The following is a 53,357-nucleotide window of genomic DNA, read 5'->3' as shown; positions in this document are numbered from 1 at the left end:
GAGGCCCGCCGGGCCGCGCAGGCGCAGGTGGCCGCCGAGGTGCGGGAGGGCGCCGCGCGGGCGCTGGCCGCCATCGAGCGGTCCGTGGCGGCCGCGGCGGCCGCGCGGGAGGCGGCGGAGGCGGAGCGGGCCGAGCGCGAGACCGCGCTGGCCGCGGTGCGCGCCGAGCTCGAGGAGATCGGCACCGAGCTGGCCCGGCTCACCGACGCCGCCCACCGCGACGAGGTCGCCCGCGCCGAGCAGCGCCTGCGCATCACCCAGCTCGAGGAGCGTGCCGTCGCCGAGCTCGGCCTCGACCCCCAGGTCCTCGTGGACGAGTACGGACCGGACCGCCCGGTGCCGTCCACCGCCCCGGTGGCCGACGGGGAGGACGTGCCGCCGCCACGACCCTACGTGCGGGCCGAGCAGGAGAAGCGGCTGCGCGCCGCCGAGCGCGACCTCGCCCGCCTGGGCAAGGTCAACCCGCTGGCCCTCGAGGAGCACGCGGCTTTGGCCGAGCGGCACAAGTTCCTCACCGACCAGCTCGCCGACCTCAAGAAGTCCCGCGCGGACCTCCTGCAGATCGTCAAGGAGGTCGACGAACGGGTCCAGCGGGTCTTCGCCGAGGCCTTCGCCGACACCGCCGCCCAGTTCGAGCAGGTCTTCCCGCGCCTGTTCCCCGGGGGCGAGGGCCGCCTGGTGCTCACCGACCCCGACGACATGCTCACCACCGGCATCGAGATCGAGGCGCGCCCGGCCGGCAAGAAGGTCAAGCGCCTCTCGCTGCTCTCCGGCGGGGAGCGCTCGTTGACCGCCGTGGCGCTGCTGGTGTCGATCTTCAAGGCGCGGCCCAGCCCGTTCTACGTCATGGACGAGGTCGAGGCCGCCCTCGACGACGTCAACCTGGGCCGGCTTCTCGAGATCTTCACCGAGCTGCGCGCCAGCTCCCAGCTCATCGTCATCACCCACCAGAAGCGCACGATGGAGGTGGCCGACGCCCTGTACGGCGTGACGATGCGCGGGGACGGCGTGACCACCGTCATCTCCCAGCGCCTGGAGCGCGAGCCCGAGCCGGCCACCTGAGCGCCCAGAGCCCGCCACCTGGGAGCCCCGAACTGGGCACCTGAGGCTCAGAGGCGGCCAGGTGAACCCGGCCCCAGCGGGCCCCCGGAGCCGGCCGCCGGGCAGGGGCGCATGGCGCCCGGCCGACGTGAGGGACGTCACGTCCCGCCCGGGCGTGCGGGCGGGCCCCCAGCGGTGCGGACGGGTCCGTTCCGGTGATACTGGAGGCATGACTGGGGCGATGATCGGGATGCTCATGACGGCGCTGGCCGCGGTGGGGGTGCTCCTGCTGGTCGCCGTCGAACGCCGGCCGGAGGGCGGCTGGGCCGCCTGGGTGCGCGAGAGCGTGCGCGCATGGCGCTCCGACGAGCTCGCCGCCGCCAACCTGCGCCCCGCCCGCGCCGAGACCCGCGACACCCCGCTCGAGGACCTGTTCACCCTCGCCGAGACCGACGAGCCGGCCTACACCGGGCCTGAGGAGCTGGTCTCGCGCTTCGAGCTTGCCCGCGAGCAGGCGCGCCTGCTGCGCCGCTGACCCCGGCGTGCGCGCTCGGCGCGGTGCCGCGCCCTGCGCCAGACTGGGGGAGTGACCGACCAAGCCTGGATTCTCATCGCTGTGCTCGTGGTCGTGCTGGTCGTCGTCGGGGCCGTCGCCCTGACCACCGGCCGGCGCCGCCGCGGCCCCACCACCCTCCCGCCCGAGGACGTAAGTCCCTACGAGGTGGACCAGCCCCCGGCCGCCGGGGCGAGCGCCCCGGTCGTGACCGCGCCGGAGGAGCCGGCCCCGCCGTCCACCACCCCGGTCCCCACCCTCGAGCGGCCCGAGCCCGTCGCCGGCCGCATGCAGCGGCTGCGCGCCCGCCTCGCCCGCTCGGGCACGATCGGCCAGACGCTCCTGTCGATCCTCTCCCGCGGCGACCTCGCCGAGAACGACTGGGAGGAGATCGAGGAGACCCTGCTCCTCGCGGACGTCGGCGTCGGCCCCACCACCGAGCTCATGGACAAGCTGCGCACCGAGACCAAGGTGCTCGGCACGACCGACGCCGCGCAGGTGCGCGAGGTCTTGCGCCGCGAGCTGCTCGAGCTCGTCGACCCCACGATGGACCGCGTCCTCCACGTCGAGCCGGCCATCGGCGACGACGGCGAGCCGCACCCGGCCACCGTGCTCGTCGTCGGCGTCAACGGCACCGGCAAGACCACCACGGTGGGCAAGCTCGCCCGTGTCCTGGTGGCCGAGGACCACGACGTCGTCCTCGGCGCCGCGGACACCTTCCGCGCCGCCGCGGCCGACCAGCTCAGCACCTGGGGCGCCCGCGTCGGCGTGCCCGTGGTCCGCTCCGAGCGCGAGGGCGCCGACCCCGCCGCCGTCGCCTTCGACGCCGTGAAGGAGGGCCGCGAGGCCGGCGCCGACGTCGTGCTCGTCGACACGGCCGGCCGCCTGCAGAACAAGGCCGGCCTCATGGACGAGCTCGGCAAGATCAAGCGGGTGATGTCCCGCCAGGCCCCCGTGCGCGAGGTGCTGCTCGTCCTGGACGCGACCACCGGGCAGAACGGCATGCGGCAGGCCGAGGTCTTCGCCCAGGCGGTCGACATCACCGGCATCGTGCTGACCAAGCTCGACGGCACCGCCAAGGGCGGCATCGTCGTCGCCGTCCAGCGCGAGCTCGGCGTCCCGGTGAAGTTCGTCGGCCTCGGCGAGGGCCCGGACGACCTCGCGCCCTTCGAGCCCGAGGAGTTCGTCGACGCCCTGCTGTCCTGACGCTCCCGCTGTCCGACGGCGCAACACCGGCCCGGCCCGCCCCGCGCGGCGCCGGGCCGGTTCGCGTCTTGCAGGCGTCGACGCCCCCGCCGCCCCGCCGGCGGACGCCTCGCCCGGCCCCACGCCCCACACGCAACACGGATTTCACATCCCGCGCGGTCTCGTCACGCGCCCGAAACATCGGGGTACGCCGCACGAAACGTGCGCCGGAGACGCTTGTCCCCGACCAGCCGATCGCGCTGGTGAGGGAGGAACCATGGATACCGGAGCGACCGCATGGATGCTGGCCGCAGCATCGCTCGTTCTCCTCATGACCCCCGGGCTGGCGCTCTTCTACGGCGGCATGTCCCGGTCGAAGTCGGTCCTGAACATGATGATGATGTCCTTCGGTGCCATGGGCGTCGTCGGGCTCGTCTACGTCCTGTGGGGCTGGTCGATGTCCTTCGGCGGCACGAACGTCGCGGGCATCGTGGGCAACCCGTTCCAGCACTTCGCCCTGGCCGGCGTCATCTACGGCCCCGGCGGTGAGTTCGCGCTCAACGCGAACAACTACCCGGTGATCGTCGACGTCGCGTTCCAGGTGACCTTCGCGATCATCACCGTCGCCCTGATCTCCGGCGCGATCGCCGACCGCGCCAGGTTCTCCACCTGGATGGTCTTCACGGCGATCTGGGTGACGCTCGTGTACTTCCCCATGGCCCACATGGTCTGGAACAAGGGGCTGCTCAGTCCCGACGGGCCCTTCGGCGGCATCGCCGCCCCCATCGACTTCGCCGGCGGCACCGTCGTCCACATCAACGCCGGCATGGCGGGCCTCGTGCTCGCCCTCATCATCGGCCGGCGCCGGGGCTTCGCCGCGGTGCCGATGAAGCCGCACAACCTGCCCCTGACGATGCTCGGCGCCGGGCTGCTGTGGTTCGGCTGGTTCGGCTTCAACGCCGGCTCGGCCTTCGGTGCCAACGGCACCGCCGGCCTGGCCTGGGTCAACACCACCAGCGCCACCGCCGCGGCCATGCTGGGCTGGCTGCTCACCGAGAAGATCCGCGACGGGCACGCCACCTCGCTGGGCGCCGCCTCCGGCGTCGTCGCGGGCCTGGTCGCGATCACCCCGGCCGCCGGCGCGCTCAGCCCCGGTGGGGCGATCATCCTCGGGCTGGCCGCCGGCGCCCTGTGCGCCCTCGCCGTCGGCCTGAAGTACCGCTTCGGCTACGACGACTCCCTCGACGTCGTCGGCGTCCACCTCGTCGGCGGCCTCGTCGGCACCGTGGCGATCGGCTTCCTCAGCACCACCACCGGCGTGTTCTACGGCGGCGGGTTCGCCCAGCTCCTCGTCCAGGTGATCATCGCCGTCGCCGCGGTGATCTTCTCCGGAGTGATGACGACGATCATCGGGCTCGCGCTGAAGGCTGCCATGGGTTGGCGGGTGCGCGAGGAGGTCGAGGTGGTCGGCATCGACCAGTTCGAGCACGGCGAGTCCGCGTACGAGGGCATCACGGCCGGTAGGTTCGCCACCGAGGCAAGTGTCGGTGCGGCACGTACCAACCCGGAGGCGGCGCGCACCACGACGGAGGCGAACGCATGAAGCTCGTGACAGCTATCGTCCAGCCGCACCGGCTCGACGACGTGAAGAGGGCCCTCGAGGCCGCCGGCGTGCACGGCATGACCGTGTCGGAGGCCAACGGGTACGGCCGCCAGCACGGTCACACCGAGGTCTACCGCGGCGCGGAGTACACCATCGAGCTGGTCCCGAAGGTGCGCATCGAGGTCGTCGTGGACGACGCCGACGCCGCCGCCGTCGTCGACGCGGTCGTCGGCGCGGCCCACTCGGGGCGCATCGGCGACGGGAAGGTCTGGACGGTCCCGGTCGAGGACGTCATCCGGGTCCGCACCGGCGAGCGGGGCGCCGAGGCGCTGTGACCGAGCGGGGTCGCGCGGTCCCGTGACCGAGCGGGGCCCCGGGTCCCGTGGACCGTGGCCGGGCCGCCGGCCGTGACGAGGAGCGACGATGACGGGCCTGGCGCAGCGCCCCACGGTGGGGGAGCTGCGCCAGGCCCGTCTCGCGCTGCCGGCCCCCGTTCCCGGCGAGGCCGGGGCCGGGGCCCGCTACCGCCGGGCGCTGGCCGACCTCACCGACGCCGCGCTGGCGGACCTGTGGGCCGGCGCCGCCCGCGCCACCGGCCTCGGCGTCGACCACGGCGTCGCCCTGACGGCGGTGGGGAGCCTGGGCCGGCGCGACGGCGGGCCCCTGTCGGACCTCGACCTGCTCCTCGTCCACGACGGGCGCACCCTCGACGGGGCCGCGCTCGCCGCGCTGGCCGACGCCTTGTGGTACCCGCTGTGGGACGCCCGCCTCGACCTCGACCACGCCGTGCGCAGCCTCGAGCAGTGCCGGCAGGTCGCCTCGGCGGACCTGCCTGCCGCCGTCGGGCTGCTCGACGTGCGGGCCGTCGCCGGCGACGCCGCGCTGGCCCAGGCGGCCGCCGGGGCGGTGCTCGCCGACTGGCGCCGCGCCGCCCGCCGGCGCCTGCCCGAGCTGCTCGCCTCGGTCGGGGAGCGGGCCGCCCGGGCCGGGGAGCTGGCCTACCTCGTCGAGCCCGACCTCAAGGAGGCCCGCGGCGGGCTGCGCGACGCCGTCGTCGCCCGCGCCCTCACCGCCAGCTGGCTGACCGACCGCCCGCACGGGGACCTCGACGACGCCTACGCCCACCTGCTCGACGTGCGCGACGCCCTCACCCTCGTCACCGGGCGGCGCACCACCCGGCTGCTGCTCAGCGAGCAGGACGACGTCGCCCGCCTCCTCGGACTGGGGCACCCCGGCCGCCACGAGGTGGTCGCCGTCACCGCCGCCGGGGCCGCGGTCACCGACGCCGCCGACGACCTGCTGGCGTCCGCGGCCCAGGCCGCCCGGGTGATCTCCGCCGCGCTGGACGCGACGGTGCGCCGCGCCCGCCGGGCGACGGCGCGGCCGCGGTTCGTCCGCCCGCTCATGGTGCGCGGCCGCCCCACCCCGCCGCGCCTGCCCTCGCTGGGGGAGGGGCTGGCCGAGCACGACGGCGAGATCGTCCTGGCCGGCGACGCCGACCCCGTCGCGGACCCGCTGCTCGCCCTGCGGGCCGCGGCGACGGCGGCCCGCAGCGGACTGCCGCTGTCGCCGGTGACGCTCACCAGCCTGGCACAGGCCGCGCCGGTGCCCGAGCCGTGGCCGGCGCCGGCGCGGGCGCTGCTCCTCGAGGTCCTCGGCGCCGGCCCGGCGCAGGTGCCGGTGTGGGAGGCCCTCGACCTCGCCGGCGTGGTGACCCGCTGGTTCCCGGAGTGGGCGGCGGTGCGCAACCGCCCCCAGCGCAACCCGCTGCACCGCTTCACCGTCGACCGGCACCTCGTGGAGACCGCCGCCCGGGTGCCCGCGACCCGCGTGCCCGCGACCCGCATGCCCGCCGCCGGCGGGCCGGCGCCGCGCGAGGACCTCCTGCTGCTCGCCGCGTTCTTCCACGACCTCGGCAAGGTCCCCGGCGGGCACGACCACGCGGCCACCGGCGCGCGGATCGTCCGCCCGCTGCTGGACCGCCTGGGCCTGCCACCGGCGGACCGCGACACCGTCGTCCTCCTCGTGCGCCACCACCTGCTGCTGCCAGCCGTCGCCACGCGGAGGAACCTGGCCGACCCGGCCGTCGCCGCCTGGGTGGCCGACGCCGTCGAGCGCCGCCCGGACGTCCTGGCCCTGCTGCGCCGGCTGACCGAGGCGGACGCCCGCGCGGCCGGCCCGCAGGCGTGGACGAGCTGGCGGGCCGGCCTGGTCGAGACGCTCTTCACTCGGGTTGCGGCCGAACTGGCACTACCCTGATCCTCAGTTCCCGTCATCTTCCGACCTGAGGTAGTGCCTTGTTCGCCAATCTGTCCGACCGGCTCACCGCCTCCTTCAAGCAGCTGCGCGGCAAGGGCCGCCTCTCCGACGCCGACATCGACGCGACGGTCTCCGAGATCCGGCGCGCCCTGCTCGACGCCGACGTCGCGCTGCCGGTCGTGCGCGCGTTCGCCGCCAACGTGCGCGAGAAGGCGAAGTCCGCCGAGGTCTCCCAGGCGCTCCGGCCCGCCCAGCAGGTCATCAAGATCGTCAACGACGAGCTCGTCGAGATCCTCGGCGGCGAGGCCCGCGACCTGCACTTCGCCAAGCACCCGCCGACGGTGATCATGCTCGCCGGCCTCCAGGGCGCCGGGAAGACCACCCTGGCGGCCAAGCTCGGCCGGTGGCTGCGCGAGCAGGGGCACACCCCGATGCTCGTCGCCGCCGACCTCCAGCGCCCCAACGCCGTCACCCAGCTGCAGGTGGTCGGCGAGCAGGCCGGGGTGCCGGTGTGGGCGCCCGAGCCCGGCAACGGCGTGGGCGACCCGGTCGCCGTCGCCCGCTCCGGCGTGCAGCAGGCCCGCGACAAGCAGTACTCCGTGGTGATCGTCGACACCGCCGGCCGGCTGGGCATCGACGCCGAGATGATGCAGCAGGCCGCGGACATCCGTGACGCCGTCCAGCCGGACGAGACCCTGTTCGTCCTGGACGCGATGATCGGTCAGGACGCCGTCACCACCGCCAACGCCTTCGCCGAGGGTGTGGGCTTCACCGGCGTCGTGCTCACCAAGCTCGACGGCGACGCCCGCGGTGGCGCCGCCCTGTCGGTGCGCGGGGTGACCGGCAAGCCGGTGCTCTTCGCCTCCACCGGCGAGAAGCTCTCCGACTTTGAGCGCTTCCACGCCGACCGGATGGCCTCCCGCATCCTCGACATGGGCGACATCCTCACGCTCATCGAGCAGGCCGAGAAGGCGTTCGACGCCCAGCAGGCCGAGGAGATGGCCGCGAAGATCGCCGGCGACGGCGACTTCACCCTCCAGGACTTCCTCGTCCAGCTCAACCAGCTCAAGAAGATGGGCTCGATGAAGAAGATGCTCGGCATGCTGCCGGGCATGGGTCAGATGCGCGAGCAGCTGGAGAACTTCGACGAGCGCGAGGTCGACCGCGTCGAGGCCATCGTCAACTCCATGACGCCGGCCGAGCGCACCAACCCGAGGATCCTCAACGGCTCGCGCCGCCAGCGCATCGCCCGCGGCTCGGGCACCACCGTCACCGAGGTCAACGCGCTCATGGAGCGCTTCGACCAGGCCAAGACGATGATGCGGCAGATGGCCCGCGGCGCCGGCCGGGGAGTGCCCGGCATGGGGATGCTGCCCGGGGGCGGGAAGAAGTCCAAGGGCCGCATGCAGGCCCCGCCGAAGAAGGGCAAGAAGGGCAAGTCCGGCAACCCCGCCAAGCGCGCCCAGCAGGAGCGCGAGGCCGCCACCAGGCCAGCGGCGCCGGCGGGTTCCGCGTTCGGTCTCGGCGCGCCGCGGCAGAACCAGGAGATGCCCGACCTCGAGGAGCTGCAGAAGTACCTGCGGTGAGGTGAGGCCCGTGAGGACCGCCTCTCCGACATCCAGCCCGCCGCCCACCTCGCGGCCCGCGCGGGCTGGGGCCCGGGGACCGCGGTCCTCACGTCGCCAGCAGGTAGCTGCTCTTCCCGATCAGCCACAGCCCGACGGCGACGGAGACCACCACGACGATCTGGTCCTGGTGGACGGTGATCCAGGTGCGCAGGGCGTCCAGCCGCGTCCGCGCCGCGACGGGCGAGGCCACGACGTACGCCTGCATCGCCAGGTAGCTGGCCGAGGCCAGCACGCCGAAGCCCACCAGCGTCAGCACCGTCGCGCCGTTCGACAGGTCCGCCGCGGTGACGGTGGCGACACCGGCCGCGACGAGGAACCACGGCTGGAGCAGGAAGCCCAGCGCGATCGCCGCCGCGACGTTCATGGTGTCGAGCCGCCCCATCCATTTCGGCGGGGCCGGCGGACGTCCGCGCCGCGCCCGCGTGCGCCACGCGAGGACCAGCAGCGCCACGCCGAGCAGGATCTTGGCGACCAGCGTCGCCGTGGACGGCGCGGAGCCCGTCGCGGGCGGTTTGCCGCCGGTGACGAGCAGCGTCAGGACCACCAGGCCGGCGAGCGTGACCACCCAGCCGAGCACGAAGCCGAACCCCGCCCGGGCGCCCTGCGCGGTGCTCAGGAGCAGGATGTACGCGCTCATCGGCAGTGGTTCGAGCGCGATCGCCAGTCCGATGAGGAGCAGGTCCAGGGTCATGACCACCTCGCACGTCCGGCGCGAGCCACGCGCGCAGGGGGCGCGTCGAGTCACCATCGTCGCCCGAGGGGCGAGCGGCACCGTCCTCCGCCGTGGATGACCCGCCCTCTCGGCGAGACGTCAAGTTGTGCGCGAGACGTCAAACGGTGCGCGAGACGTCAAACGGTGCGCGAGACGTCAAACGGTGCGCGAGACGTCAAACCGTGCGCGAGCGTCACGTGATGCCCGAGACCGGCGGATCCACGGGTGAGGCGTCTGGTACGCAGGGATGTCATCCGTGGCACGGACGACGAGAATGCCGTGAGCACGCGGGCTCGCCGCCACGCCGGGACGCCGCCCCGGCCCCGTACGAACCGCCCCACGTCCGACCGTCCGACCGGAGATGAGCCATGGCCTTCCTGACTCCCGAGACGGTCGCCGCCGCGGCCCGGGCCAAGAGGGCCGCGGACGCCTACCTCGACGAACGCGACGGCCCCACCACCGGTCCGGCGGCCGGGGCCGGAGACGGGGCCGGCGGCGGCGCGGCCGCGCCGGCGCGCCCGCCGCTGCCCGGCCAGGACGCGGCCCGCGCCTGGGCGCTGGAGCTCGCCCGACGGGGCGGGTGACGCCTCCCCGCGATGACGTCTCGCCCGGCGGGGGGCCGGACCGGGGACGCCGCGGGCATGAGAACCTCTCGCCATGAGCGACCTCCTGCACCTGCGCGGCACCGTGCTCGTCGACGACGCCACCGAGCTCGAGGAGGTCTGGGTGGCCGACGGCCGCCTCACCCGCACCCCGCCGCTCGGCGCCGAGCGCGCGCGGCAGATCACCGGCTGGGTGCTGCCCGGCCTGGTCGACGTGCACTGCCACATCGGCCTCGGCCCGGGCGGGGAGGTGGACGAGGAGGAGGCCGTGGTCCAGGCCAAGGCCGACCGTGACGCCGGCACGCTCCTCGTCCGCGACGCCGGCTCGCCCATGGACACCCGCTGGGTCCAGGCCCGCACCGACCTGCCCCGCCTGCTCCGCGCCGGCCGCCACCTCGCCCGCCCCAAGCGATACCTGCGCAACTACGGCCTCGAGCTCGACGACGTCGCCCAGCTGCCCGACGCCGTCGCCGCGCAGGCCCGCGCCGGCGACGGCTGGGTGAAGATCGTCGCCGACTGGATCGACCGGTCCGAGGGCGCCGACGCCGACCTGCGCGCGCTGTGGCCCGCCGACGTCCTGCACGACGCCGTCGCCGCCGCCCACGACAACGGCGCCCGCGTCACCGCCCACACCTTCTCCCGGGAGGCCATCGACCCGCTGCTCGACGCCGGCATCGACGGCATCGAGCACGGCACCGGCATGGACGCGGACCAGATCGCAGAGGCGGCCCACCGGCGCATCCCGGTCACGCCCACGCTCCTGCAGGTCGGGCGTTTCGCCGAGATCGCCGACCAGGCCGGGGCGAAGTACCCCCGCTACGCCGCCCGCATGCGGCAGATGCACGCCCGCCGCTACGCCCAGGTGCGGGCCCTGCACGAGGCCGGGGTCCCGCTGCTCATGGGCTCGGACGCGGGCGGCACGATCGTCCACGGCTCCCTGCCGGCCGAGCTGGCCGAGGTCGCCCGCGCCGGGGTGCCGGCCGCCGACGTCGTCGCCGCGGCCAGCTGGCGGGCGCGCCGCTTCCTCGCCGTCCCCGGCATCGCCGAGGGGGCGAGCGCCGACGTCGTCGTCTACGACGCAGACCCCCGCCAGGACGTCGGCGTCCTGTCCCGGCCCGCCGCCGTGATCCTGCGCGGGCGCCTGGTCTAGGGGTACCGACTCGGCGGACGCCTCAGCTGCCGCCGCTGGCCGCGACGGCCCCGGCGCTGATGGCGACCATCGTGGCGGCGGTGACCGCGTCGATCGCCCGGCGCACCGCGGCGCCGGCGAACTCCCCGCCGGCGAACTCCCCGGCGGCGATGTCCCGGGCGCGACGACGCAGCTCGCGCCGGTCCACCCCGCTGCCCGCGAGGACCTTCGGGACCTGACCGGCGGCGTCGAGCAGGGAGATCAGGGCGGCCTCGCGCGGCGCCGGCGCCCGCCCGACCACGAGCACCTCGTGCAGCCCCCGGCGCACGCCGTCCTCGTGGGAGGAGTCGGTCGCCGGCCACGCCCGCGTGGGGAAGATGCCCAGCACGCGTCCCTCCTCGGCCCGCAGGATCCCGCGCTCGGTCAGCCGGGCGAGCAGGGCCGGGCGCAGCTGCTTGGCGAGCCCGGGCAGCACCGTCTCCGGCTTGGAGGGCCGGCGGGCGGCGATCCGGCGCAGCGCCTCGTCGAGGACCTGGTCGCCGGTGGGGGAGGGGTCCCGCGCCACCAGCCGCCCGGCACGCACCGGCTCGCCCGGACCGGTGACGTCGGCACGGCCCACCACCGCCAGCTCGAGCACCACCGCGCCGGCCAGAACGAGGTCGAGGCGGGTGCCGTCGAGGACCGGCCGGCCGCTGGCGTCGTCGGTGAGCAGGAGCAGCAGGTCCTCGGCGAGCAGCATGACGTCACCCTAGCGACGGCAGATGCGGCGGCCGTCCGGCCACCGGCGGGGGCGGGTCGGACGGCCGGATCCTCGCGGAGGTGGGCACGCCGCTGCCGCAAAAACTCCTTGCGCCGTCCATGGTTCTATGGTGCATTAGTCTAGCAATGAACCGAAGTACCTTGGAGGCGGGCCATGTTCGAGGGACGTGAGCCCATCTACGTGCAGATCGCCCAGCAGATCCGCGCCGAGATTCTCGCCGGCACCCTTCCCGAGGAGGGGCAGGTCATGTCGACCACCCAGTACGCCACGACGTACCGCATCAACCCCGCCACCGCGGCCAAGGCCTTCGCCGAGCTGGTCGACGAGGGGCTCCTGTACAAGCGCCGCGGCGTGGGCATGTTCGTCGCGGCCGGCGCCCGCGAGCGCCTGCTGGACCAGCACCGGCAGACCTTCTTCACCGACGTGCTCGACCCGGTCCTCAAGCAGGCCGATCTGCTCGGGATCGGCGTCGAGGAGCTCGTCGAGCACATCACCCGCACCCACCCCAGGAGGACCGCACGATGACCGCTCAGGAGCAGGCCGGGTTCGGCGTCGCCGTGCGCGACCTAACCGTGCGCTACGGCCGCACCACGGCGCTGGACGGCGTCACCTTCGACCTGCCCGTGGGCGGCATCTACGGGCTGCTCGGCCGCAACGGCTCCGGCAAGACCACGCTGCTGTCGGTGCTCGCCGCCTTCCGGCGGGCGGCCTCGGGCGAGGTGCGCGTCGACGGGGAGGACCCGTTCGAGAACGCCCGCGTCATGGGCGGCACCAGCATCGTCCGCGAGGGCGGCGACGTGCTGGCCTACGAGAGGATCGCGACCAACCTCCGCTACGTGGCCGCCATGCGCCCCGGCTTCGACACCGGCCTGGCCGAGGAGCTCCTCGACGCCTTCGCGATCGACCGTCGCAAGACCCCGGACAAGCTGTCGCGCGGGCAGCGGTCCGCCCTCGGCGCGACCATCGGCCTCGCCACCCGGGCGCCGCTGAGCATCTTCGACGAGGTCCACCTGGGCATGGACGCCCCGTCGCGCCAGCGCTTCTACGACGTCCTGCTCGCCGACGTCGTCGCCCACCCCCGCACGGTGATCCTCTCCAGCCACCTCATCGGCGAGATCGAGCACCTGCTCGAACGGGTGGTGATCCTCGACGCCGGGCGCGTGCTCCTGTGCGAGGAGACCGACGCCCTGCGTGCCAGGGGCGTGACCATCACCGGACCCGCCGACCGGGTCGACGCCGCCGTCGCCGGCCTCGGCGTCGTCGGCACCCGCGACCTGGGCGCCACCCGCCAGGTCACCGTCTTCGACGACCTCGACGACGGCGCCCTGGACCGGGCCGCCGCCGCGGGCCTCGAGCTCGGCGGGGTCCCGCTGCAGGACCTGTTCATCCACCTGACCGCGAGGGAGTCCCGATGATGCTCACCACCACCAGTCCGGCCCGCGCGCCCTGGCTGCGCGCCGCACGCTGGAACCTGCGCGGCCAGGCCACCATCGGGGTGTGGCTGTGGGCCACCATGGCCGTCGTCGGCACGGTGGTCATCGCCCTCCTCGACCGCTTCGCCGCGGTCGAGGCGTCGATCTTCGAGTTCAGCCGGCACGGCGCCCTGTGGACCGGCTTCTCCATGGCGATCATCTTCTGCGTCGCCGGCCTCGCCGCCCACGTCGCCACCGGCCTGACCCGTGCCGCGTTCGTGCGGGCCACCGTCGCGGTCGGCGTCCTCGTCGGGGTCACCTACGCCGTCCTCGCCGGAGTCGCGCTGGAGCTCGAAGGGCTCGTCTACGCCGCGAAGGGGTGGAGCCACGTCGGTTTGGACGCCCAGAACGGCTTCGACCCCTCCGCGGGCCTCGGCGTCATCCCCGGGCTGGCGCTGTCCTTCGTGGCCGGCCAGCTCAGCGGCTTGCTCGTCGGGATGGGCTACTACCGCCTCGGCGGCTGGTGCGGCACCGTCGTCCTGCCGCTGACCCTCGCGCCCATCTACCTCGTCGGGTCCCCGGCCCTGCCCACCGGGCAGTTCCAGCTGCTCGCGCCGCTGGCCCCGTCCGGCCCGGTCACCGCCGTTGTCTCGGTGGTCGTGCTGGCGCTGGCCGCGCTCGCCTACTACCTGCTCGCCCGCGATGTCCCGATCCGGAAGGTGGCGTCCTGAGATGAGTCCCGTCATCGAGGTCACGAACCTGCGCAAGGCCTACGGCCCGACGGTCGCCGTCGCCGACGTCTCCTTCGCCGTCGAGCGTGGCGAGATCTTCGGCATCCTCGGCCCCAACGGGGCCGGCAAGTCCACCACGGTCGAGGTCCTCGCCGGGCTGCGGCCGGCCGACGGCGGCAGCACCGTCGTCCTCGGCGTGGACACCCAGCGCGAGCCCGCCGCGGTCCGCCCGCACCTGGGGGTCCAGCTCCAGGAGTCCCGCCTGCCGGCCCGGCTCACGGTGGGGGAGGCGCTGGACCTGTACGCCGCCTTCTACCCCGAGCCGGCCGACGCCGCCGAGCTGCTCGACCTGCTCGGGCTGACCGACCAGCGGCGCACCGCCTTCGCCGACCTCTCCGGCGGGCAGCAGCAGCGGCTGTCCATCGCGCTGGCGCTGGTCGGCAACCCGCAGGTGGCCATCCTCGACGAGCTGACCACCGGGCTGGACCCCCAGGCCCGTCGGGACACCTGGGCCCTGATCGAGAAGGTCCGCGACGCCGGCGTCACCATCGTCCTGGTCACCCACTTCATGGACGAGGCGGAGCGGCTGTGCGACCGGCTCGTCATCATCGACGACGGCCGGGTGGTCGCCGCCGGCAGCCCGGCGTCGCTGGTCGCCGCCGGCGAGGACCGCCGCACGTTCCGGATGCGGCTGCCCGCGGGCACCGCCCCGGCCCTGGCCGACGGGCTCGTCCGCCTCCCCGAGGTGGACACCGTGGCCGCCGTCGACGGCGGCTACGAGGTCACCGGCGGCCCGCGCGTGCTGCCCGCCGTCGTCCTCGCGCTCGCCGAGGGCGACGTCGCCCCCGACGAGGTCCGCACCCTCTCCCGCACCCTCGAGGACGTCTTCGTGGACGTCACCGGGGCCCGCCCACCCGCCCTGGAGGCCGCATCATGAGCACGCTCGCCCCCGCCGCGCCGGGCGCCCGCCGCGCCGGCCCCGCCCGCGCCTGGCGCACCCTCGCCCGCACCGAGGGGCGGCTGTTCCTGCGCGACCGCGGCTCGGTCTTCTTCGCGCTGATCTTCCCCAGCGTGCTCCTCGTCGGCGTCGGCTTCGCCATCCCCGGCATGCGCGACGTCATGACGGGCGTCCCGGTGGAGTGGGCCGGGCTGCGGCCCGTGGACGTGTACGTGCCGGTGGCGCTCGCGGCCGCCATGGCCAGCCCCGCGCTCACCACGCTGCCGGTGGCCCTGGCCACCTACCGCGAGCAGGGCGTCTTCCGGCGCCTGGCCACCACCCCGATGCGCCCGCGGGCCGTGCTCACCGCGCACGTGGCCATCAACCTCGCCGCGCTCGTGCTCGCCGCGGTGCTCGCCCTCGCCGTGGCGGCCGCGGCGTTCGGCCCGCCGGCGCCGACGCACGTGGGCGCCGCCGCGGCCGCGTTCGTCCTGGGGGCGGCGTCGATGTTCGGCGTCGGCCTGCTCGTCGCGGCCCGCGCCCGGAAGGGCTCCGCGGCCTCCTCCCTCGGCATGCTGCTCTACTTCCCGCTGCTGTTCCTGGCGGGCATGTGGACCCCCGGCCCGGCGATGCCCGACGTCGTCGGCGACATCGCCGCGTACACCCCGCTCGGGGCGGCGAGCCAGGCGATGACCGAGGCGTGGTTCGCGGGCTCCGTCGCGGTGCCGCAGCTGGCGGTGATGGTCGTCTGGGTGGTGGTGCTCTACCCGCTGGCCGCGCGCACGTTCCGCTGGTCCTGACCCGACCCCTGCCGCCGCGACCCCGACGAGCCGGTCCCGGCTCCCGCCGTGCCTCGCCGCTGTCCCCGGGCTTAGCCTGGCCGGTGCCGCGGACGTCCGGGCGTCGCCCGGCCTCGCGGCGCACCCGAGCACCAGGAGGTCGGACGTCACCGTGTCCAGCGAGCATGGCCGCACGACGGCGACCCGGCGGCGCCGGCGTCGCCACGGCGGCGGCAACGACTCGTGGGCCGCGGTCGCGCTCGCGGCGGCCACGCTCGTCGCCCTCGTCTGGGCGAACGTCGGCGGCTCCTACGACGCCTTCTGGTCGACTGAGCTGGGCGTGCGCCTCGGCGACTGGGGGCTGTCCCTCTCCCTGGCCACGTGGGTCAACGACGGGCTCATGGCCCTGTTCTTCTTCGTCGTCGGGCTGGACGTGCGCCGCGAGTTCACCCTCGGGGAGCTGCGCGAGTCCTCGCGCGCGCTGCTGCCGGTCCTCGCGGCCGTGGGCGGCCTCGTCCTGCCCGCGGTGATCTTCCTGGCGCTCAACCACGGGAGCCCGGCCGGCGCCGCCTGGGGAGCGGTGATCTCCACCGACACCGCCTTCGCCCTGGGCATGCTCGCCCTCGTCGGCCCCAAGAACGCGCCGCGCCTGCGCGTGTTCCTCCTGGCCCTCGCCGTCGTCGACGACATCGGCGCCCTGACCGTCATCGCCGCCTTCTACACCCGCGACCTCGACGTCCTCGCACTGGCGGCGGCCGCCGTCGGGCTCGGGCTCATCTGGCTGCTCCAGCACCTGCGGCTGTGGCGGGTCACGCCGTACCTGGTCGTGGGCCTGGCCACGTGGCTGGCGATGTACCTGTCGGGCGTGCACGCCACCCTGGCCGGGGTGCTCATCGCCCTGCTCATGCCCGTCTTCCCCACGCGTCTGCAGGACGTCGACGCCGCCTCCCACATCGTCCACCTGTTCCGGCAGGCGCCGGTGGCCCGCGCCGCCCGGCTCGCGCGGCGCAGCATCGACCGCTCCGTGCCGATGAACCAGCGCCTGACCGACCTGCTCGCGCCCTACGTCAACTACGGCGTCGTGCCGGTCTTCGCGCTGTCCAACGCCGGGGTGAAGCTCTCCGGGGAGATGCTGTCTGCCGCGCTGACCTCCGCGCTGACGTGGGGCATCGTCGCCGGTCTGGTGCTGGGCAAGCTCGTCGGCATCGCCGGGACCACCGCCGTCGTCCAGCGGCTGGTGCCCGCCAGCCGGACCGCCGGCCTCGACCTGCCCCGCCTGGCAGGGGTGGGCGCGCTGTCCGGGATGGGCTTCACCATCTCCCTGCTCGTCATCGACCTGTCGCTCACCGACCCCCGCCTCCAGGACGAGGCGCGGGTGGGGGTGCTCCTCGCGTCAGCCTTGGCCCTGCTCGTCGCCTGGGCGATCTTCGCCCTCGGTGACCGGCTGCGCCCCCTGCCCATCCCGGCCGGGACCGTACTGCCCCGGCCGGTCGACGTCGCCCGCGACCACGTGCGCGGGCCCGAGGACGCGCCGGCCACCGTCGTCGTCTACGCGGCGCTGGACCCCGCCTACCGCACCCGCACCGCAGAGGTCCTGCGCGAGACGCGCGAGCGCCTCGGGGCCCAGGTTCGGGTGGTCTTCCGGCATCACGCCACGGCGGAGGCCGACGTCGTCGCCGCCCTGGCCCTGGAGGCCGCCGCGGCCCAGGGCGGGTTCTGGCCGATGCACGACGCCGTGGTCGCCCGGCCCGGTCGCCCCGACGCCCACGCGCTGCGCGCCCTCGCCGCGGGGGTGGGGCTGGACGTGGAGCGGTTCGTCCAGGACGTACGCACCGCCGCCCAGCTCGGCCGGGTCGAGGACGACAACCTCGACGCAGACGCCGCCCAGCTGCCGCCGCGCCCGGTGGTCTTCCTCGACGGGCGCCGCCTGCGGGGCCCGGTGAACTCCTACCGGGTGGTCACCGAGCTGCTGTGGGACCTCGAGCAGCGCGCGGGCGCCACCCCCGGGCAGCCCTGACCCGCCGCGCCCACCCACCCGGGTGGCCGTGACGCGTCGCACTCGCCGTGACGGGTTTCGGTCGCGCCCGGGGATCTGGCAGAATGACCCGCTGTACTCGGCCCGGCCGGCCCCTCTCACCGCCCGGCGCCGCGTCCTGCGACCAACCGAGACGCCGAAACCCACCGGGGTCCTGCGCGGTCCACCCCATCACGAAACCAGGAGCGACCACCTAGTGGCAGTCAAGATCCGTCTCAAGCGCATGGGCAAGATCCGCGCGCCGTACTACCGCGTCGTCGTCATGGACTCGCGCAAGAAGCGCGACGGCCGGGCGATCGAGGAGATCGGGAAGTACCACCCGACCGAGGAGCCCTCGCTCATCGACATCGACTCCGAGCGTGCGCAGTACTGGCTCTCCGTGGGCGCCCAGCCCACCGAGCAGGTCACCGCCCTGCTCAAGGTCACCGGTGACTGGCAGCAGTTCAAGGGGCTGCCGGGGGCCGAGGGCACCCTGCGCACCAAGGACGCCTCCGCCGAGGCCGTGGCCGAGGCCCGCGCCGCGGCCGTCAAGGCCGCCGAGGACGAGGCCGAGAAGCGCAAGGCCCGTGCCGCCGAGGCCAAGGCCAGCGCCGGCGAGGGCGAGGGCGAGGCAGCGGAGGCCGAGGCGCCCTCCGAGGACGCCTGATCCCCGTGCTGGCCGACGCTCTCGAGCACCTCGTGCGCGGCATCGTCGACCACCCGGACGACGTGCGCGTCTCCAGCCGGTCCCTGCGCCGCGGGGAGCTGCTGGAGGTGCGCGTGCACCCGGAGGACCTCGGCCGGGTCATCGGCCGCTCCGGGCGCACCGCCCGGGCCCTGCGCACCGTCATCGGTGCGCTGTCCACCTCCGGCCCCGTGCGGGTCGACGTGGTGGACACCGACCGCCGCTGAGCACAGCACCCGCAGACCCGGCCCGCACCCGCGGGCCGGGTCTGCGCGCACCCGGGCGCCGCGCACCCGGCGCCCCCCTGTCACGACCACCACCAAGGAGCCGGCGTGCTGCTGACCGTCGCCATCATCGGAGCGCCCCACGGGCTCAAGGGGGAGGTGCGGCTGGACCTGCGCACCGACGACCCCGCCCGCCGCCTCGCCGTCGGGAACGTGCTGGAGACCGAGCCCGCCGACGCCGGTCCCCTCACCGTCACCCGCACCCGCCGGGCCGCGGACGCCACCTACGTCATCTTCGAGGAGGCGCGCGACCGCACCGCCGCGGAGTCCCTGCGCGGGGTGCGCCTCGTCGTCGAGAGCGACGAGGACGAGGGCGACGAGGACGAGGGCTGGTACCCCCACCAGCTGGTGGGCCTGCGCGTGGTCCACGTCGACGGGCGGGAGCTGGGCACCGTCGCCGACCTCGAGCACCTGCCCGCCCAGGACGTCCTGGTCGTCACCGAGCCCGACGGCGCGGAGGCCCGTGTGCCGTTCGTCGCCGAGCTCGTCCCCGAGGTGGACACCGACGCCGGCACCATCACGCTCGACCCGCCGCGCGGCCTGTTCGCCGCCGACCCCGTCGAGGACGAGCCGGACGACGCCGGCTCCGGGCGGGCCGAGGGGCGCGCCTGAGGTGCGCATCGACGTCCTGACGATCTTCCCCGCCTACCTCGACGCCCTCGACCTGTCCCTCGTGGGCAAGGCGCGCCGCGACGGCCTGCTCGACCTGCGGGTGCACGACCTGCGCGACTGGACCACCGACCGCCACCGCACGGTCGACGACACCCCCTTCGGCGGCGGCGCCGGCATGGTGATGCGCCCGGACGTGTGGGGCAAGGCCCTCGACGACGTCCTCGGGACCGCGCCGGCCGCCGAGGTAGCGCCCGCCGCGGGGACCGCTCGGGCCGCCGGGGCTGCGCCCGCCGCCACCGCGCCGCCGCGCCGGGTCCTGCTCGTGCCCACGCCGTCCGGGGAGCGCTTCACCCAGGCCCTGGCCGAGGACCTCGCCGCCGCCGACCAGCTCGTCCTCGCCTGCGGGCGCTACGAGGGCATCGACGCCCGGGTCGCCGAGCACTACCGCCACACCGGCGTCGAGGTGCACGAGATCTCCCTGGGCGACTACGTGCTCAACGGCGGGGAGGTGGCCGCCCTCGTCGTCGTCGAGGCGGTGGCCCGCCTGCTGCCCGGCGTGATCGGCAACCCCGCCTCGCTCGTGGAGGAGTCCCACGGGGCCGCCGGGCTGCTCGAGTACCCCGTCTACACCAAGCCCCCGGTCTGGGCCGGCCTCGCCGTGCCCGAGGTCCTCACCTCCGGCGACCACGGCAAGGTCGCCCGCTGGCGCCGCGACCAGGCCCTGGCGCGCACCGCCGAGCGCCGCCCGGACATGGTCGCCCGCCTCGACCCCGCCGCCCTGGACCGGGCCGACCGGGCCGTGCTCGGCCGGCACGGCTGGTTCGTCCCCGCGCCCGCCGCCGACGCCGCGCCGGCCCCGGTGCGCGTGCGGGTGCGCCGCGGCACCGCCGCCGACGCCGCGGCGCTGGCCGAGCTCGCCGCCGCCACCTTCCCCCTGGCCTGCCCGCCGCACATGGCCGAGGCAGACGTCCAGGCCTTCATCGCGGCCCACCTCACCGCCGCGCACTTCGCGGCCTACCTCGCCGACGACGCCCGCTACCTCGTGCTCGTCGCCGACGCCGGCCGCGCCGGGCCCGTGGGGTACACCCTCACCGTGCTGCCGCTGACGGCCGGTGAGGAGCCCGACGCGGCCGACGTCGCTGCCGTCGTCACCGCCCGGCCCGCCGCGGAGCTGAGCAAGGTGTACGTCCGGCCCGCCTTCCAGGGCTCCGGGGTCGCCGGCGCCCTGCTGGACGCCACCGTCGCCGAGGCGGCCGGCCGCGCCGTCGACGACCGGCAGCTCGCGGCGCTGTGGCTCGGCACCAACAAGGCCAACCGCCGCGCCCAGCGCAGCTACTCCCGCCACGGCTTCGTCGTCGCGGGCCTGCGGCGGTTCCGGGTGGGGGAGAGCCTCGAGGAGGACGTGGTCATGGTCCGCGACCTGCGTCCGGCGACGGGCCCGGGCGCCGCGCCGGGGACCGCCGTGGGGGAGACCACACCGTCGCGCTGACCGCCGGGGTTAGGACCGCGTCCCGCGGTGTGGCAGACTAGGACGGCCGTGCGCCGCGCCACGATGCCCGTCGGACCTGCCACAGGGGGTCTACGGGGCCCGCGGACGCCGAGCACCATCAGCCCACGTGGCGGCCCCGGCCGCCCCGACCAGCGCGCGTGACCTGTGGCACGAGCGGGAAGAGATCACCATGCAGAACCTGGACCTCGTCGACAAGGCGTCGCTGCGCGACGACATCCCCGCCTTCCGTCCCGGCGACACCCTCAAGGTCAACGTCAAGGTCGTCGAGGGCAACCGCTCCCGCGTCCAGGCCTTCCAGGGCGTCGTGATCGCCCGCTCCGGCTCCGGCGTGCGCGAGACCTTCAAGATCCGCAAGGTCAGCTTCGGCGTCGGCGTCGAGCGCACCTTCCCGGTGCACTCCCCGTCCATCGACTCCATCGAGGTCGTGACCCGCGGTGACGTCCGCCGGGCGAAGCTGTACTACCTGCGCGAGCTGCGCGGCAAGAAGGCCAAGATCAAGGAGAAGCGCGAGACGCGCTGACCCTGCGCCCCCGCCACTGCCCGGCACACTGGAGTGTGCCGGGCAGCGGTGCCTCCGGGGCGGATACTCTGCACGAGGGGCCCGTGCACCGGTGCTGGCCCGCCCAGCATCGACCGAACGAGGGGAGCCGACCAGGCGTGAGCAGCAACAGCGCCGGGACGCCAGATCCCGCCAGCCCGCTCCCCAGGCACCGTCGCCATCTGCGGGACGACCCCGCCGCGGCCGGGCGCTTCGACGCCGACGCCGGCCCGGGGGCCGCCGGCGGCGACGCCGTCCCGAGCGCCGGCGACGGGGTCCCACCGAGCTACCCGCCGGAGACCAGCCGAGCCATGCCGGCCCGCCCGGAGGTGCCCGAGCCGGTCGAGCCCGCGCCCGCCAAGCGCCCGGCGAAGCCGGCCAAGGGCGGCTGGTTCCGCGAGAGCGTCACCGTCATGGTGTTCGCGCTCGTGCTGTCGATCCTCATCAAGACGTTCCTGGCGCAGGCGTTCTACATCCCCTCCGGGTCGATGGAGGACACCCTGCTCGTCGGCGACCGGGTCATGGTCAACAAGCTCGCGCCCGGGCCGTTCGAGCTGCACCGCGGCGACATCGTCGTCTTCGTCGACCCCGGCGACTGGCTGGGGGACCTGCCCCCGGACACCCGCCCGCAGTGGCAGCAGACCATGACCGAGGTCCTCACCTTCGTCGGCCTGCTCCCGCAGGACGCCGGCCACCACCTCATCAAGCGGCTCATCGGGCTGCCCGGCGACCGGGTCGCCTGCTGCACCGACAAGGGGCAGCTGACCGTCAACGGCGAGCCGATCGACGAGCCCTACCTCAAGCCCGGCACCGATCCCAGCGACGTGCCCTTCGACATCGTCGTCGCGCCCGACAGCGTGTGGGTCATGGGCGACAACCGCTCCAACTCCGAGGACTCCCGCGCCCACCTGGGCGAGCCCGGCGGCGGGATGGTGCCGATGGACAACATCGTCGGCAGGGCCTTCGTGGTGCTGTGGCCCGCCGACCGGTTCAAGCTCCTCAACAATCCCGAGCAGACCTTCGCCACGGTGCCGGAGCCGACCTCGTGACCACCGCCGCCACCACGCGCGGGCGCACGCCCTCCCGGCGGCGGCCCACCCGCAAGCTCGAGAGCACGCTCCTGACCGAGCTGGGCGACGGCGCGCTCGTCGCCGGCATGGACGAGGTGGGCCGCGGGGCGCTCGCCGGGCCGGTGACCGTCGGCGTCGCCGTCGTCGGCGCCACGACCTCCCGGCGCCTGCCGCGCGGGCTCGCCGACTCCAAGCTGCTCACCGCCCACGCCCGCGAGGACCTCGTCGCGCCCATCCGCCGCTGGTGCGCCGGCGCGGCGGTCGGCCACGCCAGCCCGGCCGAGATCGACGAGCTCGGCATCATCGCCGCCCTGCGCCTCGCCGGCCGCCGGGCGCTGGCCGAGCTCGCCGGCGCCGGCCTCGCGCCGTCGGTGGTCGTCCTCGACGGGGTGCACAACTGGCTCTCCGCGCCCGAGCAGGGCGACCTCTTCGCCCCCGAGCCGCCGGAGGTCCTCGTGCCCGGCGTCGGTCTGCCGGTCGTCACCCCGCCGGTGCGCACGCAGGTCAAGGCCGACATGACCTGCGCCGTCGTCGCCGCGGCCAGCGTCCTGGCCAAGGTCGAGCGCGACCGGATCATGGTGGGCCTCGACGACGACTTCCCCGCCTACCGGTGGGCCAGCAACAAGGGCTACAGCGCCCCCGAGCACATCGCCGCCCTGCACGAGCACGGCGCCTGCGAGCTGCACCGGCGCTCCTGGCACCTGCCCGGCCTGGGGGAGGCCGCCGGCGACATCGCGCTGCCCGCGGAGGCCGAGGAGGACGCCTACGCCGAGGGGACCGAGGAGGGCCTCGACGGGTTCGGCGGCGAGGCCGACGACGCATCGCCTGCCGAGCCGCTGTGGGACGCCGCGCCCGGCACCGGGCCGGACGATGCCCCGGCCGAGGCCGAGGGGCAGGTCACCGCACCTGCCGACGGCGTCGTCGCCGGGCCGGGCGTGCTCGCGGGAAGGGCATGATGGTTCCGTGAGTGCTGAGGACCTGGAGAACTACGAGACCGAGCTCGAGCTGGATCTCTACCGCGAGTACCGCGACGTCGTGGGGCTCTTCTCCTACGTCGTCGAGACCGAGCGGCGGTTCTACCTCGCCAACAACGTCGACGTGCAGGTGCGCTCCACCGGCGGCGAGGTCTTCTTCGAGCTCACCCTCACCGACGCCTGGGTGTGGGACGTCTACCGCTCCGCGCGGTTCGTGAAGTCGGTCCGGGTGGTGACGTTCAAGGACGTCAACATCGAGGAGCTCGCCAAGCGCGAGCTGGAGCTGCCGTAACCGCACCCGTGGGGCGCGCCGTCCCCAGGCCCCTCTGGCGGGTCCTGCGGCGCCGCTGACGCCACGCCGTCCACAGGCCCCCGGCGCCACGCCACGCTCACGCCCTCCGCCCCGCCAGGCTGGCGGCGGAGGTGGGGCACATGAGGGCCAAGGACGCCGTCGGCGCCTACGGGGAGCGGGTGGCCGCGCGCACCGTCGTCGAGCGCGGGATGGAGCTGCTGGACCGCAACTGGCGCTGCGAGCTCGGCGAGATCGACCTCGTCGCCCTGGACCGGGCGGCCGGGGAGGTCGTCATCGTCGAGGTCAAGACCCGCCGCTCCGGGGCGTACGGGCACCCGGCCGAGGCCGTCGACCGGGTCAAGCTGGCCCGGCTGCGCCGCCTGGCCGGCCGATGGCTGAGCGAGCACGACGTGGGCGGCGGGGTGCGCATCGACGTCGTGGCCGTGCGCCCGCAGCCCGCCGGCCCCGCCCAGGTCGAGTACCTCCAGGGGGTGGGCTGAGTGCGGCTCGGGCGCACCTGGACCGTGGCGCTGGTCGGGCTGCAGGGCCACCTGGTGGAGGTGGAGGCGCAGCGCAGCCAGGGGCTGCCGGCGTTCACCCTCGTCGGCCTGCCCGACGCCTCGGTCAACGAGGCCCGGGAGCGTGTGCGCTCGGCGGTGACCGCCTGCGGCCTGGCCTGGCAGCCGGCCCGGCGGACCGTCAACCTCTCGCCGGCGTCGCTGCCCAAGCGCGGCACGAGCCTGGACCTCGCCCTCGCCGTCGCCGTGCTCGCGGCCGAGGACCTGCCCGCGGCCGCGGAGGCGGCGCGCACGGTGCACCTGGGCGAGCTCGCCCTCGACGGGCGGGTCCGGCCGGTGCGCGGGGTGCTGCCCGCCGTCGCCGCCGCCGTGGCGGCCGGCAGCCCCGACGTGGTCGTCCCGGCCGGCAACGCCACCGAGGCCGCGCTGGTGCCCGGCGCCCGGGTCCGGGCCGTGCACCACCTCGCCGAGGTGGTGCGCGCCTACGGTGGCGTCGCCCAGGCGCCGACCGCCGCCCCCGCCCCGGCCGAGCCGCCGGCGGTACCGGCGCGCGGCGACACCGGGGCGCAGGACCTCGCCGACGTCCTCGGCCAGGACGAGGCCCGCTTCGCCCTGGAGGTCGCCGCCGCCGGCGGGCACCACCTCCTCCTCGTGGGGGCGCCGGGCGCCGGCAAGACGATGCTCGCCGCCCGGCTGCCCGGGCTGCTGCCCGACCTGGCCGACGCCGAGGCGGTGGAGGTCACCGCCATCCACTCGGTGGCCGGGACCTTCGACCCCGAGGGCGGGCTGCTGCGCCGCCCGCCCTTCGAGGACCCGCACCACACCGCCACCCCGGCCGCCGTCATCGGCGGCGGGTCGGGACTGCCGCGCCCGGGCGCGGCCAGCCGGGCCCACCGCGGCGTCCTCTTCCTCGACGAGGCACCGGAGTTCTCCCCCCGGGTGCTCGAGACCCTGCGCCAGCCGCTCGAGCACGGCGAGCTCGTGCTGCACCGCGCGGCCGGGTCGGCCCGCTACCCGGCCCGGTTCCAGCTGGTCCTGGCCGCGAACCCCTGCCCGTGCGGCAAGGCCGTCGGCAAGGGGCTGCGCTGCACCTGCAGCCCCGCCGAGCGGCGCCGCTACCTCGCCCGGCTCAGCGGCCCGCTGCTCGACCGCATCGACATCCAGGTCGACGTCGCCCCCGTCACCCGCGCCATGCTCGCCCTGGCCGGGCCTCCCGAGACGTCGGCGGCCGTGGCCGCCCGGGTGGCCGCCGCCCGCGCCCGCCAGGCCGCGCGGCTGGCCGGCACCCCGTGGCGGCTCAACGCCGAGGTGCCCGGGGCGTGGCTCCGCGGGCCCGAGGCGGGTCTCGCCACCGAGGTGCGCCGCTCCCTGGACCGGGCGCTGGACCGCGGCTCCCTGAGCATGCGCGGCGTGGACCGCGTGCTGCGCCTGGCCTGGACGCTGGCGGACCTTGCCGGGCGGGCCGGGCCCAGCACCGCCGACGTCGGCACCGCGCTCGGCCTGCGCACCCGCGGGGGCCCCGATGCGTGAGCTGCCCTTCGACGCCACCGACCCGCGGCTGGCGGCCGCCGCCTGGAGCCGGCTGGTCGAGCCCGGCGACCCCGCGGCCGGTACCCTCGTGGCCCACCTCGGCCCGGTCGAGGCCCTGGACTGGCTCGTCGGGGTCGTGCGCCGCGGCGAGGCCGCCGGCGCCCGGCCCTGGGAGCAGGCGGTGGCGCGGTGGGCCCCGCGCCTGGAGCACCTCGACGTCCGCCGCGAGCTCGACGTCCTGGCCCGGCTCGGCGGGCACCTCCTCGTGCCCGGCGACCCGGGCTGGCCGGCCGCCCTCGACGACCTCGGCGAGGCCCGCCCCTTCGCCCTGTGGGTGCGCGGACGCCTCGCCGCCGGCCCGGACGACGGCGCGCGCCGGCAGGTCGCCGTCGTCGGGGCCCGGGCCGCCACCACCTACGGCCAGCACGTGGCCGCCGAGCTGGCCGCCGGGATGGTCGAGGCGGGCGTCGCGGTCGTCTCCGGCGGCGCCTACGGCATCGACGCCGCGGCCCACCGGGGCGCCCTCGGCGCCGACGGGCACACCGTGGCGGTGCTCGCCGGCGGGGTCGACCGGCTCTACCCGGCCGGCAACAGCGCGCTGCTGGAGGCCGTCGTCGCCGCCGGGGGCGTGGTCGCCGAGGTGCCGCCCGGCTGCGCGCCCAGCCGCTCCCGCTTCCTCGCCCGCAACCGGCTCATCGCCGCGCTCGGCGCCGCCACCGTGGTGGTGGAGGCCGCCTGGCGCTCCGGCGCGCTGAGCACCGCCGCCCACGCCGCCACCCTCGCCCGGCCGGTCGGCGCCGTCCCCGGGCCGGTGACCTCCATGGCCTCCGCGGGGTGCCACCGGCTGCTTCGCGAGCAGGCGGCGGTGTGCGTCACCGACGCCGCGGAGGTCCTCGAGCTGGTCGCGCCCGCCGGCGCGCACCTGCCCGAACCGCCGGCGGTGCAGCCCGGGCTGCTCGACGGCCTGGACCCGCGGGCCGCCCGCGTCCTCGACGCCCTGCCCGCCCGCGCGTCCGCCGCGGTGGCCAGCGTGGCGCGCACCGCCGGGCTGCCCGTCGCCGACGTGCGCGCCGCGCTCGGTCATCTCGAGCTCGAGGGCCGGGTGGAGCGGGACGGCAGCGCCTGGCGGCGCACCCGCCCCGCCTCGCCGCGCCGGGCGGGGCGGTGACCGCCGCGCCCCGCCGGGCGGTCGTACGGTGGCACCGTGGGGACGACGGAGACGGAGCGGCGCGACGACCCGCCGGTGCTGCAGGCCTTCGCCCGGTTCCTCGGCCTGCAGCGCGGCCTGAGCCCGCACACGCTGCGCGCGTACGTCACCGACGTCGGCCAGCTCCTCGACCACCTCCGCGCCGGCGCCGGGGACGCCGACCACGTCGCGGCCGACGCCGAGGATGCCGACCACCTCACGGTCGACGCCGAGGACCCCGACCCGCTCGCCCGCCTCGACCTGACCACGCTGCGCGCCTGGCTCGCCGACCAGCGCCGCCGCGGCATGTCCCGCGCCACCCTCGCCCGCCGCACCGCGGCGGTGCGCACCTTCTGCACGTGGGCCCACCGCAACGGCCACCTGCCGCAGGACGTCGGGGCGCGGCTGCGCAGCCCGCGGCCCAACCGCCACCTGCCCACGGTGCTCGCCGTCGACGACGCCGCCCAGCTCCTCGCCGTCGCCCAGGACCGCGCCGGCGACGACGACCCGGTGCACCTGCGCGACTGGGCGGCGCTGGAGCTCCTCTACGCCACCGGGGTGCGCATCAGCGAGCTCGTGGGCATCGACGTGCCGGACGTCGACGCGGGGGAGCGGACCGTGCGGGTGACGGGCAAGGGTGACAAGGACCGGGTGGTGCCGTTCGGCGTCCCCGCCGGGCGGGCCCTCGCGGCCTGGCTGGAGCGCGGCCGTCCCGCCCTTGCCGGCCCGGCGTCGGCCCGGGCGCTGTTCCTCGGTGCCCGGGGCGGGCGCGTGGACCCGCGCACCATCCGGGCGGTGGTGCACCGGCTCACCGCCGTCGCCGGGGTGCCCGACCTGGCCCCGCACGGCCTGCGCCACTCCGCCGCCACGCACCTGCTGGCCGGCGGGTCCGACCTGCGCACCGTGCAGGAGGTGCTGGGCCACTCCTCCCTGGCGACCACCCAGCGCTACACGCACGTGACCCCCGAGCGGCTGCTGGCCGCCTACACCCAGGCCCACCCCCGCGCCTGAACGGCCCGGCGCGAGCGCCTCGCCCGCGGCCGGACACGCGCCCTCCGTCAGCGGCCGGACGCGCCCTCCGTCAGCGGCCGGGCGGTCGCCCGCCGATCCCGGCCCTCACGGCGGCCCCACATCGTCGGGCAGCAGCCGCACCAGCGCCCGGGCGCCGACCAGCGCGAGCGGGTCGAGGTAGGTCGACGGGCCCCGCCGGGCGCCCCAGTGCAGGCAGCTGGGCCGGTGCGGTGGACAGTGTCCCGCGGCGAGGTGGCCCAGCAGCTGCCCGGCCCGCACCTCCTGCCCGGCCCGCACGACGGGCAGCACCGGCTCGTAGGTGGTGCGCACCCCGTCCGCGTGCTGCACCGACACCACCGGGCGGTCCACCACCGTGCCCGCGAACGCCACGACCCCGTCGCCCGCCGCCAGCACCGCGCGCCCCACGCCGTGTGCCACGTCGACCCCCCGGTGCCCGGCGTCCCACGGCTGTTCGGGGTTGTCGAAGGCGCGCACCACCTCCGCGGGCTCACCGGTGGGCCACCGGTAGCGGACCTTCGCCGCCGGCATGACCGCACCGACCGTGCCCAGCTCGGTCCCACCGGGAGGGGACGCCTCCGCCGGGGAGCCGCCCGCCACCGCCGGGGCAGGACCGGGCGGTCCCGCCGCCGGCCCGGCCGGGACGACGGCGAGCCCCGCCAGGGCGAGCGCGCCCCCGGCGAGGAGGGCGAGGCGGGGGAGCGTCAGCGCGGCCATGGCCCCACGCTGCCCGGCCGCGACGGACCGCCGCCGGGCGCACCCGCCCGCCTGTGGACGGCCCGGCACCAGGCCACGTGACGTGCGTCCCACACCCCGGCGACGTGCCCGGACAGGCGCATCCGCTAGCATGACTCTCGCAACCGGCCTCGGCCGGCTGACATCGCGTGCCCGCGTGCTGCCGCACCGCGCCGGTCCTCCGGCGCTCGGTCGGCGGGACGCCCGACAGCAGCGGTCCCGTGGCTCGCCACGGGTGCGTCGCGTCGCGGGCACCAGGGTCCCCAGGCCACCCGGCCGCGGGACGGACAACCGGAAACAGGGCCACGCAGCGCGCCGGCAGGCCGCGCGCGGCCCCTCAGCGTGCGGGCGACCGCACCAGGAAAGGACGTGCCATGGCCGTCGTCACCATGCGCCAGCTCCTCGAGAGCGGCGTGCACTTCGGGCACCAGACCCGCCGGTGGAACCCCAAGATGAAGCGCTTCATCTTCACCGAGCGCAACGGCATCTACATCATCGACCTGCAGAAGTCCCTCAAGGACATCGACCGGGCCTACGAGTTCGTCAAGGAGACCGTCGCCCACGGCGGCAACATCCTGTTCGTCGGCACCAAGAAGCAGGCCCAGGAGTCCATCGCCGAGCAGGCCCAGCGCGTGGGCATGCCCTACGTCAACGAGCGCTGGCTCGGCGGCATGCTGACCAACTTCGGCACCGTGCACAAGCGCCTGCAGCGCCTCAAGGAGCTCGAGCAGGTCGACTTCGACGACGTCGCCGGCAGCGCCTTCACGAAGAAGGAGCTGCTCATGCAGCGCCGCGAGCGGGACAAGCTCGAGCGCACCCTGGGCGGCATCCGCGACATGGCCAAGGTGCCGTCGGCGGTGTGGATCGTCGACACCAAGAAGGAGCACCTGGCCGTCGCCGAGGCGCGCAAGCTCAACATCCCCGTCGTCGCGATCCTCGACACGAACTGCGACCCCGACGAGGTCGACTACCCGATTCCGGGCAACGACGACGCCATCCGCGCCGTCTCGCTGCTCACCCGCGTGATCGCCGACGCCGCGGCCGAGGGCCTCGTCACCCGCCACGGCGGCGGCCAGGGCGCCACCCCGGCCGAGGAGCCCCTGGCGGAGTGGGAGCGCGAGCTGCTCGCCACCCACGAGGCCGAGACCTCCACCAAGACCTCCGCGGTCGCCGCGGACGCCAAGGACGAGGAGCTCGCCGCCGCCCAGCAGGCCGCCGGCGCCACCCACGACGCCGAGCAGGTCGTCGAGGCCGCCGAGGCGGCCGACGCGACCCCGGGTGTCGACGTCGCCGGCCCGGACACCACCCAGGTGGCCGACAACTCCGCCGCCGCCCAGGACGCCGAGTCCGCCGAGCAGGCCTGACCACCACCCGCTGATCTGGAGAGGATCATTCATGGCGAACTACACCGCCGCTGACATCAAGGCCCTGCGCGAGAAGACCGGCGCGGGCATGCTCGACGTCAAGAAGGCCCTCGACGAGGCCGCGGGCGACCAGGACAAGGCGCTCGAGATCATCCGCGTCAAGGGCCTCAAGGGCGTCGCGAAGCGTGAGGGCCGGGCCGTGGCCGAGGGCCTCGTCGCCGTCGAGGTCGGCGCGACCGCCGACGGCGCCGGCGAGGTCGGCGTGATGGTCGAGGTGAACTCCGAGACCGACTTCGTCGCGAAGAACCAGACCTTCGTCTCCTTCGCGGACCGCGTCCTCGCCGCGGCGGTGTCCTCCGGCGCGACCGACGCCGACGCGCTGCTCGCCGCCGAGACCGACGGCGTCAGCGTGCAGAACGTGGTCGACGACGTCGCCGCGACCCTCGGCGAGAAGATCGCCGTGCGCCGCGTCGCCCGCGTCGCCGGCGAGAAGGTCACGAGCTACCTGCACCGCACCGCCAAGGACCTGCCCCCGCAGGTCGGCGTGCTCGTGGCCACCGACGCCGCCGGCGCCGACGTGGCGCACGACATCGCCATGCACGTGGCGGCGTTCTCCCCGCGCTACCTCAGCCGCGACGAGGTCCCCGCGGACGTCGTCGAGAACGAGCGGCGCATCGCCGAGGAGACCTCGCGCAACGAGGGCAAGCCCGAGGCGGCCCTGCCCAAGATCGTCGAGGGCCGCATGAACGGCTTCTACAAGGAGAACTGCCTCCTCGACCAGGCGTTCGCCAAGGACAACAAGAAGTCCGTCGGCCAGGTCGTCGCCGAGGCCGGCGGGACCGTCACCGGCTTCGCCCGCTTCCGCGTCGGCGCCTGACGCAGCACGACCGGTGGCCCCGGCCCGCGAGGGCCGGGGCCACCGGCGCACCGGGGCCCGGACGCCACCCGCGCCCAGACCCCACCCCCAGCAGCACCGGCCGACGCGCAGGCGCCGGACCGCACCCCGCCGCGGCGCCCGACCGGCCCCGCCGGCCCCTCCCTCCGCCCACCCGTCGCCCCGCAGGAGGTCCTCGCATGTCCGACCAGCCCGTCCCCGCCAAGCCGCGCCGCGTGCTCCTCAAGCTCTCCGGGGAGGTGTTCGGCGGTGGCAGCGTGGGCCTGGATCCCGACGTCGTCGCTGACGTCGCCCGGCAGATCGCCACGGCGGTGGCCGACGGCGTCCAGGTTGCCATCGTCGTCGGCGGCGGCAACTTCTTCCGCGGCGCCGAGCTCTCCCAGCGCGGCATCGACCGCTCCCGCGCCGACTACATGGGCATGCTGGGCACGGTCATGAACGCCCTGGCCCTGCAGGACTTCCTCGAGCAGGCCGGCGTGCGCACCCGGGTCCAGACCGCCATCACCATGGGCCAGGTCGCCGAGCCCTACATCCCGCTGCGCGCCATCCGCCACATGGAGAAGGGCCGCGTCGTCGTCTTCGGCGCCGGCGCCGGCATGCCGTTCTTCTCCACCGACACCGTCTCCGCCCAGCGCGCCCTGGAGACCCACTGCGACGAGGTGCTCGTGGGCAAGAACGGCGTCGACGGCGTCTACACCGCCGACCCCAAGACCGACCCCACCGCCACCCGCCTGGACCACCTCACCTACGCCGAGGCCATCCAGCAGGGCCTGCGCGTGGTCGACGCCGCCGCCTTCAGCCTCTGCATGGACAACGGCCTGACCATGCGCGTGTTCGGCATGAGCGAGCCCGGCAACGTCACCCGCGCGCTGCGGGGTGAGAAGATCGGAACGCTCGTGACCGCGAGCCCCGTGACTGTTGAAGGAGTGACGCCGTGATCGACGACGCCTTGCTCGAGGCCGAGGAGAAGATGGAGAAGGCGGTGGAGCGGGCCCGCGAGGACCTCAGCCACATCCGCACCGGCCGGGCCAACGCCGGCATGTTCAACCCCATCCCCGTCGACTACTACGGTGCGCCCACCCCGCTGCAGCAGCTGGGGTCGCTGACGATCCCCGAGGCGCGCACCGTGCTGATCAGCCCCTACGACCGCTCGGCCACCGCCGCGATCGTCAAGGCGCTGCGCGAGTCCGACCTGGGGGTCAACCCCACCGACGACGGCAACGTCATCCGCGTGGTGCTGCCCGCCCTGACCCAGGAGCGGCGCAAGGAGTACGTCAAGCTCGCCCGCACCAAGGGCGAGGATGCCCGCATCTCGGTCCGCTCCATCCGCCGCAAGGCCAAGGAGGAGCTGGACCGTATCAAGAAGGACGGCGAGGCCGGCGAGGACGAGGTCGACCGCGCCGAGAAGGAGCTGGAGTCCCTGACCAAGAAGCACGTCGAGCTCATCGACAAGGTGCTCGAGGGCAAGGAGAAGGAGCTCCTCGAGGTCTGAGGACCCGCGAGCACGACTGATGACCCACCAGCACGACGCCACCCCCGACCCCCTCGCCACCGCCCTGCGGCGGCTGAGCGAGGCACGCCGCCGAGCCCGCTCCGCCCTCGTCCCTCCGCCCCCGCCGCGGCCCGAGAAGCCGCTCAAGCCGACCGGGCGGGCGGGGCGCAACCTGCCCGCGGCCATCGGGGTCGGCGTCGGGCTGCTGCTCGTCGTCGCCCTGAGCCTGGTCCTGCCGCAGGTCTTCGTCGTCCTGGTGGTCGTCGCCTGCTGCGGCGCCCTGTGGGAGCTGGCCCGCGCCGTCGACCAGGGCGGCATCCGGATCCCGCTGCTGCCGCTGTGGGTGGGGGCGGTGGGCATCCTCGTCTCGGCGTGGACCGCCGGCGCCGAGGCGATGCTCGTCGCGTTCGTCCTCACCGGCGGCGGGGTGTTCCTGTGGCGGGTGCTCGACGGCGGGGGCCGGGCGGCGGTGCGCGACGCCGCCGCCGGGGTCTTCGCCGCGGCGTACGTGCCCTACCTCGCCGGCTTCGCGATCCTGCTCCTGCGCGAGGAGTACGGGCCGTACCTGGTCATCGTCTTCATCCTCGTCACCATCGGCAACGACATCGGCGGGTACATCGCCGGCGTGCTGTTCGGCAAGCACCCCATGGCCCCGAGCATCAGCCCGAAGAAGTCCTGGGAGGGCCTGGCCGGGTCCCTGCTGCTCTCCGCCGGCCTCGGCACCCTGCTCGTGGCGCTCCTGCCCGCGGGGGCGTGGTGGCACGGGACCCTGCTCGGCGTCGCCGCGGTGGGCGCCGCCACCACCGGCGACCTCGCCGAGTCCCTGCTCAAGCGGGACCTGGGGCTGAAGGACATGGGCTCGCTGCTGCCCGGCCACGGCGGGATCATGGACCGGCTGGACTCGCTGCTCGTCTCGGCGCCGGTGTCCTATCTCATCCTCACCGCCGCGACCGGGCAGCTCATGTTCTGAGAGGATGGCCTGCGTCATGACGCAGCAGACCCCCGCCCCCGTCCAGGTCAAGCCCTCCCACCAGGTGGAGCCGGGCGGACGTCCCACGCTGAGCTTCACCGCGCGGCGCCGCGGCAAGCCGCCGCGCCACCTGGCGGACCTCACCACGACCGAGCGCGCCGAGGTCGCCAAGGAGCTCGGCCTGCCCGCGTTCCGGGCCGACCAGCTCTCCCGGCACTACTTCGGCCACCTCACCCGCGACGCGGCGGACATGACCGACCTGCCCGCCGCCGCCCGCGACGAGCTGACCACCACCCTGATGCCCGAGCTGGTCACCAAGGTCCGCGACATGGTCGCGGACAAGGGGGCGACGGTGAAGTCGCTGTGGCGGCTCTACGACGGCGCCATGGTCGAGTCCGTGCTCATGCGCTACGAGCACCGCACCACCCTGTGCGTGTCCTCCCAGGCCGGGTGCGGCATGGCCTGCCCGTTCTGCGCCACCGGCCAGCAGGGCCTGACCCGCAACCTCTCCACCGCGGAGATCGTCGAGCAGGTGCGCCTGGCCGCCCGCGCCTCCCGCGACGGCGACCTCGCCGGCGGGCCCACCCACCTGCGCAACGTCGTGTTCATGGGCATGGGGGAGCCGCTGGCCAACTACCGCGCCGTGGTGAACGCGGTGCGCCGGATGACCGACCCGGCTCCCGCCGGCCTGGGCCTGTCCGCCCGCAACGTCACCGTCTCCACCGTCGGGCTGGTGCCCGCCATCGACAAGCTCGCGAAGGAGGGCCTGCCGGTCACCCTGGCGGTGTCCCTGCACGCCCCCGACGACGAGCTGCGCGACGAGCTCATCCCGATCAACTCCCGCTGGAAGGTCGGGGAGCTGCTCGACGCCGCCCGCCGGTACTTCGAGACCACCGGGCGGCGGGTGAGCATCGAGTACGCGCTCATCAAGGACATGAACGACCACGCCTGGCGCGCCCAGCTGCTCGCCGACGAGCTCAACCGGCGCGGCCGCGGCTGGGTGCACGTCAACCCCATCCCGCTCAACCCCACCCCGGGCTCGATCTGGACCTGCAGCGACCGCGACGTCGAGCAGACCTTCGTCGACACGCTCCGTAATGCGGGGATCCCGACGACGGTGCGCGACACTCGGGGCAGCGACATCGACGGCGCCTGCGGGCAGCTCGCCGCCGAGGTCCTGGTCGAGAAGAAGGTTCCGGCGAAGGAGCAGACGCAGGGATGAGCACGATGTTCCCGACGGCGGGGCGCACCCGCACGGGGTACGACCGTCAGCAGGTCGAGGAGTTCTTCGCCCGGGCACGCGCCGCCTACGAGAACGGCCCGGCGCCCACCGGCGCGCCCGGCACCGCGGGCGGGCAGGGCACCTTCGACGAGAAGGACGTGCGTGCCGCCGCGTTCGACCTGGTGCGCGACGGGTACGCCACCGCCGCCGTCGACGCCGCCCTGGACCGCCTCGAGGCCGCCTTCGTCCAGCGGCGCCGCTCGGCCTACGTGGCCGCGCAGGGGGAGTCGGCCTGGATGGACCACATCGCCGAGCTGGCCACCACCCTCTACCCGCGGCTGCTGCGCCCCGCCGGGCAGCGTTTCCGCGCCCCGGAGCGTGGCCGCGGCTACGACCGCGAGGCCGTCGACGCGCTGCTCGAGCGGCTCGTCGCCTACTTCGACGACGGCGGGGAGCTCACCGCCGCCGAGGTGCGCTCCACCACCTTCCCCTCCGCCCGGGCCTCCCGCGCCTACCACGAGGGCACCGTCGACGCGTTCCTCGACCGCGCCGTCGAGGTCCTCGTGGCCGTCGAGTGAGCCCCGCCGTGCCCGACCCCCTCCCAGCGACCGACGTCGTCCTCCTCGGCTCGACCGGCTCCATCGGCACCCAGGCCCTCGAGGTCATCGACGCCGCTCCCGCGGGTACCTACCGGGTGCGCGCCCTGTCCGCCGGCGGCGGGCACCTCGAGCTGCTCGCCGAGCAGGCCGTCACCCACGACGTCGAGGTCGTCGCCGTGGCCGACGACGCCCCGGCCACCCTCGCCCGGCTGCGCGAGCTGATCGCCGACGAGCTCGCCCGCGCCGGGCGCCGCGACGGCGCGCCGGAGATCGTCGCCGGCCCGGCCGCGGCCACCGAGGTCGCCGGATCCCTGACGCCGGCGCCGGACGGCGACGGGCAGGGACCCCGCGCCGTCGTCCTCAACGGCATCACCGGCTCGGTGGGCCTCGAACCCACCCTGGCCGCGCTGCGCTCCGGCGCCACCCTGGCGCTGGCCAACAAGGAGTCCCTCGTCGTCGGCGGGGCGCTCGTGCGCCAGGCCCAGCGCCGCCCCGGGCAGGTGGTCCCGGTCGACTCCGAGCACTCCGCCATCGCCCAGGCGCTGCGCTCCGGCCGGCACGAGAAGGGCATGACCAGCCCGGTGGTCACCGGCCGCAGCGAGGTCAGCCGGATCATCCTCACCGCCTCGGGCGGGCCCTTCCGCGGCTGGAGCCGCGACCGGCTGGCCGAGGTCACGCCCGGGCAGGCGCTGGCCCACCCCACGTGGTCCATGGGCCCGGTCGTCACCATCAACTCCTCGACCCTGGTCAACAAGGGCCTCGAGCTCATCGAGGCGCACCTGCTCTTCGACGTGCCGGCCGAGGACATCGTCGTCGTCGTCCACCCGCAGTCGGTGGTCCACTCGATGGTGGAGTTCCACGACGGCGCCACCATCGCCCAGGCCTCCCCGCCCGACATGCGCCTGCCCATCGCGCTCGGCCTGACCTGGCCCGCCCGGGCGGCGGGCGTGACCGCGCCGTGCCGGTGGGACGAGGCGACCGCGTGGACGTTCGAGCCGCTCGACGAGGAGATCTTCCCCGCCGTCCGCCTCGCCCGCCACGCCGCCGCGGCCTCGGCGACCCACCCGGCGGTGCTCAACGCCGCCAACGAGCAGTGCGTGGCCGCCTTCCTCGATGGCCGGCTCCCCTACCTCGGCATCGTCGCGGTGGTCGAGGAGGTCCTCGCCGCCCACGACGGGCTCGCCGCCCCCACCCTCGACGACGTCCTCGCCGTGGAGCAGTGGGCCCGCCGCCGCGCCGACGGGCTCATCGGCGCCCGCTCCGCGCGCACCGGCCAGCGCTAGCTGCGCGACAGCCCGCCCCGGCCGGCGTTGCCCTGGAGGCGCCCGGCTAGAGGGCGCCGGCGGCGAGGAGCCCGACCGCGAGCAGCACGTCGGCGGCCATGCAGGTCTCGGCGTACCAGCGCGGCACCACGCGCCCGGCGCGGTGGTGGGCGACGTCCCAGGCGGCGTGGGCCAGCCAGCCGGCGGCCAGCACGACGCGGGCGGCGTCGGGGGTGACGGCCACCGCGGCGACGGCCACCGCGCCGAAGGTCAGGACCGCGGCGGTCTGGGCGCCCAGCAGGCGACGGTCGCTCAGCTCCCCGCGGGCGGTGCCCCAGGTGAGGTAGATGACCGCGGCGAGCAGGACCGACCACGCGCCGACGGAGGTCTGCACCCGCTCGGGCAGCGGCGCCACCAGCGCGAGGCTGGCGGCGGCGGCCACGACGCCGACCGCGGTCGGCCAGCGGCGAGCCAGTGGGCCGCGACGGGGCGCCCGGCGTGCCATGGTCGCCGGCGCGTCCGGCGTGGTGCTGGCGGTCATGAGTGCTCCTTCGATCGGATGGTTCGCATCGAACGCTAGGAGCGCCCCACCTGGGCTCTCGCCGGTGAAACCGCCGGGTTCACGCGGCACGCGAGGCGGCAGGGGAGCCCCACGCGGGGCCGTGGTGCCGGCGGCGCCACCGGCATCGCCGTCTTCGGCGGTTCGACCGGCAAGCCGATCCTGCGGGTTCCCGGCGGCCGTCCGACTCCTCGCCGGGTTCGTCCCGCGCTCCGATCCCGGCGATTTCCCCGGCGCGAGCGATCATCCCGGGCCGCGACGGTGGTGCACGACCCCACCTGGACCAGTCCCCGAGGAGGAGACATGTCGGCACATCCCGCCGTCGACCCGGCACCCCCCGCCCACCGCCACACCGCGCCGGCCGCTCAGCACGAGCGTCCGAGCCCGGACGCGACGCCCGAGGAGCCGCGCCGGCCCTGGACGGTGTTCGCTCTGATGATCGCCGCGCAGTTCATGGTCATCCTCGACGTGTCGGTGGTGAACGTGGCGCTGCCGTCCATCCGCGAGGCCCTGCACCTGTCCGCGGCCGACTACCAGTGGGCGATCAGCGCCTATGTGCTGCTGTCCGGCGGCCTGCTCCTGCTGGGCGGGCGCGTCGCCGACCTGCTGGACCGGCGGCGGGCGTTCCTCGCCGGCATCGGGCTGTTCACCGCCGCGTCGCTGGTGAGCGGCCTGGCCCTGAGCCCGCTCACGCTCATCGTGGCCCGGGCCGCGCAGGGCGCCGGCGCCGCGCTGCTCACCCCGGCGGCTCTGTCGATCGTCATGACCGCCTACGCCGGCCGGCAGCGGCAGGCCGCCCTGGCCATGTGGGGCACGGTCGGCAGCCTCGGCATCGCCGCCGGGGTGCTCTTCGGCGGCGCGCTGACCAGCGCCCTGGGCTGGCGGGCGGTGTTCTTCATCAACGTCCCGATCGGCGTGGCCGTCGTCGTCGGCACCCTGCGCGCCGTCGCGGCCGGCGGGCGCCGCACGACCGCCCTCCGCCGGCTCGACCTGCCGGGGGCGCTGACCCTGGTGGCCGGGCTGCTCTCGCTGGTGTTCGGCATCGAGTCCACCCAGTCGGCCGGGTGGGCCGCGCCGCGCACCTGGGGCGCGCTGGCGCTCGCCGCGGTGCTGCTGACGACGTTCGCCCGGCTCGAGGGCCGCGCCGCCGACCCCCTCGTGCCGCCCTCGACCTGGCGGATGCGGTCGCTCGTCTCGGCCTCCGCGGTCATGGCCGGAGTCACCGGCGTCGTCGTCGGCGCGATCTTCCTGTGCTCGCTGTACCTCCAGGCGATCATCGGGTCCTCGCCGATCGTCACGGGCCTGCAGTTCTTGCCGCTGGCGGCCGCCATCACCCTGGCCGCCACCGTGGCGTCGAAGGTCATCGGCCGGGTCGGCGCCCGTGCCCTGATCCTCGGCGGGCTGGCCGTCATGGCCGGTGGCGTGATGCTGCTGGCAGCGAATGCGGGCGGCACCTCGTACGCGGCCCATGTGCTGCCCGGCTTCCTGGTCGTCGGCGCCGGCGTCGGCCCGATGTTCGTCGCGATCGCCGTCGCCGCGATGGGCGACGTCCCGGCCGAGCGGGCCGGCCTGGCCTCCGGACTGATGATGACGGGGCACGAGATCGGTGCCGCCCTCGGCGTCGCCGCGCTCACCGCCGCCGCAGGGGACCTCCTGACGTCGGCCGGCCTCGTCGCCGGGTATGCCAGGGCCTTCCACCTCACCGTCGGGATCCTCGCGGCCCTCCTGCTGCTCACCTTCGTGACCGTCCCGCGCGGGACGCCCGCCGCCGGTTCCGGCGCCGCCCACGGCGGCCACTGAGCCTGCGCCGGCCCACGGACCTCCACGCCCCGGAAGGACGCCAGCCATGCCTGAGCTCGCCGCATCCTCCGCACCCACCGTCCCCGGTACGCCCCGGGACCCGCTCGAGCGCCTCGTCACGCTCGGCGACCACGCCACCACGGTGCTCGAGCGGCCGGCGTCGGGGCGCGCCGTCGGCCCGCCGCTGGTCCTCGTGCACGCCCTCGGGCTGGACCGGCGCATGTGGCGCGACACCGTCGCCGCGATCCCGGTGGATCGGCGCGTCATCGCCTACGACCTGCGCGGGCACGGCACTGCGGGCGCCGCGCCGCACGTGCGCAGTCTCGAGCAGCTCGCCCGGGACCTCGACACCCTCCTCGACCGGCTCGGCGTCGACGGGGCGCACGTGGCGGGGCTCTCCCTGGGAGGGGCGATCGCCCAGGTGTACGCGCTCAGCCGGCCGGCCAGGGTCAGCGAGCTGACCCTGGTCGCGACCGTCGCCGTCCCGCAACCGGCCTTCCTCGAGCGAGGCGCAGCCGCCCAGGCCGGCGGCATGGCGAGCGTGCTGGCGCCGACCATGACCCGCTGGTTCACCCCGGAGGCGCTCGCCGTCAACGGGTGGGCGGTCCGCTACGCCCGCAGGCAGGTCCTCGGGGCGGACCCCGACGCGTGGGCGGCGAGCTGGCGGGCCCTCGCCCGGGTCGACACGCTCGGGCGGCTGGCGCGGCTGCGCATGCCGACGCGCCTGGTCACCGGCGCGCTCGACGTCTCGACCCCGCCACGCGTCATGGCCGAGATCGCCGCTCGGGTGCCGGGCGGACGGCTCACGGTGATCGACGGCGGCCCGCACATGCTCAGCCTCGAACGGCCCGGGGAGCTGGCCGAGGCGGTCCTTGCGTGAGGGGTGGCACGGTGACTGCTCCCAGGTTCGGGAGGGATGATGGTGCTCGCCCCCTGCCCGACCGGAAGGAGACCCGCCCGTGGACTTCGCCATCGGTGTGCTCATCCTCGCCGTCGGCCTCATCCTGTCCATCGCGCTGCACGAGCTGGGCCACCTGGTGCCGGCCAAGAAGTTCGGCGTCAAGGTGCCGCAGTACATGGTCGGCTTCGGCAAGACGCTGTGGTCGAAGACCGTGCGCGGCACCGAGTACGGCTTCAAGGCGCTGCCGCTGGGCGGGTACGTCCGGTTGGTCGGGATGTACCCGCCGGCCCGGCGCGCCGCCGCCGTCCGCCGCAACGGGCGCCTCTCGATGGTCGAGGAGGCGCGGCAGGCCGCGCTCGAGGAGCTCAGGCCGGGGGAGGAGCACCGGGCGTTCTACCACCTGACCGTCCCGCGCAAGCTCGTCGTCATGCTCGGCGGGCCGGTGATGAACCTGCTCATCGCGGCCGTCCTCCTGGCCGTCACCGCGGTCGGGCTCGGCGTCGCGCAGTACACCACCACCCTCGGCAACGTGCAGGCGTGCGTCCCCGCGGCCCAGGCCCAGGAGTGCGGGCCCGCCGACCCCGCCTCGCCCGGCGCCGCCGCCGGCCTGCACGCCGGCGACCGGATCGTCCGGTGGGGCGGGACCGAGGCGCGCGACTGGACCGACGTCGCCACCGCCATCGCCGACGGCGGCACCGCCCCGACCCCGGTCGTGGTCGACCGCGCGGGCCGGCAGGTGACCGTCGAGGTCACGCCCCGGATGGCCGACCGGCCGAAGGTGGACGCCTCGGGCACACCGGTGCTCGACGACGCGGGCAAGCCGGTCCTCGAGCCCCGCCCGTTCGTCGGCATCGGCCCGACCTTCGAGCTGGTGCGCCAGCCGCTGGGCGAGGTGCCCGGGATGGTCTGGCAGACCTTCACCGGCACTGTGCGCGTGGTCCTCACGCTGCCCCAGCGCCTCGTCGACGTCGCCCACGCCGCCTTCGGCGGCGGCGAGCGCGACCCCGGCGTCATGGGACTGGTGGGCGTGGGCCGCGTCGCCGGCGAGATTGCCTCCGTCGACGGGCAGGGCTACGGCCTGACGGAGCGCAGCGCCGACATGCTCTCCCTGCTCGTCTCGCTCAACATGGCGCTGTTCGTCTTCAACCTCATCCCGCTGCTGCCGCTCGACGGCGGGCACATCGCCGGGGCCCTGTGGGAGGGCGCACGCCGGCGCGTCGCCCTCCTGGCCCGGCGCCCCGACCCCGGGCCCGTGGACACCGCGCGCCTGCTGCCGCTGACCTACGTCGTCGTCGTCGCCATGATCGGCATGAGCGTGCTGCTGGCCTACGCGGACATCGTCAACCCGATCCGGCTCACCGGCTGAGGCCGACGGCCGGGGGCCGCGGTGATGGACCCTGTCACACGTGGCGCCCAGGGCTGGGTACGGACGAGCCTGGGTGCGATACTGGGCCGGTGAGTGCACCGATCTCCCTGGGAATGCCGACCGTCAAGGAAGCTCCGCCCGTGCTCGCGCCGCGCCGGAAGACGCGGAAGATCCGGGTGGGCTCGGTGGAGGTCGGCGGGGACGCCCCGATCTCCGTCCAGTCGATGACGACGACGAAGACCCACGACATCAACTCCACGCTGCAGCAGATCGCCGAGCTGACGGCCGCCGGGTGCGACATCGTCCGCGTCGCCTGCCCGACGGACAAGGACGCCGAGGCGCTGCCGATCATCGCCAAGAAGTCGAAGATCCCGGTGATCGCGGACATCCACTTCCAGCCCAAGTACGTCTTCGCGGCGATCGAGGCCGGCTGCGGCGCGGTGCGCGTCAACCCGGGCAACATCCGCAAGTTCGACGACCAGGTCAAGGAGATCGCCCAGGCGGCCAAGGACGCCGGGGTGTCCCTGCGCATCGGCGTCAACGCCGGCTCGCTCGACAAGCGCCTGCTCGCCAAGTACGGCAAGGCCACGCCCGAGGCGCTGGTGGAGTCCGCGGTGTGGGAGGCCTCGCTGTTCGAGGAGCACGACTTCCACGACTTCAAGATCTCCGTCAAGCACAACGACCCGGTGGTCATGGTCCGCGCCTACGAGCTGCTCGCCGAGGCCGGCGACTGGCCCCTGCACCTCGGCGTGACCGAGGCCGGCCCGGCGTTCCAGGGCACGATCAAGTCCGCCACCGCCTTCGGCGCGCTGCTGAGCAAGGGCATCGGGGACACCATCCGCGTCTCCCTCTCCGCCCCGCCGGTGGAGGAGGTCAAGGTCGGCAGCCAGATCCTCGAGGCCCTCAACCTGCGTCCGCGCAAGCTCGAGATCGTCTCCTGCCCGTCCTGCGGGCGCGCGCAGGTGGACGTCTACGAGCTCGCCGACTCCGTCACGGCCGGCCTGGCCGACCTCACCGTGCCGCTGCGGGTGGCCGTCATGGGCTGCGTCGTCAACGGCCCCGGCGAGGCGCGCGAGGCCGACCTGGGCGTCGCCTCCGGCAACGGCAAGGGGCAGATCTTCGTCAAGGGCGAGGTCATCAAGACCGTGCCCGAGGACCAGATCGTCGAGACCCTCATCGCCGAGGCCCAGCGCATCGCCGGCGAGATGGGGATGGACGCCGGCGGCGCGACCGGGGCCGGCGCGCCCGTCGTCACCGTCAGCTGAGCGCGCCCGCCGTGCCGCTGTGGCGCCGGGGCTCCCCGGCGGTCCGGCCGCTGACCGCGGAGGACCGCGAGGCCGCCCTCGCGGTGTGCCGGCGTGACCCCGTGGGCTCGGTCCTGGCCGCCGTCCAGGTCGAGCGCCTCGGCGGGGCCGGGCTGCCCGGGACGGAGCTGCTCGGCGTCTTCCCCGAGGACGGCCGCCGCGAGGACGGCCCCACCGCCCTGTGCTGGGCGGGCGCCAACCTCGTGCCGGTCCAGGTCTTCGGCGAGGCCCTCGACGAGCTGGTCGAGTACGTGCGCCGGCGCGGCCGGCGCTGCTCCTCCATCGTGGGCCCGGCCGAGCAGGTGCTGCCCTTGTGGGACCGGCTCGCGCCGATGTGGTCGCGCCCGCGCGAGGTCCGTCCCGACCAGCCCTCGATGGTCATCGACCACGCCCCGGCCGTGGCGCCCGACCCGTGCGTGCGGCTCGCCCGCCCGGAGGAGGTCGGGCTCGTGCTGCCGGCGTCGGTGGCGATGTTCACCGAGGAGGTGGGCTACGACCCCACCGTCGTCGGCGCCTCCTACGCCGCCCGAGTGGCCGAGCTCATCGCCACCCAGAAGACCTACGTGCGCATCGACGACGGCGACGACGGCCCCCAGGTGGTCTTCAAGGCCGACGTCGGCGCGCTTGCCGTCGGCGTCGCCCAGATCCAGGGCGTGTGGGTGCACCCCGCGCTGCGCGGGCGCGGCCTGGCGTCGGCCGGCATGGCCGCCGTCGTGGCGGACGTGCGGGCCCGGCTGGCCCCCACCGTGTCGCTGTACGTCAACTCCTTCAACGCCCCCGCCCTCGCCACCTACCGCCGGGTCGGCTTCCGCGAGGTCGGCACGTACGCGACCGTTCTGTTCTGATCTGTTCTGACGGCGCGACGGCCCGTGCCAGGGTGGCGCCATGACGATCGAGGTGCGCCCCGCGACGGCGTTCGCCGACGTGCTGACCATGGTCGGGCCCAAGCGCCCCGACGCGACGGCGTGCTGGTGCCTGAGCTACCGCCTGTCCTCGAAGGAGAACCTCGCCCTGCGCGGTCCCGAGCGTGGCGAGCGCGTGCGCCGGCTCCTCGCGGAGGACCCGCCGCCCGGGGTCCTCGCCTACGACGGCGACGAAGTGGTCGGCTGGGCGGCGGTCCACCCCCGGGCCGACACGAGCTTCGCCAGGAACCGCAAGATCCCGCACGTCGGCGACGTCGACCCGTGGTCCGTGTGGTGCCTGCGGGTCCGGCCCGGGCACCGCGGCAAGGGCATCTCCCACCACCTGCTCGCCGGCGCGGTCGAGTTCGCCCGCGGGCACGGCGCCCGCGCCGTCGAGGGCTACCCGGTCGACAACCAGGGCCAGAAGGTCGACCTCACCATGGCGTACGTGGGCACGAGGGCGTTGTTCGAGCGGGCCGGGTTCACGAAAGCCGCGGACACCCAGTCCGTCATCAACGGCTTCCCGCGCGTGCTCATGCGCCTCGACCTGGCCTGACGGGCCCGGCGCTCACCGCGGTCCGGCTACTGTGCGCGCATGACGCGAAGGACGCTGCCGGTGGTGGTGCTGGGCCTCGTGCTTGTCGCCGGCGGCCTGGTGGTCGCCCGCCAGCCGCGCGCACAGTTCGGCTGGGTCGCCTACACGCCGCTCTCGCAGGCCACCTTGTCACCCGGGGCCATCGTGCTCGACCGGGTCGGCATCGCCGCGCTGGTGCTTGCCGCCGTCGGGGTCGCCCTCGTCGGCGGCGCGGTGGGATACGCCCTGGGCCGGCGGACGGCGCCGGGACCCCCCGGCCCCGGGATGGCCGACGACGCCTGACCTCGGGCGGCCGCGCGCCAAATTTCCCTGGCTGCTGCCGCGCCGTGTTCGTAGGCTCCGCGGGATGACCGTGCAGACCGTCAACGGGACCGTCGTGCTCCACCTGCCCGTGGAGGGTGCGCCGATCGCCACCGGCCAGGACGCCCTCGACCTGCTCGGCGACGCCTGGGGGAGCGGCGCCGAGCTCGTCGCGGTCCCCGCGAGCCGCCTCGCGGCGTCGTTCTTCGACCTGCGGTCCGGCCACGCCGGCGAGTTCGTGCAGAAGCTCGTCAACTACCGCATGCGCCTGGCGGTCCTCGGCGACATCTCCGCGCAGGTCGCCGCGAGCGACGCGCTGGGCGCCTTCGTCGTGGAGTCGAACCGAGGGGCACACGTGTGGTTCCTCGACGGCCCCGACGAGCTCGCGCGCCGGCTGGCGCAGACGGGCTAGGAAGGCACCTCGGCGCTCGTCGGCACCCTGGCCGGCGTGCCGGTCGCGATCGCGTCCCCATTCGCCAGCGCGCCGTCGCCGGATCCGGGACCATGTGGCTTCTTCCGCCCGGAAGGAGCCGCGATGGTCATCGACGCCCCGTCGCTCACCGCCCGGCCCGGCGCACGGGCCCGCGACATGGTCGCGTCGGGTCTGCGCGTGGTCCTGCGGGTGCCGGCGATCCTGCTGCTCGGTGCCTCGGTGGTGCTGGGGATCCAGGCATGGTGGTCGCGTTTCTCGGTGTGCTTCGTCGGTGGGGAACCGCCGGTGGCCGGGTTGCCGCAGGACGGGGCCGGCGGCTGCCTGGCGCTGCAGGACCACCTGTACGACTACTACGTGCCCGACGATCCGTGGGTGCCGATCGCGGACGCCGCTCAGCGGGAGGGGCTGAGCCTGCTCGCGCTCGGGCTGGGGGTGGCGCTGGTCTCCGTGAGCCTGGGCGGCCGCTGGTTCGTCTGGCCGCTGTCCCTGGCCGGCGGTGCGGCCATGGGCGCGATGTGGGTGGGGACAGGCGTGCCGGTGTGGCGGTCGGGCCTGGCCGGGGAGCCGGTGGGCTTCGAGGACTGGATGGCGGCGTCGGGGTGGAGCGTCCTGACGGTGCTGGTCGCGCCGGGGTTGGCGGCCCTGGCCTGGTTCCACGGCGGCAGGGACGCCCGGCTGGTCGCGGTGTTCTGGGCGGCCATGGCGATCGTGCCGTGGGAGTTCTTCTTCACGCTGTTCCTCGCGCCCTCGCACGACACCTCACCGCTGAGGGGGTTCTTCCGGTGCGCGGTGGTGGCGGTGGCGGCGGTGGCCGTGGCCCTGACGTTGCTCCCGGTGGGGGTACGGCAACGGATGGCCCGTCCGCTCGGGCGGGCGGGGCAGGTGGTGATGACAGTCCTGCGGAGAGCAGCGGCCAGGCTCCGTGAGCTCGACGAGCGAGTGATGCCCGCTCGGCGCGAGTGAGTGGCAGGCGCGGCGCGCCGCTGCTACTCATCCTCATCCTCCTCAGCGCAGCAGCTTCGACATCCGCCGGTCGGCGAGGATCTTCCCGCCGGTCTGGCAGGTCGGGCAGTACTGCAGCGAGGAGTCGGCGAAGGAGACCTCGCGCACGGTGTCCCCGCACACCGGGCACGGCAGCCCGGCCCGGCCGTGCACCCGCATGCTGCGCCGCTTGGCGTCCTTGAGGTCCGCCGCCGGTCGGCCGGACGCCTCGGCCACGGCCGCGGCGAGCACCTCGCCGATGGCGGCGTGCAGGCGGGCGACGTCGTCGTCGTCGAAGGACCGGGTCAGCGCGAAGGGGCTGATACGGGCGGCGTGGAGGATCTCGTCGGAGTAGGCGTTGCCGATGCCGGCGATGACGTTCTGGTCGCGCAGCAGGCCCTTGACCTGCTGGTTGCGGGCCGCGAGCAGCTCGCGCAGCCGCTCGACGGTGAGGTCCGCCGGCTCCACCCCGAGCGTCGCGACCTGGGGGACGTCCTCGGGCCGGGCGACCACGTGCACGGCCAGCCGCTTGCGGGTGCCCGCCTCGGTCAGGTCGAAGCCGGCGCCGTCGTCCAGGCGCAGGCGCAGCGCGATGGGGGAGCGGCCCGGGCGCACGGCGGTGCGCGGGACCTCGTCGTACCAGCGCAGCCACCCGGCCTTGGCGAGGTGGAACACCAGGTGCAGCGCGCCGTCGGCGCCAGGCGCGCCGCCCGGTGCGCCGTCTCCGGCCGCACGCTCGCCCGCGGGCACCGTGACCACGTCGAGCCACTTGCCGTGCCGGGCGACGTCGCTCACGGCCCGCCCGACGAGCGCGGTCGGCGCCGGGGCGAACGTCTTCAGCGCGCTGATCGCGCCGACCTCGACGGCGCTGATGGCGCGCCCCACCGCGTGCTCGCGCAGGAACTGGGCGAGCCCCTCGACCTCGGGCATCTCCGGCACGGGACCATCCTGGCGCACGGCCCGCGACGGCGTCGCCCGGTCGGACGGCGAAGGTGCGTGACGGCGTCGCCCGGTCGGACGGCGAAGGTGCGTGACGGCGGCGCCGCTCGGCGTGGCCGGGCGCACAGCAAGGGTGCGACCCCGCGCCCACTAGGCTTGCCCGCGTGCTGATGAAGATGTCGTCCCTTTTCGTGCGGACCCTGCGAGAGGACCCGGCCGACGCCGAGGTCGCGAGCCACAAGCTGCTGGTGCGCGCCGGCTACATCCGCCGCGCGGCGCCGGGCATCTACACCTGGCTGCCGCTGGGGCTGAAGGTCCTGGCCAAGGTCGAGCAGATCGTGCGCGAGGAGATGGACGCCATCGGCGCCCAGGAGGTCCACTTCCCGGCGCTGCTGCCCAAGGAGCCCTACGAGGCGACCGGCCGCTGGGTCGAGTACGGCCCGAACATCTTCCGCCTGCAGGACCGCAAGGGCGCCGACTACCTCCTGGCCCCCACCCACGAGGAGCTGTTCACCCTCCTGGTCAAGGACCTGTACTCCTCCTACAAGGACCTCCCGCTCGCGCTGTACCAGATCCAGACCAAGTACCGCGACGAGGCCCGCCCCCGCGCCGGTCTCATCCGCGGCCGCGAGTTCATCATGAAGGACGCCTACTCCTTCGACGTCGACGACGAGGGCCTCGAGCGCTCCTACGAGCTGCAGCGCCAGGCCTACCAGCGCATCTTCGACCGCCTCGGCCTCGAGTACGTCATCGTCAAGGCCATGAGCGGGGCGATGGGCGGCTCCCGCAGCGAGGAGTTCCTCCACCCCACCGCGATCGGGGAGGACACCTTCGTCCGCTCGCCCGGCGGGTACGCCGCCAACGTCGAGGCGGTGACCACCCCGAACCCCGAGCCGATCCCCTTCGACGGGCTGCCGCCCGCCGAGGTCCTCGACACCCCGGACTCGCCCACCATCGACACCCTCGTCGACGCCGCGAACCGGCTGCACCCGCGCCCGGACCGACCCTGGACCGCCGCGGACACCCTCAAGAACGTCGTGCTGGCCCTGACCCACCCCGACGGGCGCCGCGAGGTCATCGCCGTCGGCCTGCCCGGCGACCGCGAGGTCGACCTCAAGCGGCTCCAGGCCGCCCTCGAGCCGGCCGAGGTCGAGCCGGCCACCGACGACGACCTCAAGGGCCGCCCCGAGCTCGTCAAGGGCTACATCGGCCCCGGGGTGCTCGGCCCCAACGGTGCCCCCCGCGGCGACGACGGCGAGAGCCCGGACGGCGCCATGCGGTACCTGCTCGACCCGCGCGTCTCGCCCGGCACCGCCTGGATCACCGGCGCCGACCTCGACGGCAAGCACGTCTTCGGGCTCGTGGCCGGCCGCGACTTCACCGCCGACGGCACCATCGAGGCCGCCGAGGTCCGCGAGGGCGACCCGGCGCCGGACGGCTCGGGCCCGCTCGAGCTGGCGCGCGGCATCGAGATCGGCCACATCTTCGCCCTGGGCCGCAAGTACGCCGCCGCCCTCGACCTCAAGGTCCTCGACGCCAACGGCAAGGCCGTCACCGTCACCATGGGCTCCTACGGCATCGGCATCACCCGCGCGCTGGCCGCGCTGGCCGAGGCCAACGCCGACGACAAGGGCCTGGTGTGGCCCATGCAGGTCGCCCCCGCCCACGTGCACGTCCTCGCGACCGGCAAGGACCAGGCCGTCTTCGACACCGCCGCGCGCCTGGCCGCCGACCTCGAGGCGGCCGGGCTGGAGGTCCTGTACGACGACCGCCCCAAGGTCTCCGCCGGCGTGAAGTTCGCCGACGCCGAGCTGCTCGGCGTCCCGCTGAGCGTGGTGGTCGGCCGCGGCCTGGCCGACGGCGTCGTCGAGGTCCGCCGCCGCGCGAGCGGGGAGCGCGAGGAGATCGCCCCCGACGCCGCCGTGGCCCGCGTGTGCGAGCTGGTCGACCAGGCCCTGGCGGGCTGAGTCCCCGGTTCTCCCTCCGCGACCGCTGACCGAAGACTTCGTACGGATATCCCGGACGAAAGCTTCGGCCAGCGGCTCGGAGGGGAAGAGGGGCCCGGAGGGGAAGGACGCCGGAGGTCGCCGGGGGCGTCCCACTCCTCGAGGGGCGGCGCGGCGCGCCCAGGAGAACACTGGCGGCCATGGAGCACCAACCCTCCGTGGCCGTCCGGTGGGGCCGGCGGGCCTGGGCCACGCTCGGCGTCGCCGGCGTGGTCGTCGGCGTCGTCTTCCTCGCCAGCCAGGTGAGCCTGATCCTCACCCCCGTGGTCCTGGCGCTGTTCCCGGCCGCGCTGGCGAACCCGCTCGCCGCCCGGCTGCGCCGCTCGCGCCTGCCCAACGCCCTCGGCGCGCTGGTCCTGCTCCTGCTCCTGCTGCTCGTCTTCGTCATCCCGGCCTACCTCATCGTCCCGGCACTGGCCGCGCAGGCGCCGCAGCTGACCTCCTCGGTCGTCGACGGCCTGGCCGAGCTGGACCGGGCGGTGGACTGGTCCCGCCTGCCGGGCAACATCAAGGGCGCCAGCGACCTCGCCCAGCAGGCCATCGGCGCCCTCGGCGGGGGTGGCGGCGGCGGGGCGCTGACCGGCGGCCTGGGCCTCGTGCGGCAGGTGGGCGACGTCGGCACCGGGGCGGTCCTGATGCTCGTCATCCTGTTCTTCTACTTCAAGGACGGACGGCGCATGTGGGCCGGCGTGCTCGGCCTCCTGCCCGCCCGCCTGCAGCCCGAGACCGACCTGCTGGCCCAGGAGTCGTTCTGGACCATCGGGGCGTTCCTGCGCGGCCAGCTCCTCGTCGCCCTCGTCGACGCGGTCTTCATCGGGCTGGGCCTGTGGATCCTCGGCGTCCCGCTCGTCCTGCCGCTGGCCGTGCTGGTCTTCTTCGGCGGGCTGTTCCCCATCGTCGGAGCGTTCCTGTCCGGCACCGTCGCCGTGGTGGTGGCGCTGGCCAGCAAGGGCCTGGGCACGGCGCTGCTGACGCTGGCCGTGGTGCTGCTCGTCCAGCAGCTCGAGGGCCACGTGCTCTCGCCGATCATCCAGGCGCGCAACATCGCGCTGCACCCGCTCGTCATCATCCTCGCGGTGACCACCGGCGGCGCGATCATGGGCATCCTCGGCGCCTTCCTCGGGGTGCCCGTCGCCGCCGTCGTCGCGCGGATCGTCGACCACCTGCAGGGCCGGGAACCGCAGGCCGGGCCGGCCGGCCTGCGGCGGCGGATGGGCCGGGGACCGACGCTCGAACCCGACCCGGCGGCCGCCGGGACCGGGACCGGGCTCCATCCCAGCACAGAGACCGAGCCGGAGCCCGAGGCGCCGGTGCCCGGCGACGGGCGCGGCGAGGGCTGAGGTCAGTCCCGCCCGGGCGGGGCGGTCAGACGGTCCGCGCGGGCCGGGCGGTCGGGTCAGCCGAGCCCGGGCAGGGCGGGTGGGTCAGTCCAGCCCCGGCAGGGCCGGCAGCTGCCCGCCCCAGGCACGCACCTGCTCCGCGGCGTCCTCGGCCGCGGCGACGGCGGCCTCGCGCTGGCCCGCCCGCGCGGCCGCGGCGACGCTCGTCCAGTGCGCGAGGAGGCGCCGCTCGGCGGCGACGGCGACGGCCTGCTCGGGACCGAGCGTGCCCGTCGGGTCCGCGGCGTCCGGTGCCGGCTCGCCCATGCCGAGGTCGTAGGCGCCGCGCCGCTCGTCCGGGGCGCCGGCGGCCAGGGCGGCGTCGACCAGGCCCTGCAGCTCGCCCGCCCGCTCGGCGGCGCGGGCGCGGGCCGCGCCCGAGGTGCGGGCGGCGACGGTCTCCAGGGCGAACCGGGCCGCGTCGAGGACCTGCACGTCCTCGCCGTCGACCTCGAGCGTGCCCAGCGCCTCCGGCGTCATCGGAGCCGCGGCGCTCGCCGGGGCCGGCGCACCGAGCGCCGCGGCGAGATCGGCCGCGTCAGCCGCACGGGAGACGGCGACGGCGAGCAGGGCCGCGGCAAGGTGGCCGTCCGGCGTGGCAAGGGCCCCGTCACGGGCGCCGGCCGCGCCCGCGGTGAGCTCATCGAGCACGTCCTGCGCCGTCGCGCCGGCCGGGGGAGCGGTGGCCGGCGCCGGCGTTGTCACGCCCTCCGGCGCGCCCTCGGGCCAGGCCACCCACACCCCGCCGAGGGCGTCGACGTGCGCGCGGGCGTGCGCGCCCACCCGCTCGAGGGCCGGCGCCACGCCCGACGGCGTATCCGGCGCCGCGGTGATCTCCGCCACCGTGGCGGCCAGCCGCTCGGCCCGCACGGCCTCGTCCTGACGCAGCACCTCGGCGGCGGAGGGGCTGGCCGGCTCCGCGGGCGGGGTGTCGAGCCGGACCAGGCCGCAGCCCGCCAGCGCCGCCGCCGCGGCCAGCGCCAGCGCGGCCGCGCGCACGGACCGCCCGCGCCGGGCGCGGCGTGGGGCTGCGTCGAGGCGGGGGGCGGAAGGGGGTGTCGCGGGGGCGACGGGGGAGGCGTGCATCGCCGTCGATCCTCCCACGCCGGGAGCGGCCCCCAGGCCCGGGTGAGTAGTGTGTGGGGTTGACCATCCCCACCCCACAGCTGGAGAGAGACCCGATGAGCCCCGCCCGTGCCACGGACCTGCTCGACCGCCTCCGGGCCGCGCTCGAGCCGGTCGTCGCGGCCGCCGGGCTCTTCCTCGAGGACGCCGCCGTCGCCGCGGCCGGGCGCCGCAAGGTCGTCCGCGTCGTCGTCGACCTGCCCGACGGGCCCGGCGGCGTCGACTCCGACCGCCTCTCCGACGTCTCCCGCGAGATCTCCCGCGTCCTCGACGACGTCGACCTCCTGGAGGGGGCGTACACGCTCGAGGTCTCCACGCCGGGCACCGACCGGCCGCTGACCCAGCCGCGGCACTTCCGCCGCGCCCTCGGCCGCCTCGTGCGCGTGCGCACCAGCAGCGGCCGGGACATCACCGGGCGGCTGCAGGAGGCCGACGACGGCGGCGTCGTCCTCGACGTCGAGGGCCGGCGGGAGGGGCTCGGCTACGGCGACATCGCCCGGGCGAGGGTCGAGATCGAGCTCAACCGGCCCGAGACGGCCTGAGGAGGGACGTATGGACATCGACATGACCGCTCTGCGCCTGATCGAGAGCGAGCGCGGGATCAACTTCGACGTGCTCGTCCACGCGATCGAGGACGCCCTCCTGCTTGCCTACCACCGCACCCCCGGGGCGATGGAGAAGGCGCGCGTGGAGCTGGACCGGCGCTCCGGGCGCGTCACCGTGTGGGCCACCGAGATCGACGAGGACGGCAACGAGGCCGGCGAGTTCGACGACACCCCCTCCGGCTTCGGGCGGATCGCGACGGCGACGGCCCGGTCGGTCATCGTCCAGCGGCTGCGTGACGCCGAGGACGAGCAGGTCATGGGGAACCTGCGCGACAAGGCCGGCGAGCTGATCAGCGGCATCGTCCAGCAGGGCCGCGACCCCCGGGTCGTGCTCGTCGACATCGGCGACCTCGAGGCCGTCCTGCCCGCCCACGAGCAGGTGCCCACCGAGCGCTACTCCCACGGCGACCGGCTGCGCGCCTACGTCCTCGACGTCACCCGCGGGCCCAAGGGCCCGTCGGTGACCCTCTCGCGCACCCACCCCAACCTCGTCCGCAAGCTGTTCGCGCTCGAGGTGCCCGAGGTGGCCGACGGCAGCGTGGAGATCGTCGCCCTCGCCCGGGAGGCCGGGCACCGCACCAAGATCGCCGTGCGCGCCAACGTGGCCGGCCTCAACGCCAAGGGCGCGTGCATCGGTCCCATGGGCCAGCGGGTGCGGGCGGTGATGAACGAGCTGAACGGGGAGAAGATCGACATCGTCGACTACTCCGACGACCCCGCCCGGTTCGTCGCCAGCGCCCTGTCGCCGTCCCGGGTCAGCAGCGTGGAGATCGTCGACGCCGAGGCCAAGGCCGCTCGCGTCGTCGTCCCCGACTACCAGCTCTCCCTGGCCATCGGCAAGGAGGGGCAGAACGCCCGCCTGGCCGCCCGGCTCACCGGGTGGCGGATCGACATCCACCCCGACACCGAGGAGACGGCGCCGACGGCGCCCGCTGCGGCGGCGCCGGTCGAGTCGCGTTCGACACAGGATGAGCAACGGTCGGGCGCACAGGGGTAGACTGTTCGGTGGGCACGTGCCCGGAATCCATGAACACACGCAGCGAGACGCCCACGCCCTCCGGGCCGGTGCGTACCTGTGTGGGGTGCCGGAAGCGGGCCTCGAGGTCTGCTCTGGTCCGCCTCGTCCTGGACGCCGCCGCACGCGTGGTGGTCGATCCGGGTCGCAGCGCTCCGGGGCGGGGCGCCTGGCTCCACCCGAGCCGGGAGTGCCTGGACCTCGCCCTCCGGCGCCGGGCCTTCCCCCGGGCCCTGCACGCAGCGGGGCCGGTGGACACCGACGCGGTGGGCGAGTGGTTCGACCGGAACGCTCCCGCGGCGCCCGATGCGCCCGAGGAGAACGAGTCATCGACGAAGAAAGCGGGTTGGAAGCCGATGGGCACCCGATGAGTACCCAGCGATGAGCTGCCAGCACTAAGACGGTCCTTCCCTGTCCCGGGATGGGCCGAGACAGGAGAGTTGTGGCAAAGGTCCGCGTCCACGAGCTCGCGAAGGAGCTCGGCGTCGACAGCAAGACGGTGCTCGCGAAGCTGCGCGAGCAAGGGGAGTTCGTGAAGTCGGCGTCGTCGACGATCGAGGCCCCGGTCATCCGTCGGCTGCGCGAGGCATTCCCCGCCCAGCAGGGCGACGGCGCCTCGAAGAGCGGTGCACCCACCGCCAAGCCCGCCGGCAAGGCCGCCCCCACGCCGGGGCCCGCCAAGCCGGAGGCCCCCCAGGCCCCCGCCGAGCAGGCCCGGCCCGCCGAGCCGCAGGCGCCCGCTGCCCCGGCACCGGCACCGGCCCCGGCGCCCGCGCCGGCACCGGCCGCCAAGGCCACCCCGGCCCCCGCCCCGGCGGCGGAGACCCCCGCTGCCCCCGCACGCCCGGCCCGCCCGGACGCGCCCAAGCCCGGCGCGGCCCGTCCCGAGGCCAAGCCCGCGGCGGAGACCCGCCCGCAGGCTCGTCCCGGCGGCGCGCCCCGTCCCGGCGAGCGTGCGCCCCGCCCCGGCGCTCCCCGCCCGGGCAACAACCCGTTCGCGACCTCCCAGGGCATGCCCCGTCCGGGCGGCTCCGG

At 75.3% G+C, this 53,357-nt stretch carries 55 protein-coding genes and 1 pseudogene; 50 read left to right on the top strand and 6 right to left on the bottom strand.

Going from position 1 to position 53,357, the window contains the following annotated elements:
• The 7 genes and pseudogenes from GD970_RS15015 to ffh all read left to right on the top strand — a co-directional run.
• Window positions 1–1,062, top strand: a pseudogene (locus GD970_RS15015) (AAA family ATPase); the annotation flags it as partial.
• A 208-nt stretch (window positions 1,063–1,270) separates the two neighbouring features.
• Window positions 1,271–1,576, top strand: coding sequence for a hypothetical protein (locus GD970_RS15010; RefSeq protein WP_152203706.1), 306 nt, complete (start codon window positions 1,271–1,273; stop codon window positions 1,574–1,576).
• Window positions 1,577–1,627: 51 nt separating this feature from the next.
• Window positions 1,628–2,800: a signal recognition particle-docking protein FtsY gene (gene ftsY / locus GD970_RS15005; protein ID WP_152203705.1), complete on the top strand. Its 1,173-nt coding sequence runs from the start codon at window positions 1,628–1,630 to the stop codon at window positions 2,798–2,800.
• A 256-nt stretch (window positions 2,801–3,056) separates the two neighbouring features.
• Window positions 3,057–4,382 carry an ammonium transporter gene (locus GD970_RS15000; protein WP_152203704.1) on the top strand — a complete coding sequence of 442 codons (1,326 nt, stop codon included), beginning with the start codon at window positions 3,057–3,059 and terminating at the stop codon, window positions 4,380–4,382.
• Window positions 4,379–4,717 carry a P-II family nitrogen regulator gene (locus GD970_RS14995; protein ID WP_152203703.1) on the top strand — a complete coding sequence of 113 codons (339 nt, stop codon included), beginning with the start codon at window positions 4,379–4,381 and terminating at the stop codon, window positions 4,715–4,717. The genes GD970_RS15000 and GD970_RS14995 overlap by 4 nt, the downstream gene beginning before the upstream one ends.
• 88 nt (window positions 4,718–4,805) lie before the next feature.
• On the top strand, window positions 4,806–6,641 hold the full coding sequence (locus tag GD970_RS14990) for a [protein-PII] uridylyltransferase family protein (RefSeq protein ID WP_152203702.1): 1,836 nt from the start codon (window positions 4,806–4,808) through the stop codon (window positions 6,639–6,641).
• Window positions 6,642–6,679: 38 nt separating this feature from the next.
• Entirely contained in the window at window positions 6,680–8,227 is a 1,548-nt protein-coding gene (gene ffh, locus GD970_RS14985; protein WP_152203701.1) for a signal recognition particle protein, read from the top strand.
• A gap of 88 nt (window positions 8,228–8,315) precedes the next feature.
• On the opposite strand, the gene GD970_RS14980 is transcribed toward ffh, so the two are convergent.
• A complete protein-coding gene (locus GD970_RS14980; protein WP_170297354.1) occupies window positions 8,316–8,960 on the bottom strand; it encodes a GAP family protein in 645 nt (214 codons plus the stop codon).
• Window positions 8,961–9,349: 389 nt separating this feature from the next.
• Between GD970_RS14980 and GD970_RS14975 the strand changes: the two genes are divergently transcribed.
• Both GD970_RS14975 and GD970_RS14970 read left to right on the top strand, forming a co-directional pair.
• Window positions 9,350–9,565, top strand: a complete 216-nt coding sequence (locus tag GD970_RS14975; protein ID WP_152203699.1) for a hypothetical protein — start codon at window positions 9,350–9,352, stop codon at window positions 9,563–9,565.
• A gap of 73 nt (window positions 9,566–9,638) precedes the next feature.
• Window positions 9,639–10,733: an amidohydrolase family protein gene (locus GD970_RS14970; protein WP_152203698.1), complete on the top strand. Its 1,095-nt coding sequence runs from the start codon at window positions 9,639–9,641 to the stop codon at window positions 10,731–10,733.
• Window positions 10,734–10,755: 22 nt separating this feature from the next.
• Here GD970_RS14970 and GD970_RS14965 read toward each other — a convergent pair whose 3' ends face one another.
• On the bottom strand, window positions 10,756–11,451 hold the full coding sequence (locus tag GD970_RS14965) for a GOLPH3/VPS74 family protein (protein WP_152203697.1): 696 nt from the start codon (window positions 11,449–11,451) through the stop codon (window positions 10,756–10,758).
• Between the two features lie 174 nt (window positions 11,452–11,625).
• Between GD970_RS14965 and GD970_RS14960 the strand changes: the two genes are divergently transcribed.
• The 18 genes from GD970_RS14960 to GD970_RS14875 all read left to right on the top strand — a co-directional run bounded on the left by GD970_RS14960 (window position 11,626) and on the right by GD970_RS14875 (window position 27,555).
• Window positions 11,626–11,997, top strand: a complete 372-nt coding sequence (locus GD970_RS14960; protein WP_152203696.1) for a GntR family transcriptional regulator — start codon at window positions 11,626–11,628, stop codon at window positions 11,995–11,997.
• Window positions 11,994–12,887, top strand: coding sequence for an ATP-binding cassette domain-containing protein (locus GD970_RS14955; protein ID WP_152203695.1), 894 nt, complete (start codon window positions 11,994–11,996; stop codon window positions 12,885–12,887). Before GD970_RS14960 ends, GD970_RS14955 begins: the two co-directional genes overlap by 4 nt.
• A complete protein-coding gene (locus GD970_RS14950; protein ID WP_152203694.1) occupies window positions 12,884–13,615 on the top strand; it encodes a hypothetical protein in 732 nt (243 codons plus the stop codon). Before GD970_RS14955 ends, GD970_RS14950 begins: the two co-directional genes overlap by 4 nt.
• Window position 13,616: 1 nt before the next feature.
• Entirely contained in the window at window positions 13,617–14,552 is a 936-nt protein-coding gene (locus GD970_RS14945; protein WP_152203693.1) for an ABC transporter ATP-binding protein, read from the top strand.
• Window positions 14,549–15,352, top strand: coding sequence for an ABC transporter permease (locus tag GD970_RS14940; RefSeq protein WP_152203692.1), 804 nt, complete (start codon window positions 14,549–14,551; stop codon window positions 15,350–15,352). Before GD970_RS14945 ends, GD970_RS14940 begins: the two co-directional genes overlap by 4 nt.
• 151 nt (window positions 15,353–15,503) lie before the next feature.
• Window positions 15,504–17,348 carry a Na+/H+ antiporter NhaA gene (gene nhaA / locus GD970_RS14935; protein ID WP_152203691.1) on the top strand — a complete coding sequence of 615 codons (1,845 nt, stop codon included), beginning with the start codon at window positions 15,504–15,506 and terminating at the stop codon, window positions 17,346–17,348.
• 214 nt (window positions 17,349–17,562) lie between these two features.
• A complete protein-coding gene (gene rpsP, locus GD970_RS14930) occupies window positions 17,563–18,012 on the top strand; it encodes a 30S ribosomal protein S16 (protein WP_152203690.1) in 450 nt (149 codons plus the stop codon).
• A 5-nt stretch (window positions 18,013–18,017) separates the two neighbouring features.
• Complete coding sequence (locus GD970_RS14925) at window positions 18,018–18,257, top strand: RNA-binding protein (RefSeq protein WP_098482761.1); 240 nt, start codon at window positions 18,018–18,020, stop codon at window positions 18,255–18,257.
• Window positions 18,258–18,362: 105 nt separating this feature from the next.
• A complete protein-coding gene (gene rimM, locus GD970_RS14920; RefSeq protein ID WP_152203689.1) occupies window positions 18,363–18,926 on the top strand; it encodes a ribosome maturation factor RimM in 564 nt (187 codons plus the stop codon).
• Between the two features lies 1 nt (window position 18,927).
• The gene (trmD, locus tag GD970_RS22745) at window positions 18,928–20,415 is read left to right on the top strand and encodes a tRNA (guanosine(37)-N1)-methyltransferase TrmD (RefSeq protein ID WP_152203688.1); all 1,488 of its coding nucleotides are present in this window, start codon (window positions 18,928–18,930) and stop codon (window positions 20,413–20,415) included.
• Between the two features lie 190 nt (window positions 20,416–20,605).
• Window positions 20,606–20,956: a 50S ribosomal protein L19 gene (gene rplS, locus GD970_RS14910; protein WP_152203713.1), complete on the top strand. Its 351-nt coding sequence runs from the start codon at window positions 20,606–20,608 to the stop codon at window positions 20,954–20,956.
• A gap of 137 nt (window positions 20,957–21,093) precedes the next feature.
• A complete protein-coding gene (lepB, locus tag GD970_RS14905) occupies window positions 21,094–22,023 on the top strand; it encodes a signal peptidase I (RefSeq protein ID WP_226925368.1) in 930 nt (309 codons plus the stop codon).
• The gene (locus tag GD970_RS14900; RefSeq protein WP_226925367.1) at window positions 22,020–23,000 is read left to right on the top strand and encodes a ribonuclease HII; all 981 of its coding nucleotides are present in this window, start codon (window positions 22,020–22,022) and stop codon (window positions 22,998–23,000) included. Before lepB ends, GD970_RS14900 begins: the two co-directional genes overlap by 4 nt.
• Before the next feature lie 7 nt (window positions 23,001–23,007).
• The gene (locus tag GD970_RS14895; RefSeq protein ID WP_152203687.1) at window positions 23,008–23,310 is read left to right on the top strand and encodes a DUF2469 domain-containing protein; all 303 of its coding nucleotides are present in this window, start codon (window positions 23,008–23,010) and stop codon (window positions 23,308–23,310) included.
• Window positions 23,311–23,450: 140 nt separating this feature from the next.
• Window positions 23,451–23,810 carry a YraN family protein gene (locus tag GD970_RS14890; RefSeq protein ID WP_152203686.1) on the top strand — a complete coding sequence of 120 codons (360 nt, stop codon included), beginning with the start codon at window positions 23,451–23,453 and terminating at the stop codon, window positions 23,808–23,810.
• Window positions 23,811–25,358: a YifB family Mg chelatase-like AAA ATPase gene (locus GD970_RS14885; RefSeq protein WP_152203685.1), complete on the top strand. Its 1,548-nt coding sequence runs from the start codon at window positions 23,811–23,813 to the stop codon at window positions 25,356–25,358.
• Window positions 25,351–26,526: a DNA-processing protein DprA gene (gene dprA, locus GD970_RS14880; protein ID WP_152203684.1), complete on the top strand. Its 1,176-nt coding sequence runs from the start codon at window positions 25,351–25,353 to the stop codon at window positions 26,524–26,526. Before GD970_RS14885 ends, dprA begins: the two co-directional genes overlap by 8 nt.
• Window positions 26,527–26,562: 36 nt before the next feature.
• A complete protein-coding gene (locus GD970_RS14875) occupies window positions 26,563–27,555 on the top strand; it encodes a tyrosine recombinase XerC (RefSeq protein ID WP_152203683.1) in 993 nt (330 codons plus the stop codon).
• A 105-nt stretch (window positions 27,556–27,660) separates the two neighbouring features.
• On the opposite strand, the gene GD970_RS14870 is transcribed toward GD970_RS14875, so the two are convergent.
• Window positions 27,661–28,290, bottom strand: coding sequence for a M23 family metallopeptidase (locus GD970_RS14870; protein ID WP_152203682.1), 630 nt, complete (start codon window positions 28,288–28,290; stop codon window positions 27,661–27,663).
• A gap of 392 nt (window positions 28,291–28,682) precedes the next feature.
• On the opposite strand from GD970_RS14870, the gene rpsB reads away from it, so the two are divergent.
• The 8 genes from rpsB (at window position 28,683) to dxr (ending at window position 36,133) form a co-directional block, all read left to right on the top strand.
• Window positions 28,683–29,672, top strand: a complete 990-nt coding sequence (gene rpsB, locus GD970_RS14865) for a 30S ribosomal protein S2 (RefSeq protein ID WP_152203681.1) — start codon at window positions 28,683–28,685, stop codon at window positions 29,670–29,672.
• A 31-nt stretch (window positions 29,673–29,703) separates the two neighbouring features.
• The gene (gene tsf / locus GD970_RS14860; RefSeq protein WP_152203680.1) at window positions 29,704–30,549 is read left to right on the top strand and encodes a translation elongation factor Ts; all 846 of its coding nucleotides are present in this window, start codon (window positions 29,704–29,706) and stop codon (window positions 30,547–30,549) included.
• A 197-nt stretch (window positions 30,550–30,746) separates the two neighbouring features.
• Entirely contained in the window at window positions 30,747–31,505 is a 759-nt protein-coding gene (gene pyrH, locus GD970_RS14855) for a UMP kinase (RefSeq protein ID WP_152203679.1), read from the top strand.
• Complete coding sequence (gene frr / locus GD970_RS14850) at window positions 31,502–32,059, top strand: ribosome recycling factor (RefSeq protein ID WP_152203678.1); 558 nt, start codon at window positions 31,502–31,504, stop codon at window positions 32,057–32,059. The genes pyrH and frr overlap by 4 nt, the downstream gene beginning before the upstream one ends.
• Window positions 32,060–32,078: 19 nt before the next feature.
• A complete protein-coding gene (locus tag GD970_RS14845; protein WP_152203677.1) occupies window positions 32,079–33,029 on the top strand; it encodes a phosphatidate cytidylyltransferase in 951 nt (316 codons plus the stop codon).
• 16 nt (window positions 33,030–33,045) lie between these two features.
• On the top strand, window positions 33,046–34,251 hold the full coding sequence (rlmN, locus tag GD970_RS14840) for a 23S rRNA (adenine(2503)-C(2))-methyltransferase RlmN (RefSeq protein ID WP_211489839.1): 1,206 nt from the start codon (window positions 33,046–33,048) through the stop codon (window positions 34,249–34,251).
• Window positions 34,248–34,829, top strand: coding sequence for a DivIVA domain-containing protein (locus GD970_RS21735; protein ID WP_170297270.1), 582 nt, complete (start codon window positions 34,248–34,250; stop codon window positions 34,827–34,829). Before rlmN ends, GD970_RS21735 begins: the two co-directional genes overlap by 4 nt.
• An 8-nt stretch (window positions 34,830–34,837) precedes the next feature.
• The gene (gene dxr, locus GD970_RS21730; RefSeq protein WP_170297269.1) at window positions 34,838–36,133 is read left to right on the top strand and encodes a 1-deoxy-D-xylulose-5-phosphate reductoisomerase; all 1,296 of its coding nucleotides are present in this window, start codon (window positions 34,838–34,840) and stop codon (window positions 36,131–36,133) included.
• Between the two features lie 46 nt (window positions 36,134–36,179).
• On the opposite strand, the gene GD970_RS14830 is transcribed toward dxr, so the two are convergent.
• Entirely contained in the window at window positions 36,180–36,653 is a 474-nt protein-coding gene (locus GD970_RS14830; protein WP_152203674.1) for a DUF6010 family protein, read from the bottom strand.
• A gap of 321 nt (window positions 36,654–36,974) precedes the next feature.
• On the opposite strand from GD970_RS14830, the gene GD970_RS14825 reads away from it, so the two are divergent.
• The 9 genes from GD970_RS14825 to GD970_RS22510 all read left to right on the top strand — a co-directional run bounded on the left by GD970_RS14825 (window position 36,975) and on the right by GD970_RS22510 (window position 45,235).
• A complete protein-coding gene (locus GD970_RS14825) occupies window positions 36,975–38,471 on the top strand; it encodes an MFS transporter (protein WP_152203673.1) in 1,497 nt (498 codons plus the stop codon).
• 46 nt (window positions 38,472–38,517) lie between these two features.
• Window positions 38,518–39,351 carry an alpha/beta fold hydrolase gene (locus GD970_RS14820; protein ID WP_152203672.1) on the top strand — a complete coding sequence of 278 codons (834 nt, stop codon included), beginning with the start codon at window positions 38,518–38,520 and terminating at the stop codon, window positions 39,349–39,351.
• A gap of 79 nt (window positions 39,352–39,430) precedes the next feature.
• Window positions 39,431–40,738: a M50 family metallopeptidase gene (locus tag GD970_RS14815; protein ID WP_152203671.1), complete on the top strand. Its 1,308-nt coding sequence runs from the start codon at window positions 39,431–39,433 to the stop codon at window positions 40,736–40,738.
• Between the two features lie 113 nt (window positions 40,739–40,851).
• Window positions 40,852–42,003, top strand: a complete 1,152-nt coding sequence (ispG, locus tag GD970_RS14810; RefSeq protein WP_152203710.1) for a flavodoxin-dependent (E)-4-hydroxy-3-methylbut-2-enyl-diphosphate synthase — start codon at window positions 40,852–40,854, stop codon at window positions 42,001–42,003.
• Window positions 42,004–42,014: 11 nt separating this feature from the next.
• The gene (locus tag GD970_RS21725) at window positions 42,015–42,887 is read left to right on the top strand and encodes a GNAT family N-acetyltransferase (protein WP_170297271.1); all 873 of its coding nucleotides are present in this window, start codon (window positions 42,015–42,017) and stop codon (window positions 42,885–42,887) included.
• A gap of 40 nt (window positions 42,888–42,927) precedes the next feature.
• The gene (locus GD970_RS14800) at window positions 42,928–43,500 is read left to right on the top strand and encodes a GNAT family N-acetyltransferase (protein ID WP_152203670.1); all 573 of its coding nucleotides are present in this window, start codon (window positions 42,928–42,930) and stop codon (window positions 43,498–43,500) included.
• A 39-nt stretch (window positions 43,501–43,539) separates the two neighbouring features.
• Window positions 43,540–43,821: a hypothetical protein gene (locus tag GD970_RS14795; protein WP_152203669.1), complete on the top strand. Its 282-nt coding sequence runs from the start codon at window positions 43,540–43,542 to the stop codon at window positions 43,819–43,821.
• A gap of 64 nt (window positions 43,822–43,885) precedes the next feature.
• The gene (locus tag GD970_RS14790; protein ID WP_152203668.1) at window positions 43,886–44,251 is read left to right on the top strand and encodes a DUF4180 domain-containing protein; all 366 of its coding nucleotides are present in this window, start codon (window positions 43,886–43,888) and stop codon (window positions 44,249–44,251) included.
• Between the two features lie 123 nt (window positions 44,252–44,374).
• Complete coding sequence (locus GD970_RS22510; protein ID WP_152203667.1) at window positions 44,375–45,235, top strand: hypothetical protein; 861 nt, start codon at window positions 44,375–44,377, stop codon at window positions 45,233–45,235.
• Window positions 45,236–45,277: 42 nt separating this feature from the next.
• On the opposite strand, the gene GD970_RS14780 is transcribed toward GD970_RS22510, so the two are convergent.
• A complete protein-coding gene (locus GD970_RS14780; protein ID WP_152203666.1) occupies window positions 45,278–46,192 on the bottom strand; it encodes a DNA-formamidopyrimidine glycosylase family protein in 915 nt (304 codons plus the stop codon).
• Window positions 46,193–46,356: 164 nt separating this feature from the next.
• Here GD970_RS14780 and GD970_RS14775 point away from each other — a divergent pair, with 164 nt between their 5' ends.
• Entirely contained in the window at window positions 46,357–48,159 is a 1,803-nt protein-coding gene (locus tag GD970_RS14775; protein ID WP_152203665.1) for a proline--tRNA ligase, read from the top strand.
• Between the two features lie 179 nt (window positions 48,160–48,338).
• Complete coding sequence (locus GD970_RS14770) at window positions 48,339–49,538, top strand: AI-2E family transporter (protein WP_152203664.1); 1,200 nt, start codon at window positions 48,339–48,341, stop codon at window positions 49,536–49,538.
• Window positions 49,539–49,622: 84 nt separating this feature from the next.
• Here GD970_RS14770 and GD970_RS14765 read toward each other — a convergent pair whose 3' ends face one another.
• On the bottom strand, window positions 49,623–50,663 hold the full coding sequence (locus GD970_RS14765) for a DUF4439 domain-containing protein (RefSeq protein WP_152203663.1): 1,041 nt from the start codon (window positions 50,661–50,663) through the stop codon (window positions 49,623–49,625).
• A 95-nt stretch (window positions 50,664–50,758) separates the two neighbouring features.
• Between GD970_RS14765 and rimP the strand changes: the two genes are divergently transcribed.
• The 4 genes from rimP to GD970_RS14745 all read left to right on the top strand — a co-directional run.
• On the top strand, window positions 50,759–51,244 hold the full coding sequence (gene rimP / locus GD970_RS14760; protein WP_152203662.1) for a ribosome maturation factor RimP: 486 nt from the start codon (window positions 50,759–50,761) through the stop codon (window positions 51,242–51,244).
• A 10-nt stretch (window positions 51,245–51,254) separates the two neighbouring features.
• Window positions 51,255–52,304, top strand: coding sequence for a transcription termination factor NusA (gene nusA, locus GD970_RS14755; RefSeq protein WP_152203661.1), 1,050 nt, complete (start codon window positions 51,255–51,257; stop codon window positions 52,302–52,304).
• Between the two features lie 29 nt (window positions 52,305–52,333).
• On the top strand, window positions 52,334–52,693 hold the full coding sequence (locus tag GD970_RS14750; RefSeq protein WP_152203708.1) for a YlxR family protein: 360 nt from the start codon (window positions 52,334–52,336) through the stop codon (window positions 52,691–52,693).
• A 71-nt stretch (window positions 52,694–52,764) separates the two neighbouring features.
• The coding region (locus tag GD970_RS14745) for a translation initiation factor IF-2 N-terminal domain-containing protein (RefSeq protein WP_193314960.1) at window positions 52,765–53,357 on the top strand (593 nt) is incomplete at its 3' end.

The organism is Georgenia thermotolerans (assembly GCF_009193185.1).
GTDB classification, from domain to species: domain Bacteria; phylum Actinomycetota; class Actinomycetes; order Actinomycetales; family Actinomycetaceae; genus Georgenia; species Georgenia thermotolerans.
Note: the sequence above shows the minus strand (reverse complement) of the source record. Positions and strands in the feature narration are given on the sequence as shown.

What these genes read in the sequence shown, in the direction of transcription:
- pyrH (WP_152203679.1), top strand. Translation starts at nt 30,747, where the DNA reads ATGTCCGACCAGCCCGTCCCCGCCAAGCCGCGCCGCGTGCTCCTCAAG.
- GD970_RS14825 (WP_152203673.1), top strand. Translation starts at nt 36,975, where the DNA reads ATGTCGGCACATCCCGCCGTCGACCCGGCACCCCCCGCCCACCGCCAC.
- GD970_RS14800 (WP_152203670.1), top strand. Translation starts at nt 42,928, where the DNA reads ATGACGATCGAGGTGCGCCCCGCGACGGCGTTCGCCGACGTGCTGACC.
- rplS (WP_152203713.1), top strand. Translation starts at nt 20,606, where the DNA reads ATGCAGAACCTGGACCTCGTCGACAAGGCGTCGCTGCGCGACGACATC.
- GD970_RS14965 (WP_152203697.1), bottom strand. Translation starts at nt 11,451, where the DNA reads ATGCTGCTCGCCGAGGACCTGCTGCTCCTGCTCACCGACGACGCCAGC.
- GD970_RS14790 (WP_152203668.1), top strand. Translation starts at nt 43,886, where the DNA reads ATGACCGTGCAGACCGTCAACGGGACCGTCGTGCTCCACCTGCCCGTG.
- GD970_RS21735 (WP_170297270.1), top strand. Translation starts at nt 34,248, where the DNA reads ATGAGCACGATGTTCCCGACGGCGGGGCGCACCCGCACGGGGTACGAC.
- tsf (WP_152203680.1), top strand. Translation starts at nt 29,704, where the DNA reads ATGGCGAACTACACCGCCGCTGACATCAAGGCCCTGCGCGAGAAGACC.
- GD970_RS14890 (WP_152203686.1), top strand. Translation starts at nt 23,451, where the DNA reads ATGAGGGCCAAGGACGCCGTCGGCGCCTACGGGGAGCGGGTGGCCGCG.
- GD970_RS14955 (WP_152203695.1), top strand. Translation starts at nt 11,994, where the DNA reads ATGACCGCTCAGGAGCAGGCCGGGTTCGGCGTCGCCGTGCGCGACCTA.
- ispG (WP_152203710.1), top strand. Translation starts at nt 40,852, where the DNA reads ATGCCGACCGTCAAGGAAGCTCCGCCCGTGCTCGCGCCGCGCCGGAAG.
- GD970_RS14765 (WP_152203663.1), bottom strand. Translation starts at nt 50,663, where the DNA reads ATGCACGCCTCCCCCGTCGCCCCCGCGACACCCCCTTCCGCCCCCCGC.
- rpsB (WP_152203681.1), top strand. Translation starts at nt 28,683, where the DNA reads ATGGCCGTCGTCACCATGCGCCAGCTCCTCGAGAGCGGCGTGCACTTC.
- GD970_RS14980 (WP_170297354.1), bottom strand. Translation starts at nt 8,960, where the DNA reads ATGACCCTGGACCTGCTCCTCATCGGACTGGCGATCGCGCTCGAACCA.
- GD970_RS14940 (WP_152203692.1), top strand. Translation starts at nt 14,549, where the DNA reads ATGAGCACGCTCGCCCCCGCCGCGCCGGGCGCCCGCCGCGCCGGCCCC.
- GD970_RS14995 (WP_152203703.1), top strand. Translation starts at nt 4,379, where the DNA reads ATGAAGCTCGTGACAGCTATCGTCCAGCCGCACCGGCTCGACGACGTG.
- GD970_RS14870 (WP_152203682.1), bottom strand. Translation starts at nt 28,290, where the DNA reads ATGGCCGCGCTGACGCTCCCCCGCCTCGCCCTCCTCGCCGGGGGCGCG.
- GD970_RS14820 (WP_152203672.1), top strand. Translation starts at nt 38,518, where the DNA reads ATGCCTGAGCTCGCCGCATCCTCCGCACCCACCGTCCCCGGTACGCCC.
- dprA (WP_152203684.1), top strand. Translation starts at nt 25,351, where the DNA reads ATGCGTGAGCTGCCCTTCGACGCCACCGACCCGCGGCTGGCGGCCGCC.
- GD970_RS15010 (WP_152203706.1), top strand. Translation starts at nt 1,271, where the DNA reads ATGACTGGGGCGATGATCGGGATGCTCATGACGGCGCTGGCCGCGGTG.
- GD970_RS14795 (WP_152203669.1), top strand. Translation starts at nt 43,540, where the DNA reads ATGACGCGAAGGACGCTGCCGGTGGTGGTGCTGGGCCTCGTGCTTGTC.
- GD970_RS14830 (WP_152203674.1), bottom strand. Translation starts at nt 36,653, where the DNA reads ATGACCGCCAGCACCACGCCGGACGCGCCGGCGACCATGGCACGCCGG.
- rlmN (WP_211489839.1), top strand. Translation starts at nt 33,046, where the DNA reads ATGACGCAGCAGACCCCCGCCCCCGTCCAGGTCAAGCCCTCCCACCAG.
- GD970_RS14990 (WP_152203702.1), top strand. Translation starts at nt 4,806, where the DNA reads ATGACGGGCCTGGCGCAGCGCCCCACGGTGGGGGAGCTGCGCCAGGCC.
- GD970_RS14750 (WP_152203708.1), top strand. Translation starts at nt 52,334, where the DNA reads ATGAACACACGCAGCGAGACGCCCACGCCCTCCGGGCCGGTGCGTACC.
- nusA (WP_152203661.1), top strand. Translation starts at nt 51,255, where the DNA reads ATGGACATCGACATGACCGCTCTGCGCCTGATCGAGAGCGAGCGCGGG.
- GD970_RS14945 (WP_152203693.1), top strand. Translation starts at nt 13,617, where the DNA reads ATGAGTCCCGTCATCGAGGTCACGAACCTGCGCAAGGCCTACGGCCCG.
- GD970_RS14960 (WP_152203696.1), top strand. Translation starts at nt 11,626, where the DNA reads ATGTTCGAGGGACGTGAGCCCATCTACGTGCAGATCGCCCAGCAGATC.
- GD970_RS15000 (WP_152203704.1), top strand. Translation starts at nt 3,057, where the DNA reads ATGGATACCGGAGCGACCGCATGGATGCTGGCCGCAGCATCGCTCGTT.
- GD970_RS22510 (WP_152203667.1), top strand. Translation starts at nt 44,375, where the DNA reads ATGGTCATCGACGCCCCGTCGCTCACCGCCCGGCCCGGCGCACGGGCC.
- GD970_RS14970 (WP_152203698.1), top strand. Translation starts at nt 9,639, where the DNA reads ATGAGCGACCTCCTGCACCTGCGCGGCACCGTGCTCGTCGACGACGCC.
- GD970_RS14845 (WP_152203677.1), top strand. Translation starts at nt 32,079, where the DNA reads ATGACCCACCAGCACGACGCCACCCCCGACCCCCTCGCCACCGCCCTG.
- GD970_RS14950 (WP_152203694.1), top strand. Translation starts at nt 12,884, where the DNA reads ATGATGCTCACCACCACCAGTCCGGCCCGCGCGCCCTGGCTGCGCGCC.
- rimP (WP_152203662.1), top strand. Translation starts at nt 50,759, where the DNA reads ATGAGCCCCGCCCGTGCCACGGACCTGCTCGACCGCCTCCGGGCCGCG.
- GD970_RS14975 (WP_152203699.1), top strand. Translation starts at nt 9,350, where the DNA reads ATGGCCTTCCTGACTCCCGAGACGGTCGCCGCCGCGGCCCGGGCCAAG.
- GD970_RS14770 (WP_152203664.1), top strand. Translation starts at nt 48,339, where the DNA reads ATGGAGCACCAACCCTCCGTGGCCGTCCGGTGGGGCCGGCGGGCCTGG.